The organism is Aeromonas mytilicola subsp. aquatica, assembly GCF_044336385.1.
Lineage (GTDB): Bacteria > Pseudomonadota > Gammaproteobacteria > Enterobacterales > Aeromonadaceae > Aeromonas > Aeromonas rivipollensis.
Window position 1 is genome coordinate 4,627,501 of the sequence record NZ_CP172298.1, and the last position, 54,479, is coordinate 4,681,979.

At 58.9% G+C, this 54,479-nt stretch carries 49 protein-coding genes (1 of these 49 running past the window's edge); 10 read left to right on the forward strand and 39 right to left on the reverse strand.

Annotated features, from left to right (window positions below; genetic code table 11):
* The 4 genes in view from ACFWHB_RS21245 to ACFWHB_RS21260 are tightly spaced (each overlapping or abutting the next) and all read right to left on the reverse strand, a layout consistent with a single transcriptional unit that may run on beyond the window.
* Nucleotides 1–182: the beginning of an ExbD/TolR family protein gene (locus ACFWHB_RS21245; protein ID WP_025328850.1), read on the reverse strand. 220 nt of this gene lie to the left of the window's left edge; only the first 182 of its 402 coding nucleotides appear in the window; its start codon is at nt 180–182; its stop codon lies beyond the left edge, outside the window.
* On the reverse strand, nt 179–709 hold the full coding sequence (locus ACFWHB_RS21250) for a MotA/TolQ/ExbB proton channel family protein (RefSeq protein ID WP_025328851.1): 531 nt from the start codon (nt 707–709) through the stop codon (nt 179–181). The genes ACFWHB_RS21245 and ACFWHB_RS21250 overlap by 4 nt, the downstream gene beginning before the upstream one ends.
* Nucleotides 706–2,001: a MotA/TolQ/ExbB proton channel family protein gene (locus tag ACFWHB_RS21255; protein WP_395949194.1), complete on the reverse strand. Its 1,296-nt coding sequence runs from the start codon at nt 1,999–2,001 to the stop codon at nt 706–708. Before ACFWHB_RS21255 ends, ACFWHB_RS21250 begins: the two co-directional genes overlap by 4 nt.
* A complete protein-coding gene (locus ACFWHB_RS21260; RefSeq protein WP_395949195.1) occupies nt 1,998–2,759 on the reverse strand; it encodes a DUF3450 domain-containing protein in 762 nt (253 codons plus the stop codon). Before ACFWHB_RS21260 ends, ACFWHB_RS21255 begins: the two co-directional genes overlap by 4 nt.
* Nucleotides 2,760–2,971: 212 nt before the next feature.
* On the opposite strand from ACFWHB_RS21260, the gene ACFWHB_RS21265 reads away from it, so the two are divergent.
* Nucleotides 2,972–3,748, forward strand: coding sequence for a LuxR family transcriptional regulator (locus ACFWHB_RS21265; RefSeq protein WP_106885393.1), 777 nt, complete (start codon nt 2,972–2,974; stop codon nt 3,746–3,748).
* A 367-nt stretch (nt 3,749–4,115) separates the two neighbouring features.
* Here ACFWHB_RS21265 and ACFWHB_RS21270 read toward each other — a convergent pair whose 3' ends face one another.
* The 12 genes from ACFWHB_RS21270 to ACFWHB_RS21325 all read right to left on the reverse strand — a co-directional run bounded on the left by ACFWHB_RS21270 (nt 4,116) and on the right by ACFWHB_RS21325 (nt 21,331).
* Entirely contained in the window at nt 4,116–5,420 is a 1,305-nt protein-coding gene (locus ACFWHB_RS21270) for a 5-methylcytosine restriction system specificity protein McrC (RefSeq protein ID WP_395949196.1), read from the reverse strand.
* Between the two features lie 3 nt (nt 5,421–5,423).
* Entirely contained in the window at nt 5,424–6,563 is a 1,140-nt protein-coding gene (locus tag ACFWHB_RS21275) for an AAA family ATPase (protein WP_395949197.1), read from the reverse strand.
* A complete protein-coding gene (locus ACFWHB_RS21280; protein ID WP_395949198.1) occupies nt 6,553–7,125 on the reverse strand; it encodes a hypothetical protein in 573 nt (190 codons plus the stop codon). The genes ACFWHB_RS21275 and ACFWHB_RS21280 overlap by 11 nt, the downstream gene beginning before the upstream one ends.
* The gene (locus ACFWHB_RS21285; RefSeq protein ID WP_395949199.1) at nt 7,118–9,352 is read right to left on the reverse strand and encodes an Eco57I restriction-modification methylase domain-containing protein; all 2,235 of its coding nucleotides are present in this window, start codon (nt 9,350–9,352) and stop codon (nt 7,118–7,120) included. Before ACFWHB_RS21285 ends, ACFWHB_RS21280 begins: the two co-directional genes overlap by 8 nt.
* Nucleotides 9,349–10,443 (reverse strand): DNA adenine methylase, encoded by a 1,095-nt coding sequence (locus tag ACFWHB_RS21290; protein ID WP_395949200.1) that lies wholly within the window; start codon nt 10,441–10,443, stop codon nt 9,349–9,351. The genes ACFWHB_RS21285 and ACFWHB_RS21290 overlap by 4 nt, the downstream gene beginning before the upstream one ends.
* Before the next feature lie 465 nt (nt 10,444–10,908).
* Nucleotides 10,909–12,522, reverse strand: a complete 1,614-nt coding sequence (locus tag ACFWHB_RS21295; protein WP_395949201.1) for a Tn7-like element transposition protein TnsE — start codon at nt 12,520–12,522, stop codon at nt 10,909–10,911.
* A complete protein-coding gene (locus ACFWHB_RS21300; RefSeq protein WP_395949202.1) occupies nt 12,519–14,018 on the reverse strand; it encodes a TnsD family Tn7-like transposition protein in 1,500 nt (499 codons plus the stop codon). Before ACFWHB_RS21300 ends, ACFWHB_RS21295 begins: the two co-directional genes overlap by 4 nt.
* 1 nt (nt 14,019) lies before the next feature.
* The gene (locus ACFWHB_RS21305) at nt 14,020–15,633 is read right to left on the reverse strand and encodes an ATP-binding protein (RefSeq protein WP_395949204.1); all 1,614 of its coding nucleotides are present in this window, start codon (nt 15,631–15,633) and stop codon (nt 14,020–14,022) included.
* Entirely contained in the window at nt 15,626–17,713 is a 2,088-nt protein-coding gene (locus tag ACFWHB_RS21310) for a Mu transposase C-terminal domain-containing protein (RefSeq protein WP_395949205.1), read from the reverse strand. Before ACFWHB_RS21310 ends, ACFWHB_RS21305 begins: the two co-directional genes overlap by 8 nt.
* Complete coding sequence (locus ACFWHB_RS21315; RefSeq protein ID WP_395949206.1) at nt 17,700–18,527, reverse strand: TnsA endonuclease C-terminal domain-containing protein; 828 nt, start codon at nt 18,525–18,527, stop codon at nt 17,700–17,702. The genes ACFWHB_RS21310 and ACFWHB_RS21315 overlap by 14 nt, the downstream gene beginning before the upstream one ends.
* Before the next feature lie 141 nt (nt 18,528–18,668).
* Nucleotides 18,669–20,501, reverse strand: a complete 1,833-nt coding sequence (glmS, locus tag ACFWHB_RS21320) for a glutamine--fructose-6-phosphate transaminase (isomerizing) (protein WP_395949208.1) — start codon at nt 20,499–20,501, stop codon at nt 18,669–18,671.
* A 56-nt stretch (nt 20,502–20,557) separates the two neighbouring features.
* Nucleotides 20,558–21,331, reverse strand: a complete 774-nt coding sequence (locus ACFWHB_RS21325) for a DeoR/GlpR family DNA-binding transcription regulator (protein WP_025328856.1) — start codon at nt 21,329–21,331, stop codon at nt 20,558–20,560.
* Between the two features lie 123 nt (nt 21,332–21,454).
* Between ACFWHB_RS21325 and blrA the strand changes: the two genes are divergently transcribed.
* The 4 genes from blrA (at nt 21,455) to creD (ending at nt 25,990) form a co-directional block, all read left to right on the forward strand.
* A complete protein-coding gene (gene blrA, locus ACFWHB_RS21330; RefSeq protein WP_395949209.1) occupies nt 21,455–22,129 on the forward strand; it encodes a beta-lactam response regulator transcription factor BlrA in 675 nt (224 codons plus the stop codon).
* A 61-nt stretch (nt 22,130–22,190) separates the two neighbouring features.
* The gene (gene blrB / locus ACFWHB_RS21335; RefSeq protein ID WP_395949210.1) at nt 22,191–23,612 is read left to right on the forward strand and encodes a beta-lactam sensor histidine kinase BlrB; all 1,422 of its coding nucleotides are present in this window, start codon (nt 22,191–22,193) and stop codon (nt 23,610–23,612) included.
* Nucleotides 23,613–23,716: 104 nt separating this feature from the next.
* Complete coding sequence (gene blaOXA / locus ACFWHB_RS21340; protein WP_395949211.1) at nt 23,717–24,511, forward strand: class D beta-lactamase; 795 nt, start codon at nt 23,717–23,719, stop codon at nt 24,509–24,511.
* Nucleotides 24,512–24,628: 117 nt separating this feature from the next.
* A complete protein-coding gene (creD, locus tag ACFWHB_RS21345) occupies nt 24,629–25,990 on the forward strand; it encodes a cell envelope integrity protein CreD (RefSeq protein WP_395949212.1) in 1,362 nt (453 codons plus the stop codon).
* A 50-nt stretch (nt 25,991–26,040) separates the two neighbouring features.
* Here the strand turns inward: creD and glmU are convergent, their stop codons facing one another.
* The 15 genes from glmU to mioC form a co-directional block, all read right to left on the reverse strand.
* Entirely contained in the window at nt 26,041–27,402 is a 1,362-nt protein-coding gene (gene glmU / locus ACFWHB_RS21350) for a bifunctional UDP-N-acetylglucosamine diphosphorylase/glucosamine-1-phosphate N-acetyltransferase GlmU (protein ID WP_395949213.1), read from the reverse strand.
* A 93-nt stretch (nt 27,403–27,495) separates the two neighbouring features.
* On the reverse strand, nt 27,496–27,924 hold the full coding sequence (locus tag ACFWHB_RS21355) for a F0F1 ATP synthase subunit epsilon (protein WP_162520132.1): 429 nt from the start codon (nt 27,922–27,924) through the stop codon (nt 27,496–27,498).
* An 18-nt stretch (nt 27,925–27,942) separates the two neighbouring features.
* A complete protein-coding gene (atpD, locus tag ACFWHB_RS21360; RefSeq protein ID WP_042651591.1) occupies nt 27,943–29,331 on the reverse strand; it encodes a F0F1 ATP synthase subunit beta in 1,389 nt (462 codons plus the stop codon).
* A gap of 33 nt (nt 29,332–29,364) precedes the next feature.
* Entirely contained in the window at nt 29,365–30,231 is an 867-nt protein-coding gene (gene atpG / locus ACFWHB_RS21365; RefSeq protein WP_041206629.1) for a F0F1 ATP synthase subunit gamma, read from the reverse strand.
* Between the two features lie 42 nt (nt 30,232–30,273).
* Nucleotides 30,274–31,815, reverse strand: a complete 1,542-nt coding sequence (gene atpA / locus ACFWHB_RS21370; protein WP_005326253.1) for a F0F1 ATP synthase subunit alpha — start codon at nt 31,813–31,815, stop codon at nt 30,274–30,276.
* Nucleotides 31,816–31,830: 15 nt separating this feature from the next.
* On the reverse strand, nt 31,831–32,364 hold the full coding sequence (atpH, locus tag ACFWHB_RS21375) for a F0F1 ATP synthase subunit delta (RefSeq protein ID WP_106885386.1): 534 nt from the start codon (nt 32,362–32,364) through the stop codon (nt 31,831–31,833).
* Nucleotides 32,365–32,377: 13 nt separating this feature from the next.
* The gene (gene atpF, locus ACFWHB_RS21380) at nt 32,378–32,848 is read right to left on the reverse strand and encodes a F0F1 ATP synthase subunit B (RefSeq protein ID WP_025328867.1); all 471 of its coding nucleotides are present in this window, start codon (nt 32,846–32,848) and stop codon (nt 32,378–32,380) included.
* Between the two features lie 51 nt (nt 32,849–32,899).
* Nucleotides 32,900–33,139 (reverse strand): F0F1 ATP synthase subunit C, encoded by a 240-nt coding sequence (atpE, locus tag ACFWHB_RS21385; protein WP_010672265.1) that lies wholly within the window; start codon nt 33,137–33,139, stop codon nt 32,900–32,902.
* A gap of 58 nt (nt 33,140–33,197) precedes the next feature.
* Complete coding sequence (gene atpB, locus ACFWHB_RS21390; protein WP_025328868.1) at nt 33,198–33,980, reverse strand: F0F1 ATP synthase subunit A; 783 nt, start codon at nt 33,978–33,980, stop codon at nt 33,198–33,200.
* An 8-nt stretch (nt 33,981–33,988) separates the two neighbouring features.
* Nucleotides 33,989–34,399 (reverse strand): ATP synthase subunit I, encoded by a 411-nt coding sequence (locus ACFWHB_RS21395; protein WP_025328869.1) that lies wholly within the window; start codon nt 34,397–34,399, stop codon nt 33,989–33,991.
* Nucleotides 34,400–34,589: 190 nt separating this feature from the next.
* On the reverse strand, nt 34,590–35,498 hold the full coding sequence (locus tag ACFWHB_RS21400) for a ParB/RepB/Spo0J family partition protein (protein WP_106885385.1): 909 nt from the start codon (nt 35,496–35,498) through the stop codon (nt 34,590–34,592).
* Nucleotides 35,495–36,298 (reverse strand): ParA family protein, encoded by an 804-nt coding sequence (locus ACFWHB_RS21405; RefSeq protein ID WP_106885384.1) that lies wholly within the window; start codon nt 36,296–36,298, stop codon nt 35,495–35,497. Before ACFWHB_RS21405 ends, ACFWHB_RS21400 begins: the two co-directional genes overlap by 4 nt.
* A gap of 27 nt (nt 36,299–36,325) precedes the next feature.
* Nucleotides 36,326–36,952 (reverse strand): 16S rRNA (guanine(527)-N(7))-methyltransferase RsmG, encoded by a 627-nt coding sequence (gene rsmG, locus ACFWHB_RS21410; protein WP_395949215.1) that lies wholly within the window; start codon nt 36,950–36,952, stop codon nt 36,326–36,328.
* Nucleotides 36,953–36,973: 21 nt separating this feature from the next.
* Nucleotides 36,974–38,863 carry a tRNA uridine-5-carboxymethylaminomethyl(34) synthesis enzyme MnmG gene (mnmG, locus tag ACFWHB_RS21415; RefSeq protein ID WP_395949216.1) on the reverse strand — a complete coding sequence of 630 codons (1,890 nt, stop codon included), beginning with the start codon at nt 38,861–38,863 and terminating at the stop codon, nt 36,974–36,976.
* A gap of 508 nt (nt 38,864–39,371) precedes the next feature.
* A complete protein-coding gene (gene mioC / locus ACFWHB_RS21420; protein WP_395949217.1) occupies nt 39,372–39,821 on the reverse strand; it encodes an FMN-binding protein MioC in 450 nt (149 codons plus the stop codon).
* A gap of 385 nt (nt 39,822–40,206) precedes the next feature.
* Between mioC and ACFWHB_RS21425 the strand changes: the two genes are divergently transcribed.
* The 5 genes from ACFWHB_RS21425 (at nt 40,207) to fhuB (ending at nt 47,752) form a co-directional block, all read left to right on the forward strand.
* Entirely contained in the window at nt 40,207–42,315 is a 2,109-nt protein-coding gene (locus ACFWHB_RS21425; RefSeq protein WP_111911357.1) for a TonB-dependent siderophore receptor, read from the forward strand.
* 61 nt (nt 42,316–42,376) lie between these two features.
* Nucleotides 42,377–44,023 carry a multidrug ABC transporter permease/ATP-binding protein gene (locus ACFWHB_RS21430; RefSeq protein ID WP_111911359.1) on the forward strand — a complete coding sequence of 549 codons (1,647 nt, stop codon included), beginning with the start codon at nt 42,377–42,379 and terminating at the stop codon, nt 44,021–44,023.
* A gap of 54 nt (nt 44,024–44,077) precedes the next feature.
* Nucleotides 44,078–44,842, forward strand: a complete 765-nt coding sequence (locus ACFWHB_RS21435) for an ATP-binding cassette domain-containing protein (protein ID WP_106885380.1) — start codon at nt 44,078–44,080, stop codon at nt 44,840–44,842.
* A gap of 13 nt (nt 44,843–44,855) precedes the next feature.
* Nucleotides 44,856–45,773 carry an ABC transporter substrate-binding protein gene (locus ACFWHB_RS21440; RefSeq protein ID WP_395949218.1) on the forward strand — a complete coding sequence of 306 codons (918 nt, stop codon included), beginning with the start codon at nt 44,856–44,858 and terminating at the stop codon, nt 45,771–45,773.
* Nucleotides 45,770–47,752, forward strand: a complete 1,983-nt coding sequence (fhuB, locus tag ACFWHB_RS21445) for a Fe(3+)-hydroxamate ABC transporter permease FhuB (protein WP_395949219.1) — start codon at nt 45,770–45,772, stop codon at nt 47,750–47,752. Before ACFWHB_RS21440 ends, fhuB begins: the two co-directional genes overlap by 4 nt.
* A 72-nt stretch (nt 47,753–47,824) precedes the next feature.
* On the opposite strand, the gene mnmE is transcribed toward fhuB, so the two are convergent.
* The 8 genes from mnmE to ACFWHB_RS21485 all read right to left on the reverse strand — a co-directional run bounded on the left by mnmE (nt 47,825) and on the right by ACFWHB_RS21485 (nt 54,169).
* Nucleotides 47,825–49,186: a tRNA uridine-5-carboxymethylaminomethyl(34) synthesis GTPase MnmE gene (gene mnmE / locus ACFWHB_RS21450; RefSeq protein WP_395949221.1), complete on the reverse strand. Its 1,362-nt coding sequence runs from the start codon at nt 49,184–49,186 to the stop codon at nt 47,825–47,827.
* 97 nt (nt 49,187–49,283) lie between these two features.
* On the reverse strand, nt 49,284–50,930 hold the full coding sequence (gene yidC, locus ACFWHB_RS21455; protein ID WP_106885377.1) for a membrane protein insertase YidC: 1,647 nt from the start codon (nt 50,928–50,930) through the stop codon (nt 49,284–49,286).
* A 5-nt stretch (nt 50,931–50,935) separates the two neighbouring features.
* Nucleotides 50,936–51,184 (reverse strand): membrane protein insertion efficiency factor YidD, encoded by a 249-nt coding sequence (gene yidD, locus ACFWHB_RS21460; protein ID WP_010672280.1) that lies wholly within the window; start codon nt 51,182–51,184, stop codon nt 50,936–50,938.
* Entirely contained in the window at nt 51,151–51,510 is a 360-nt protein-coding gene (gene rnpA / locus ACFWHB_RS21465; RefSeq protein WP_025328882.1) for a ribonuclease P protein component, read from the reverse strand. The genes yidD and rnpA overlap by 34 nt, the downstream gene beginning before the upstream one ends.
* Nucleotides 51,510–51,644, reverse strand: a complete 135-nt coding sequence (gene rpmH, locus ACFWHB_RS21470) for a 50S ribosomal protein L34 (RefSeq protein ID WP_005307156.1) — start codon at nt 51,642–51,644, stop codon at nt 51,510–51,512. Before rpmH ends, rnpA begins: the two co-directional genes overlap by 1 nt.
* A gap of 269 nt (nt 51,645–51,913) precedes the next feature.
* Nucleotides 51,914–52,648 (reverse strand): amino acid ABC transporter ATP-binding protein, encoded by a 735-nt coding sequence (locus ACFWHB_RS21475; RefSeq protein ID WP_106885376.1) that lies wholly within the window; start codon nt 52,646–52,648, stop codon nt 51,914–51,916.
* A gap of 93 nt (nt 52,649–52,741) precedes the next feature.
* Nucleotides 52,742–53,410, reverse strand: coding sequence for an amino acid ABC transporter permease (locus tag ACFWHB_RS21480; protein ID WP_025328884.1), 669 nt, complete (start codon nt 53,408–53,410; stop codon nt 52,742–52,744).
* Complete coding sequence (locus ACFWHB_RS21485; protein WP_106885375.1) at nt 53,411–54,169, reverse strand: amino acid ABC transporter substrate-binding protein; 759 nt, start codon at nt 54,167–54,169, stop codon at nt 53,411–53,413. It abuts the gene before it with no gap.
* Between the last annotated feature and the right edge of the window lie 310 nt (nt 54,170–54,479).

The window sequence follows — 54,479 nt, forward strand, 5'->3', positions numbered from 1 at the left end:
ATGATGCTGGAGGACTTCTGCGCCTTGGCCTGGCTCGCCTGGGGCCTGTGCACCTCGAGCCCGGCTTCCCGTACGAAGGAGGTGGTCACGATGAAGAAGATCAGCATGATGAACACGATATCCAGCATGGGAGTCATGTCGATCTGCACTTCATCACGCTGGCGTTTGGATTGCCGTCTCATTGCATTACCTTCTCTTCTCGCAGGCCGTCCCGGGTCTTGGCCAGCGCACGCTTGGCCTGGCTCTCGAGACGACTGAGTAACAACACGCCGGAGAGCGCCACCACCATGCCTGCCATGGTGGGGATGGTGGCACGGGAGATCCCGCCCGCCATGCTCTCCGGGTTAAAGCGGTTGGCGGCGGCCAACGCATCGAATACGCCTATCATGCCGGTCACAGTGCCGAGCAGGCCCAGCATGGGGCAGAGCACCACCAGGGTGCGGATGAAGATCAGATGGCGGTTGAGCTCGAGTTCGGCCTCGGCCAGCCAGCGGCTACGGATCGCCTTGGCGTGCCAGCTGTGGCGCTCGCTGCGTCCCTGCCAGCGGCCGAACAACTGCCGCTGCAGCGGGCCGAAGCCCAGGTTGAGGTAGAGCAGCCGTTCGATCATCAAAATCCACATCAGCACCAGCAAGGCCAGGATGACCCAGAGCACGGGGCCGCCACGGCCCATGAAGCTCTGCAACTGTTGCCAGATGTCGACCATCATGCCACCCGCTCCATCCCGTCCCCGTTATTCTCGGCCCGCTCGGCCAGAATGCCGGCGACCTGCTGCTCCAGCACGTTGGAGAGCTCGGTGAAACGGGATTGCAGCAGGCTGTGGGCCAGGATCAGCGGAATGGCGGCCACCAGCCCCTGGACTGTGGTGATCAGCGCCATTGAGATGCCGCCCGCCATGATCTTGGGATCGCCGGTACCGAACTGGGTAATGGCCTGGAAGGTGCCTATCATGCCGGTGACAGTACCGAGCAGCCCCAGCATGGGGGCGATGGCGGCGATCACCTTGACCATGCCGATGCCACGCTCCATCCGGGGCGTCTCCTGCAGTATGGCCTCGTCCAGCCTCAGTTCGAGCGTCTCCATGCTCAGCTCGGGATGCTGTTCCGCTACCGTCAGCACCCGACCGAGGGCGTTGTCGGCGTGGTATTCGCCACTCTTGAGCTGGCGACGCACCAGGGTCAGTTCACGAGAGAGGGTCCAGAGCCGTACGGCGGCAATGCCGAGGCCGATGGCGGCCAGCAGCACTATGATGGCGCCCACCTGGCCCCCTTGCTGGACTTGCTGCCAGAAGGTCGGTGCCTGGGCCAGCATCTCGAGCAGGACGCCGTGGGAGGGATCCAGCGGCAACGCCTCGCCTTCCTTGCCCTGATAAGCGCTCAGCTCGGACAGCAAGCCACCGGGCAGCCCCAGTACCGGGCTCAGCCCTTCGCCGCTCGGTTGCAGGAAGCCTTCGCTGCCAAACAGCGCGAAGCTGCCTACCCGGGTCAGCGACTGCTCACTGGCCGCCCCCTGGGCATCCAGCACCTTGCCGTTGAACTGGACAACCCGGCCCGACTCGCGGATCTCCTGCAACAGGGTGGCAGGCAGCAGGGCGAGGGCGGCGCGATCCGGCACCTGCTTGTCCTGGGCCATCGCCTTCAAGGCAGTCAGACGATCCGGATACTGACCCTGCACCGAGGAGTCCCCCAGCAGCTTGACCGCGTCGCTGGCGCCCTGACGGGTCACCGCGAAGATCTCGTTCATGTCGCCGGAAGCTTGCTCCCACCGGGTGTTGAGCTCGACCAGCTGCTTTTCATTGCTGGCAAACTGGCTGGCCAGCTCCTTGCTCAGGCGTTGGGCCTCGGCCAGCCTGGCACGGGCACTGGTCAATTCGGTGGAGACAGACGCCAGATCCTGCTGCGCCTGTTGCTCGCGGGCCTGTTCCTGCTGTTGCCAGTCGTCATTGGCAAGGGCCAGCTGGGAGCAGAGGGAGAGGGTGATCAGAAGGGGGAACCATTTCATGACTGAGCCTCCTGGCTACGGGCGACAGACAGGGGCACATGCAACAGTTGCGGGACTTTCTTGTCGGCCGCCATGTCCAGCGCATCGGCAAGGGGGGTGAGCCACTCGCTATCCAGCGGTAACCAGCTCTTGCTCTCGGCGGACCAGCGCCAGGCCTGGGAGCGATCGGCTGTCATGGCCAGCAGGGAGACGCGGCCGAGCGCCAGCACATCGACCCGACGTTCGGCACCATCCAGTGCCAGCTGGGCGGGATAGGCGTCCATCCGGCTGCCGTATTCGGCTTCGATCTGGTAGGCCTGCAGCAGCTGGCGGAACTTCTCCGCCTCGCTCACGTCCGCCCGGGCCAGGGTCACCTTCAACTGCTCGACCCGCGCCAGACGGTCCTCCTTGCGCAGGGGAATGTCATTCTGCACCAGCTGCTCGAGATCCGCCTGCATCTGCAGCATCAGGGGGATCAAGCCCTGCCGGGTCTCTTGTACCGCTTCCAGCTGTTGAGTGAGCTTGCCCAGCTCATTCTGCTGATCGGCCACCAGAGACTGCATGTAGCGGTTGTAGGCTTCCAGATCCCGCAGTTGCAGCTGGGCATTTTGCAGCTCCAGCCGGGCGGCAACGGCGGCATCGGCCGCCTTTTCTACGCGCTGCTGGGAGGCTTTCCCATCCGCGATGCTGTTTTTCAGTGCGGGCGCGACCAAATCGTCTGCCGAGGCGACGAAATGAACGGCCAATGGCAACAAGGCCAGACCCCAGATCTTTTTCATGGTACACAATCTTAACAATGATAACTATTCTCATTGTCTCAAAGAGTCGTGCCAGTGGCAATCAGATGATTTTCTTGGCCTGTGGCCGAAAAAACAGGATACTTTTTAGACAAGCACGGGAACAACTGGCGTTGGTAGTCACAACACCATTTTAAATAACTAAAAAATGTCTTTTCGATCAGGATGATAAGTGGTCGAAGAAGGAGACTTACATGTTTAACGATGCGATCTGGGAACACATAGATCGGTTCACCAAGGCCAAGAAAACCAGCGATATCCAGCAGCAACTGGAGCGCTTCAGCCATCAGATGGGATTTGATTACTTCAGGTTGCTGATCATTTTCCCCATCAGCATGCAGAAATCACACGTGGCCTTGTTCAACAACTGCCCGACCAGCTGGTTTGATGCCTACACGGAGCGGCACTACCTGACCCAGGATCCTGTGGTCTTTCTGGGCCTGAAGCAGACCCAGCCCATCTTCTGGAACAAGCTCGACTGCGACTCCCCCTGGCTGCCCAGCGCCAGCCGGGAAGTGATGAACCTCGCCGCCGACTTTGGCGTGAGAAACGGTGTCTCCTTCCCGTTGCACACGCCCCAGGGGGAACACGGCATCCTCTCCTTCATCAGCAAGGAAAAATCCAACTCCGACCTGATGTTTGAAAACGTTCCCATGCTGTCGTTCTGCGCCAGCTACATCTTCAACGCGGCGCTGCAGCTGATAAAGAGCAGGCCGGACCTGATGAAGCATCTGGCCGAGCTGTCGGATCGGGAGAAGGAGTGCCTGTTCTGGGCCAGCGAGGGCAAGACCTCCTGGGAGATAGCCACCATACTCGGCATCAGCGAGCGCACCGTAAACTTCCACCTCAATCAGGTCACCAACAAGACGGATTCGAAGAACCGCAACCAGGCGATCGCCAAGAGCATCTCCAGCGGCATCATAGTGCCTTCGCTGAACGATGTGACCATCACCAACCTGCGGCTCTCCTGAGCCGGTCCTCAGCAACAAAAAGAGCCGCAACAGCGGCTCTTTTGTGGGATGAAAATAAAGTTTCATCCTAACTAACGGCAAAAGCCGCCTGAATAGGTGGTTTTTTGTTCGAAACAGGGGGGGGGTAAAGTATCATCCTAAACCAGAGGCCGGGCGCACCTGCCGGTCGGATCCGTAGAAATAAAGTTTCATCCTTAGCGCTAAGAAAGCCTTAACGGCATACTGGTACGCCAACGCTTGGAACTACTTAACCTGCTGTTTGGCGCAGTCAAGCTCCTGGCTGCCGACAATGTTAAACGTTTTCAGACCACCCCTAAAGGTAAAATCAACCATCGCTAAATCTGTTAGGAAGAAGCCCTTGAATCAATCACACAAAGGCTGCTGTAACCCCAGCAGCCATGTTTGTGGCAAATAGTCTGAGAGCTCCCGCCCTAGAAATCAGGCGGCTCTCGATCTGAATGCCCACGATTTGCACGGCATCCACCACAGCCTTTTCAAAGACAGTGCACGTCCCTACGGGCTGCGGGGCATCGCCTGGTTGTGCTGGATAGGCTAGTGCCACTAGGTTGCATCCAGTAGCCTTGGAGAAGGCTAGGGCTTCGTAGATGTCAGCTTCACTGATGCGAAGCTGTCCCTTCTCCACGTGGCCCTTGTACTTGGCATCCAGCAGGATCCTGGGCCTTGTTCCATCGAGCTCAATCACACAGTCTGGGTACACTGAAAGCTTGCTCACAGCACCGGTGCTCATCCTGATCTTAGTGCCCAAGGGATAGCCCTGTTGGGGCACTACGGCACTGCGACCAAAGCCCAATCGTGCAGCCACCGTTAACAGATCTTCCCACACGCGCCAGGTATTCACTAAGTAACCAGGTGCATGGGCCTGTCCCTGCTTGTAGTTAAGCCCTAGGCCTCCGAGCACATCGATAGACAGCTCATGCAGTGGCTTCCACGCTCGGTGCCGTGCAGGAATGGGGTTTCGACGGTTAGCAGCAACGTTCTGAGGCGAAAGGTCTTCAATCAAACGCACCAGCGAACTTGCGGCTGACGGGTCACTTACTTCAGGGAGTAACTCCTTGGCCGCTGCCACGATGTCCCCGTTCCAACCGTTCTTGCGATCAAAGCGAATGAGCTCTTGCTCAAAGCCATCAGGTGAAGGAAAGATGAGATCCACCGGATCAGGATCCCCATCGATGAAGAATTCTGCTTCACGCACCCTACGATAGCTGCGCAGTGGCCGACGTTTACGGGCCTCGTACATGCTCGTGATGGAACGAGCTACTAGCGTAGACAAATCCCTTGGAGTACCACCTGATGCCGATAAGCGTTCGGAAGCCAAGAGCCGCCCATGACGTGAAAGCGTGGAGAGGAAAAAGAAATCTTCGCGCCACGCTGCATCTGTGTCGTCGAGCCCCAAAAACTTGGGAGCAACTTCCAGTTCCAGTGAAGGTGCCAGGCGAATGAGGCCCGCAAAATCGATGGCACGTGTGCCCTTGGCATCCACACTGATAGGGTTGTAGCTAAGCCTCAAGCTCGACGCAGCCCGGCTCCCAGCCTCCAATAAAAGGCTGTTGGCCTTCGTGCGATCCACCCCAATCGCGTCAGCAATCGCACGGCTCAGGTCAACGGGTGTACCGTACTCAACAAGGGACAGCCGTGTTCGGGGGTTCACCACGTGCTACCCCCTCGGATTGGCAAATGCCCTGAGAGCCGCGTAGATATTGTTCTCAGCAAAATTCGTGGGCCCTTCAAAACGAAAGCGTAAATCATCCGCAAAAGTTGTCTCGGTGAGCTTGAACGGATTAAAGGCTGGCCCATCGAGCGCATTAAGAGCCGCTGCAATTCCTCGTGTGTCCCCGAAGAACACCTCTTCCACGTGTGCACGCACCTTGGCCCACCCTACACACAGCGTGCCCAAAGCTTCATTAAGACCCAATGTTTGCGGCTTCACATCCGACATCAGTACACCATGCCCGATCTGAAACTCGGGACCACGGCCCAGAGCAATTTGCGCGTTTACAGCAATCCAGGCACTCACCGAAGCCTCCAAGGCATCGTTCACGCTGGCAGGTACATCAGGCAATGCATTGACACCCTTGGCACCCAGACCGTAAAACGTCCGCAAAGCCGCTTCATCGGGCTCCAAGCGCATAGGTTCCCAACGACGCAAGAACGCGACATCCAAGGGCTCCACAGACGCATCGGCCTGATTCATCGCAGCCAAGATATAGAGGTCATGGGGCAGTGCGTATTCGATCACATCACCAGAGACGGGATCAAGCATTTCAAAGAACTGCGTTTCAGCACGTTTGGCCCCATCAGAGGCCAAGCGTTTATCGGACTCAATGGCCACAATGGCACCACCGAACACCTGCACCGCAGGACCTCGGTTGATCTCATCAATGATCAACAGTGCAGCCCCATTGGCACCCTTCGCATGCTCACTGGCACGGTACAGAGTTCCCTTTACGATGGTGAAGTCTGGGTCTCCTGCAGCCTTGTTGACCGCAGGCGTGATGCCCGATAAGAAATCGCGGTACTTGGAGTTTTGGTGGAAGACCGTCCGAAAGACTTTGCGGTCCATCTTCGTGGGTGCAGGAATGCCTTTAACAGCCCCAGCGGCAGGAGGAATCGGGATGCCGCCCATGGGATTGAGCTGCGGTGGGCCACCTGCAGGAGCAAGACCAAAGGCTGTTTCAAAGGCCAAAGCAACTTCGGCCAAGAGCTTGGACTTGCCCGTGCCAGGTGCACCAGACACCAGCACGTTGCGCGAACGTGCGAGTAGCTTTAACACCTGTTTGCAGTTTTCACTTGCCATTACAGAACCTACGCATGTTCGTGAAGTCGATATAGCCAATCACGGCTCGATTAGCAGCCCGCTGTGCATCCAAACAACTCAATAGCTCTTGAGCCACTGAAGGATCCCAAACGCCTTTAACACGAAGAGTTGCTTCTTCCGCGAAGTGCGGCCAAACCGACTGGTCATGAAGCTGAATCAGAAGCAACAAAACGCGATTCCCAATTCCCCCTGATGGCATTCGGTCCGAATCAAAACATGAAAATTTCGGCACCTGAGAAATCCATCCCTCTCTCGGCCGAGACTTTGTGGGTGACATAAACTCAGCTGCTCTTGATACAACCTGTGTTGAGTCCGGCTCGTTCCAAAAGAAGGTACCTTGATGTACTGCCTTTCCACGCCGGAGAATTTTATTGGGAAATATCAACTCAACAGCTGGCAACACCGCCTCGTAGGGAAATCGAAAGTCTCTTGCCCCGCCCCCAGAATCAGAGTCATTAGACTCCGCGTCAGCTTTCCGTCGATCTCCCTCAACAATCTCCTTGTACAGAATTCGAGCAACCTGCCCCGCTCCACTAGCCATGAATTTTGGATCCTTCTTCTTCTTCGATTTCTTCGCCCCCTAGGGCGAGCTCAGAGGGCACATAAGCAATAGCCCCCAGCGCACGTGCCTGCACCGCACGGTGCGACCAAACTGTAGACAGACTTCCTGTGCGTTTTGCCATTGCAGCCAAAACATTATCTCGGGTAATTGTGGACTTGGCCTCACCTGGCAAGCCCACCTGGCCCCGATCCAAAAGCGGGAAGTCTTGGAGCACTAACTCCATGTCCTTTAAATCGAGCCCATAGGCCACGGCCACTTCCGCATCAATCTCCCCACGAAGCTGCGCCATGCGCTCGTAGGTTTCACGAGTAGCCCCCGCACTGTCGAGTGTGCGCAATTCGCGTGCAGCACTCACCAGCCTCTTCCATGGCAAACCATCTTTGGCGAGTTTTGGCATGGGCACGCTTTGCAGCAGGAAGTAATTCACCGTCGTAGTGAGCACACGCCGAAGCATCCAGTCAAAGGCAAAACTGTTAGCGATGGACACCCACACCAGCAGCCGTTCTTCCGATGGGTCTTCAGGGAAAAGGATCGTGGGCACCTTATTGCCACAGACCACCCCAGCAGGAATTAACGAGGCCATGAGCGAACGCTCATTGGTCTGACCCGCAATGTCGCAAAAGCCCACACGCAGCACGTCCGCACGGTGCTGGTTAGCACGGGGCATGTCGGAGGGGCGAATCCAAAACTGGGGGGCAAGGCGTGAGCCTCCGATGGCATAAGCCTCCCACAACGCACGGCGACCAGTGCCAGACACGTGCCCTTTTACACCAAAGCGATGCGCCTGCACCATTCGACCTTCCACCAGTGGCAAAGCGCCAGGCGTGGCACGCCCCAGGAACTTAGAACGCTCCTTGGTCATATCAACTTCACGGCAAAACTTCGGGGTCCAGCCATAACCAGGCTCTTCCCACGAAACACCTGCTTCTCCGATCTTTGAGAAGAGCTTCCACTCAGACACGTTACGAACCTCGGGCAGGCTCAAATCGCCCCGAACACCCGCAAGTGCTGCACGCCCAATAGTGGCAGTTCCCGTAATCTCCAAGCCCGTAGGGGTGCCCCGCTCATGCATGAGAGTGATGGGCTCACGCTTGCTCTTTTCAGAGCCAGCCTTCGTGAGAGCCACGGCCAGGAACTTAAAGCGTGTGTCGATGGCAAAGAACCGTGCACGGTTATCGATGATCGACATGGACACGCTTTGGCTCGCATCAAAAATTTTCTGCCGCATGGCGCGGGTACCTTGCGAGCGAATGAGCCCACCGGGAATTAGTGCAGCCACCACACCCTGCTCTTTGCAGAGTTCAAAAAAGAGGTCAGTGAAAGCAATGTATAGGTCTGGCTCTCCATTACCCAAATCGGGATAGCGAGCCAACAGGCGACGAGAGTAGTTCGCTACCTCATCGCGCTGCTGGGCAAACAGCTCCTCATCAAGCCCATGAATTTGGGCCCCGTAGTGGCGCTTGGCGCCTGAGGACTTCAAGAATTCGTGCCGTGAGAGCTTGACCTTTTCCCATGGTGGGTTGCCGATCACCGCATCAAAACCCTCAGGGACCATGGCAGTCCAAACCTTGCGATCTGCCATCAAGCTATCGCCACAGTACCAACGTGCACGCATAGCTTTAAGAGTCGATACATCATCAGTGAACGAAGCAAGCGCAAGCAGTGCCGCACGCAAAGAGTTGCCCGAAAGATCCGCTGCACACACACCGTGAGCCAACCAATGCGCCGTCTTGGCTCGATCCATCCCACACACTGCGTGAGTCAGCGCTGCTAGCAAAATTCCTGCGCCGCAGGCAGGATCAATCACCTTGCTCTTGTGTGTGAGCTTGGGGGCAGCGAGCTTCGCCAGTCGTGTAGCCAGGCGAAAATCCGTATGGTAGGCGCCCGTGCTTTTTCGATCCTGCTCATGCAAGACCTCACGCGCCAGGACACTCAGTGCCAAAGCAGGGTGAATAGGTGAACGCTCGATGGCACTTGCTACAGGTGCCGCAAGCTCTAAAAGCTCTGATGCTGGGCGCTTGCTCTTGACTCCAAAAGCCTCATGAAACGCCGTTAGGTCAAACCCGCCAAAACGCGCTGACGCTGCCTCCAAAACTTGAAGCCGAAGCTCAAAGCTGGTTGGGCCATAGTCCCCTCCCACAGCCTGAGTGAGTGCCGCTTCTGCTGGGGCTAGGTACTCTGCTTCAACAGGCCGAGGAGCACTCATACATAGCTCCCCACGAGAACGGGTTTGATGGCTTTAACTGTTTTTGACTGGGCTTGGGGAAGCTGTGCCATGGACCGCTTCACGACCACCAAAAATTCGTTCACATCGGACGCCGAGCTACTGGCAACCTTGTTTGGGCGATATCGACCAATGGCGCCCAAAGGGTACATTGTGGACGAGCCGATCTTAGAAAGCTCAGCCTTCATGTCCTGCATGCAGATGTGTCCTTCACTACTGTACGAGAGTAGTACCCTTTGAGCCTTCAAGCCATGCACCAGACGCGAGAGTGTTTTGAGAGCACGGCTCTTGTAGCAAAAGTCAGAAGCCAAGGCCTTCCATGGACGAAGTCCCGCAACACCCTCCACCACAGGCTCATCGCCAAGAGCCACCGTTTCAAGGATGTGGTAATAGCTCGCGTATTGACGCTTGGTGTATGGGGGGTCCAAATACACGAGGTCGTGTGCAACATTCGGAACGTCGAACACATCACCCACGGTAGCCTCAACGCACACGCCAGTTTCTTTGAGATCACGGCAACGCATGGCAATCTTGTTTTGAGATTGGCTTGTCCATTTGGAGAGGAAGCAGCCAAAAGTGCCCGCAATGTTGGCAACGCGGTTCAGTGCACCAAAGAGATCGGCAATCAACAGCCTCTCCTCAATTTCGTCAATATATCCGGCACCTTTCCACTCAACAATCAAGCAGCGCATAGCGTCGATCCGAGCTGCATTTTCTTCGGTGAAGTACCTACGCTCAATTCCACACGTATCGATCGAAGCGGGGCTATAAGTGCGCCACATAAAACCATGCAATGGCTTAACTGCGTTTAGCTTGCTAACAGCACCAGAGTACCCACCAAGTTTTTTGAAGGTCACCTGATCATGGCTAATAAGACGTGCTCCAGCAGAGATAACAGCTGAGTGCAAGCTATCATTAATCCGCACATTCCAACCATGCTCCGCAGCGGCCTCAGCTACAGCTCCAGTTCCACAAAAGGCATCCACAAAAAACGCGCCCTCTCTAGGCGGCCCAATGTGGGATGCTATCTTGTCGATGAGCCTAGATTTGGAGCCAATATAGCGAAAAGTCATATAGAAACCCCTACGTTTTTTTTACGGCCAGTTACTGCTCGACCCTGACCAAGTTCTTGGCTGGCTTCTGGGCTTGGCAACACAATACCTTTGCGGTCGCAATAGTCACAAAGGAGTACCTCAAGCATATTCACCATGCTCCGCTGCTCATGCTCCGCGGCCTCCTTTAAGGCCTGTTTGAACTTTCTGGAAACTCTTAGATTTAAGGTCTCACTTTTGAGGTCAGTGAATCGCATGAAAACGCCCCGCATATGTCTGTGCAATTGCGTTATTATATATATACACATACTGAATAGATACACTATGACAGGGATTCTTAACCTTACGTACAATGCAGCACTGTATTTACTCGCGAACCAGACGGGATCCTTCATGGTTTCTCCTACTCCGAAGGTGAGCTATAGGGAAACCTGACTGCTTTAGCAATACATCTATCCAATTTTCGACGTATCGCGAGTCTTACCATCATGAGCGCACACACAGCAACAGGCGTTGTAGCCAGCTCTGTTGCCTCACAGTGAGGTTGTTGAAATCTTCTTTGGGATGATGTATTGGTTCATTGACATCACAAAACGTTTCGATACTCACCGGCCATCGCAACGAGGCCTGTACTGTGTCTTTCAATATCTGCAAGATTGCTTGGGAGGGATTAACGCCCGGCCTCATCCTGACGATACGTGTAGACAAGCGCTTCTTGTTATCGCTGGTATCCACCTCCAGCAAAAATTTTTCTTGCCCATTCTTTAACTTGAAGTGGGCTTTCAAGTAGCAACGATGAGACCCATCCTCCATCTTGTGATAACTACGACGGAGAACCTGTGGTAATGGCTCCACCTCCATCGCTACCGACTCGATGTCTGGCTGCTTGGCTATCTGCTTGATGATTTCTTTTAGTGACTCAAAGCGGTTGGGGAAAACTTCCGCCTCCTGCTGCTCTTCCTGTTGCCCTTCCAGTTGCTGTAGTTCTGTCGGGGGGATCTCTCCTCCGGTTACGTCGTCGCACAATCCAAGAAGAATACCGTCACCTGGAAGCTCTTCACCTTCCAGCTTCTGACCAAAACGGCTTGCTCTCTGTCCTTGGTAGACGGCCCGCGTATGCCGCTGCCCACGGAAGGATAACCCTTCCATCGGTAGGTCCAACAGTTGGCGATCCTTGTCCTCATCCGTATCCTCCTCACCATCTAAGATAATGTCATCGCTAGATGAACTTGGATTTCGGGTTCCTCCCCCCTCTCCACTAACTGAGAGCTTGAGTGCAGGGTGATGGAACAATATCGGTTGAAAACAGTTCAACTCGAGCCCTTGTAGAGTCTTAATCTCCCAGACCAGAATTTCTTTACTGTCCCAATCTAAGGGACCAAGAACCTCCATGCTGGCACCTGAAATGGTAGCCGGTGGATCAAAGTTGAACTGCCAGCGGGTATATCGTCCGCCAGATGAAAACCGCTCCTGATTTAGGCATCGCCATATAGATTCGAAAGACTGCTTAACGCCCTCACTTAGCAGCAGCCAACTGAAGAGATCACGATACGATTCCATCTGGAGCAGACGGGCCGGAACCCCTGTCTTAGCTGGGGTATGGATATGGATGGCGTCCTGATCCCTCTGCACCGAGAAGATCATGTCCAAGCCACTGGGTTCAAAGGCTGACCGAGCCAGGAAACCGGCATGGAAGAAAAGCTTGCGGGCCAGCTCGAACTTGGGGAGCCAGACGGTAAGGCCATCCGCCTCGAACACGAAGCATCGTTGGCTGGCCACCTCAGAATTGCGGGCAAGCCTTTTGGCCAAGCGGGGACATTCGCCCAGCAGCTTTTCGCGCCATTCCGCTATCGGTGGTAGCTTGAGTTTTTTCTGGAAGCCATTCGAGCGATAAGGGACTTCATCTTCTGCGACAAACTCGCGGCCAATGCCCAAAATACAGCTCATCTCCAAGCCGAACTGACGTTGCTCCATCTCGTTTTTTTGACTGAAAATCGACGCTAAGCGCCATGGTGCTTCTGAGGAATTAGCTCTGAAAAAATTACCTACGGCCAGCAACTTGGCATCTTTAGGGATCTGGCGGAACAAAATACGACTCAATCCAATCCTCCTATGCTTGTGATAAATGAGGCTGTCAGGGAAGCAATCTTGCCCTTCTGCAATCCACAACGTCTTGCCAATTGCCAACCCATTGAACGCTGGCCTGCCATAGCATCTTCGATCATGGCATTGGTCAAACGACGGATCTGGTACTCCCCAACAGACTCGGCATATCGATCCAGAAAAGCCCGACAGAGAAAAAGTTGATCCAGGTGGCGCTCGACGGATGCTCGATGAGGAAGCTGATGCAGATACCAGCTACGACTCTTGCGCGGCAGGCTTAGATCCGATTCAGAGCGTTCTCCTATTCTCACCAGAAGTCGCACCAACTTTCTATCTCTGGCAGCCCAATTGATGCAGCTGTTGTTACCCTGCCGAGCATGCTTGGTCTTGTCGACATTCAGCAGCCATTCCCTGTCATGCCGGTAGATCCAGGCATAAGTGGCTTGAAAGCCTGCACTTCTGGCTGCCTTAGCTCCGCAATATGTATTAAGGGCAACAAGCCACTGAGATCGGTACTTTCTTCTCAAGCAAGCATCTGCAGGCAGCTGTGATATAGGTGGATGGGGAGCAATATCCGCAGCGCAGGTCATTGCTTCAGCGATGAGATCATTGACGTTTTTCCCAGGTCTCAAACTTGTCCAAACAATGAGGTGTTGCAGGAAGCCAAACGCCTTGCGGTGCTTTCTGAACATGGATTGGAGCCAAGACGGCGGTTCAGCCGCCCATAGGCCGTTGACCGCAAGCCAGTCCCTCGGATAAAGCTCAAGGATTTTTTCCCATATGATCCAGGCCTTGATTTGCTGGCCCTTCATGGCTCCGCACTCAGCGGCCAGATGCCGGTAGAAGTTGGTCCACACCTCGTAACCGGAGGGGCTTGTTCCCCTGAAGGCCAGGAGCTGCGTTAATGCGTCCGCTAGCCTGGCAGCCCCTTCCCCACAGGGCTGGACAGTGGAGCTATGGTGCAGAAACAGGGAGGAGGCAGCATGGAATTCGTGCCTCTGTGCCCGCCTGTATGGGATGGGCGAATCCACAAGCGCGCAACCATGGGCCGAGCAGACGTCCACACCCTGAACCTGCCAACTTCGCCGCCAATAGGGCTCCCCGAATTTTGCCACCATTTCCTCTATACAGAGCGGGCAGTAACGCAACCACTCGGGCCATTTGACCAATGCTGTGGAGGCACCAGCTAGTCCTATAACTACGGGCATGTCTGGAGCCAGCATGGCCTGGAGAAGTCTTTGCCGGCGCTCCTGTGGGATGAAAGGCGAATAAAACGGGAAGAGGGTGTGGTTGACCACCAGATCACCTGCGACCAAGCCTGTGTTGCTCGCCAGACTTTCCAAGTGGCTGGGCAGGTCGGTAATCGCCGCGACTCTGGTATCGCCGAATAGCTCCCTCAACAGGCTCTTATGGCTGTCCACCCCCAAATGAACCCGGCAGCGAGCGATGGCGCTGTAGAGGAGTTCGTCTGGGTAAAGCCTGGGGAAATACATGTCAGCTCGCCTTGCCCAGCAGCACTTGCAGGTCGAACACCAGACCAGCCTCTTTGAACCTGCCGTAAACCTCGCCCTCGGGTCCGCTGGTATAGCGTCGCCGCAAATCATCTTGAGGTAACTGACCCCATTCCGTCCGCTTCACTCTGGAGAATCCTGAAGCCTTGGGTTTGTCCTGGACTAGGTAGGATGTCGCCTTGTGGATCAATGCTGCCAAGGGAATCTCGGGATACTCGGCCAGCAGCTCGTCAGCCATAGGAATGGCAATATCCTTGGGGATCTCCATTCCCTCGAGCAAGGCCGCCAGCTTTTTGGCCCTATCGTCGACCAGTGGCGCCAGTGGCTTGGATTCTGTAATTCTGTCCAATGACTGTGTAAGGGAGATCAGCTTGCCTTCTATTTCTGGCATCAGAAGGTCATCGTACTTGGCGATGAGTTCCGGCCTGTTGCTCCGCAATGCTGCCAACATGGGATGGACCGGCTTGAACTCATCCTCGTAGACTTTGCGCAGCAACATTGGCTTGATACATTCAGCACCCGTCACTATGGCCCGGATCTGCGCCAGTGCGAACAACTTGATGACGATATCCATGACCCCCTGAGTGAGCTCGTACATGGTCGCCTCAAGCTCATCGTCCAAGGGGTAGGCATTCCGCACCCACTGATATTTCCAAAGCCGTTTCAAGAGCCGTTTCCAGTGATCGTCTCTTGGCAGCCTGTCCCAGCGGATGCTGCCCAAGCCGGAGATACGTCGAGCAGCCCTGAATGTGCGCTGGAAGAACTTGCTGGCCCTGTGTGTGCCCACCTGAATGATGGGCACTCCTATGGTGTTGACCAAAGATACGAAGAAATTGTGCATCTTCTCGGCCCCGCCAGACCGGGCCTCGTTGAGGTTCTGAACCTCATCGATGATCAGTACTCCAAGAGCATGAAGATTGGCGATCTGACACATGCTGGCCAGCAGGCGCTTGGTGCCCAGTTTCTTACGACCATGACTGCGACTGTAATGAGTGCCCAGAACCCTGTCCGCTTGGTTGAAGAAGCTCAGGCAAAGCTCGTCCAGATCGCCATCAATGGGGCAGTCAACTTTCAGGTAGGTCAGCTGAGTGATGTTGTAGTCGTGATGATGGAGGGCCTGGGGGTACATACTCAGGATCCGCTCTAGGGTGCGGGTCTTGCCGCAGCCAGAGCAGCCGAACAGCGACAGACTGCTGGCCGTCGAAGAAACGCTCCGGTAGACCGCAGCCTCTAAATCCTCTTCCTCCACGCGGCGGTAACCGTTTTGTAGGTGGGAATACCAGGCACCATTGGCAGGGTTCCGACCGATGTAACCCTGGCGGATCATCAGGCTGATCTTGGCTTCCAACTCAAGGTGGTGGGTCAGAGGCTGAAAGAAACCATGTAACAGGCGGGCAATGGCGTGGGCCCTGAGCCGCCCGTCAAGGAATGCCTCCTGAGGATCGAAGCTGGGCACAGCCTGAAGTTGGGTAACCACCTCTTGCAGGTCGGGTATGGGTGGCAAGGCGCTGATAAGCGGATTGTCCTGATATTCTGGTAGTTGCTGCTCCAGATATTGGGCCAAGGGGATGACGCCGCTGCGGATCTCGTCAGTCATTGTCCCCCTCCCCGAAGATAAGGTCGCCCAGATCCGGATAGGCATAGTCGTCTGGTTTCTCACCCCTCAGCGGGACCACATCGGCGGGCTTGCCTGACTGCTCTCTCGCAGGTCTGAAGGCCCCTTGGCGACGCTCATGGCGCTTTTCATCCTGCTTGTTCTCGCGGATCTGGGTTCCCAAATCCTTCTTGGACATGCCGGTTTTGATGGGACTGGCATTCTCCGCCAAAGCGGCGATGGCCTCGATCTTCTCGAGTAGCCTACCCCTCTCCTTCATCCCCTCCATGGCAGCGTTGGCATCACTTCTGCGCTCCTCCTTGGACAGCAGCCAGACGTCCCAGAAGGTCATCCCCCGGAAGCGCCTGCTGCGATCGGCGAGATCACAAATCCAGTACTCTTTGAGGTTGTTGGAGGGACGAATGTAGATGTGGTCTGCACTGCGCGGGTCGTAGGCCACCATCACCTTTTCGGGTCTATGGCCTTGCCCCCGGTGGAACCAGCCGGACTTCAGAGCCTCCTGGCAGGTATAGAAGCAACCAAATAGCCTTATACCCAGTTCCGAAACTGTGGCCTGATCATGGGGCAGCAGGTTGATGCGAACCAGATCCTGGGGTGCGACCCGCAACCGGCCCGTCAGGTTACCCAGCCCCCAATGCCACAACCTGGCAGGTATAGCGGGCAGGTCACCGGGTATACCGGCAGTCCTGTCGTATTTACTCAGGACGTGGAAGTTGTTGTGCCAGAGGACACTCGCGATGATGCATTTGGTGAATTCCGGTAGTGTCAGGCTGGCGTCGAGTCTGTAGTCATGGCCACCGCGCTTGCGACTGATGTGACCTTCGACCACGCCGCTAACATAGGGCTTAAAACGTTCCTGTACCGTCCTGAATTGGCGCTCGACAATACCCTTGGCATCCCCACGCCTGGCTGGTGCATTTTCAATGCGAACTCCGAAGGATTCGGCGAACACCTCGACCTTGGTGCCGTTCAGCTCACCTTTGTCCGCCAGCACCACATCGGGCAAGCCCTGCACGGGCCAATCTCCAACGTCAATCTCCACACCATACTGGCGGCAATATTCCACCTTGTCGGCAGTGGTATTAGCCAGGGCCACCATGGCGCTGATCCAGGATGGCCCCTCGAACCCGATGTACATGCCCGTCACCATCCGGCTAAACACATCGTTCACTATGTAAACAACGGGTCTGCCTACGATCAGGCTGCGATCATGATCCGATATCAGGTAGATATCAGCAATGGTGGCGTCGATCTGGTAGCGGTAACCAGGCCCCAGAGCCTCTGTCGTCGACGTCCCCCTGATCGGCCGGATATCCTTGGCGAAATCCACTGCGGATGCCTGGCGAGCCAAAATTTCAGTAAAGTGGTACTCGCGCTTGTAGAAGTAACGAAACTGCTCCACCGTCGGCAGATCATGTGTCGGCAAGTCGGGAAACATAGTACCGAGCAGGCTCAGGCTGGCAGCGTAGACGTCGGGAATCGACGGATGTTTTTCCTTGAGCAGGCGCTCCTCTATGACGCGCCTGAAAATACGCTCAATTTCGGGAGTAACGTTGCTTCCCCGCCCATCTCTGACCATCCTGGGCCGCCCCAGTTTGGCATGGTCCGGTTTGCGTCGCTTACCACGGCCTCCCGAGTTGGCGTAATCCGGCAGCAAGGCATTCTTGCACATGCCCCGTTGCCAGTAGCGCCTGAGAAGCCGGTACACCGTCTGCTTGGTGACACCGTGGCGCTCCATTATGCCTTTGACGATTTCCCCTCTGGCTCGGCGCTCAAACAGGCCGGTGTCACGAATTGTCTCTGCCAGTATTTCCCAGGCCGAATCGCGCTTTTGCTGCTCACTTGACCCATCCTCAACCTCCCGAAGGGTCACATCCAGAAAAGGGTCATCTATGCGTTTCAGCTCCCCGGCTATAAGCAACCCCTCCAGCTCTGCGACTGAAGCCGATTCTGGAAATGCCAAGCTCGAGTCAATATCGATCCAGATGACCAGCTCTGTGTCGCACCAGAGCAAACGTCTGCGTAACTCACCCATCTGGAGCACCAAGTTAACCGGGAACATGGCGTATCTCCTGCTGTTCTTGATGGGGATTGACGGATAGATCACCCGGCTTTAGCTCTCTGTAGAGCTTGTTGATATCGAAGATAAAATAGTGGCGAGCAAGCAACTGACGCAACCAATAGAGTGCCTGCCCTGGTTCAAGCTCGTAAGCCACATCCAGGCTCTGAACAATGCTCGTCAGCGTCTGCTCAGGATGGCGTTGGAACTCGTACAGGAACAAGCTGTAGTAGCGTTCGAGGTCGTTGAGGACAATATCTTCCTCGGCCTGGGCGGGGTAGAGCCACTGGATGTTGGTAAATGCCGTCCGGGAGATCTCCCTCTCGGTGACAATGGCCCAGGAGATCTCTTTCTCTTCCCAGTAACGCCTTTCGAGCTCTAGGCGCTCGATGACTTCAGGTTTCTCGAGGTCTGCGTTGTATTTTGCTTGGAGCGCCATAGCCGGGCGTGTGGGATCGTCGAAGTCCACCAGAAAGTCGGAACTAAGCACCTGCGGGATTCCCTGAAACTTGCCGTGGGGAAGCCCATACGTTTCAGCAAGGCGGACTGTGTCCTCGACCCGAAGGGGAAATTGCTCCCGGATATCGATGACCTTGGGAGACCAATCCAGAGTGAGGAAGACGGCGAGTTCTAAGTCGGAAAGGAGGTGGTGCATGCGTCGGCATTTATTGCCGAACAGGCGGTGGGAACGTCCCAGAGAAGAGACATCCCTGGTGTAGATGAACGGCTTGTAGTCAGATCCCCGGCCTTGACCCCGCCCCTCCTTCAGCCTTCTATCGATCTGAGCCTGAGTCAGGCCCTTGAATGTTCCAGCCATAAAAAAGCCAACGTCCTAGTTGATACCATCAACATAGCGCACGCTGGCTTAGGATGAAACTCTATTTTCAAGGATGAAACTTTATTTGTAGGGATGAAACTTTATTTTCATCCCACATCTTTTTTTATGTCTGACAACGGCTTATTCCACTGTCACGGATTTCGCCAGGTTGCGCGGCTGATCCACATCCGTGCCCTTGATCAGGGCGACGTGGTAGGAGAGCAGCTGCAACGGCACCGTGTAGACGATGGGGGCTATCATCTCTTCCACGTGGTTCAGGCTCATCACCCTCATGGTCTCGTCGCTCTTGAAGCCGGCGTCGGCATCGGCGAACACGTAGAGGATGCCGCCACGAGCACGGACTTCTTCCACGTTGGACTTGAGCTTCTCCAGCAGATCGTTGTTCGGCGCCACCACTATGATGGGCATCTCGGCATCGATCAGTGCCAGCGGGCCGTGCTTGAGCTCACCGGCGGCATAGGCTTCTGCGTGGATGTAGGAGATCTCTTTCAGCTTGAGCGCCCCCTCCATGGCGATGGGGTACTGGCTGCCGCGACCGAGGAACAGGCTGTGGTGCTTGTCGGCAAACTCTTCGGCCAGGGTCTCGATCTGCTTGGCCAGGGCCAGGCTCTCCTTGATGCGCAGCGGCAGGGCTTGCAGCGCCTTGACCAGTTCGGCTTCGGCCTCGGCACTCAGGTGGCCGCGGCAGTGACCGACGGAGGCCACCAGCATCAGCAGGCCGGCCAGCTGGGTGGTGAAGGCCTTGGTGGAGGCGACGCCGATCTCGGCACCGGCCCGGGTCATAAAGGCCAAGTCAGATTCCCGCACCAGGGAGGAACCCGGCACGTTGCAGATGGCGAGCGAGCTCATGTAGCCGGACTCCTTGGCCAGGCGCAGGGCCGCCAGGGTGTCGGCTGTCTCGCCGCTCTGGGACAGGGTCACCAGCAGACTGTTGGGGCGCACCACAGACTTGCGATAGCGGAACTCGGAGGCGATCTCCACGTCGCAGGAGACGCCGGCTATCTCTTCGAACCAGTAGCGGGCCACCATGCCGGAGTTGTAGGAGGTGCCGCAGGCCACGATCTGGACGTGCTCCACCTTGTCGAAGATGGCGCGGGCACCGTTGCCGAAGGACTCGACCACCACGTGATCGCTGCCCAGACGCCCTTCCAGGGTGTTGGTGATGGCCTTGGGCTGCTCGTAGATCTCTTTGAGCATGTAGTGGCGGTACTCGCCCTTGTCACCGGCGTCGTGGGAGAGCTCGGACTCCAGCTCCTCGCGCACCACGGCATTGCCCTGGGTATCGAAGATGTGCACGTCGCGACGGGTCACCTCGGCCACATCCCCCTCTTCCAGGAAGATGAAGCGGCGGGTCACCGGCAGCAGGGCCATCTGATCGGAGGCGATGAAGTTCTCGCCGATGCCGCGGCCGATCACCAGGGGCGAGCCGGAGCGGGCCACCACCACGCGGCTGTCGTCACGGCTGTCCATCACCACAGTGCCATAGGCACCGCGCAGCTGCTTCACCGTGACCTGCATGGCGGCCAGCAGGCTGGGAGCGGATTTCAGCTCGTGGTGCACCAGGTGGGCGATCACCTCGGTGTCGGTGTCTGAGCTGAACTCATAGCCCATGCCCTGCAGCCTGCTGCGCAGCTCTTCGTGGTTCTCTATGATGCCGTTGTGCACCACCACTATATGCTCGGAGACGTGGGGGTGGGCATTGCGCTCGGACGGCTCGCCATGGGTCGCCCAGCGGGTGTGGGCTATGCCGGTGCCGCCGTGGACGGACTGCTCTTCCAGCGCCTTGACCAGCTCGGCCACCTTGCCGAGACGACGCACCCGCTGCAGCGGCTGGTTGGCGCTGAACACGGCCACACCGGCGGAGTCATAGCCGCGGTATTCCAGACGGCGCAGGCCTTCTACCAGGATTTCAGCCACATCACGTTGGGCCACTGCCCCGACGATGCCACACATAGACTTCTCCTCAAGAGGTAAAAACGGAAATTCGTTTGGATAGTTGGATGTTTGGGTCAAACCGCCACTGGGGCGCAGATCAGTGCTATCCCCCTGGCTTGAATCTGTGCTCTGGCCTCGCTGTCCAGCCCCTCATCGGTCACCAGGGTATGGATGCTGGACCAGGGCAGCTCGAGATTGGGGATCTTGCGGCCTATCTTCTCCGACTCGACCATGACGATGACCTCGCGGGACACCTCGGCCATCACACGGGAGAGGCCCACCAGCTCGTTGAAGGTGGTGGTGCCTCGCTCCGGGTCTATGCCGTCGGCGCCGATGAACAGCTGGTCGAAGTCATAGGAGCGCAACACCTGCTCCGCCACCTGACCCTGGAAGGATTCGGAGTGGGGATCCCAGGTGCCGCCGGTCATCAGCAGAGTGGGCTCGTTCTCCAGCTCGCGCAGGGCACCAGCCACGTTGAGGGAGTTGGTCATCACGATGAGGCCGCGCTTGCTGCCCAGCATGGGGATCATGGCGCTGGTGGTGCTGCCGCTGTCGATGATGACGCGGTTGTGATCGCGGATGCGCTCGGCGGCGGCACGGGCTATGGCCAGCTTTCGTTTCGAAACTTGATCCGGGTTGCTGTCCACCACCATCTCGCTCGGCAGGGGCACGGCACCACCGTAACGACGCAGCAGCAGGCCGCCGGTCTCCAGCACGGCCAGATCCTTTCGGATGGTCACTTCCGAGGTGGAGAAGTGCTTGGCCAGTGCATCGACGCTGACTTCGCCCTGTTCCTGCACCAGAGTCACTATGGTGTGACGGCGCTGTTGTGTGTTGCGTTTGGTCATCTTAAAGTTTCGATTCGAAAGAATGGCGAAATATTAATACCTTTTTTGGAAAAATCAAACGGCAAATAGGATCCGATTTGGTTCGATGCCAGAATGGTCAGGCCGATTTATGACGAGGACGCCATGCAAAAACGAGTCATCTGGCTGGTGGAAGATGAGGCCAGCATCGCCGACACCCTGATCTATGCCCTGCAGACCGATGGTTTCGAGGTGGAGTGGTTCCCCCTCGGCCAGCCGTTGCTGGCGCGACTGGAACGGTCGCGACCGGATTTTCTGATCCTGGATGTGGGGTTGCCGGACATCGGCGGCTTCGAGCTGTGCAAGCAGGTACGTGCCCTGACCGACACTCCCCTGATGTTTCTCACCGCCCGCAGCGAGGAGATAGACAGGTTGATCGGGCTGGAGATAGGGGCCGACGACTACGTGGCCAAGCCCTTCTCGCCGCGGGAGGTGTGCGCCAGGGTGAGGGTGATACTGCGCCGCAGCCAGCCCATAATCCCCCAACCGAGCCAATTGCTGGCACTGGACGAGGAGCGGGCCCGCATCTGCTTCCACGGTCAGCCCCTGACCCTCACCCGCTACGAATACCTGCTGCTCAAGACTCTGATGCAGGCGCCAGGCCGGGTCTACTCCCGCCAGCAGCTGATGGATCTGGTGTGGAGCGGGGCCGAAGAGAGCCTGGATCGCACCGTCGACACCCACATCAAGACCCTGCGCGCCAAGCTGCGGGAGCGGGACGCCGAGGCCAATCTTATCCTGACCCACCGCGGGCTGGGCTACAGCCTGGAGCTGGCATGAGCCACGGGGGATCGCAACGGCCAGGCAGGCCAGGGCAGCGGAACCACAGAGGGGGACGGCCATGAGGATAGGGTTGCAACTGCTGTGCGGTCTGGTGCTGATCTTCGCGCTGGCCGCCTGGTTCGTGCTGGAGATCTTCGTCGAGGAGATTAAACCCGGGGTGCGCAGCGCCACCGAGGATACCCTGGTGGACATGGCCCAGCTGCTGGCCCCCCTGGCTCTGGACGATCTGCAGGAGGGGAAGATGGCGGATGGCCGGCTGGCCAGCGCCTTTGCCCGCCTCAACCAGAGCCCCATCAACGCCCTGATCGACGGCCACCTCAAGCAGCAGGCCGAGTACCGCATCTATGTGGTCGACGCCAAGGGCAAGGTGGTCTATGACTCGGACGGGGTGGATCTGGGCAAGGACTATTCCCGCTGGAACGACGTCTACCGCACCTTGCGCGGGGAGTATGGCGCCCGCAGCACCCGCAGCGATCCTGACGATCCCGCCAGTTCGGTGATGCACGTGGCCGCCCCCCTGCGCGAAGGGGACGAGATCCTGGGTTCCCTCACTGTCGCCAAGCCCAACCGCACCCTGCTGCCCATGATAGAGCGCAGCGAGCACCAGCTGTTGCAGGGGGCGGCCCTGCTGCTCTGCCTCTCGCTGCTGATCGGCGCCCTGCTGGTGTGGTGGCTCACCCGCGCCATCGGCAAGCTGGTGCACTACGCCGATGCGGTCAGCCAGGGCCAGCCCGCCAGCCTGCCGAGGCTCCACAGCCCGGAGCTGGACCGGCTCGGCCACTCCCTCGAGACCATGCGCCGCCAGCTGGACGGCAAATCCTACATCGAAGCCTATGTGCACAGCCTGACCCATGAGCTCAAAAGCCCGCTGGCTGCCATCCGCGGGGCAGGGGAGATCCTCGCCGAGGTACCGCCGCCCGAGGTGGCGCGGCGCTTTATCGGCAACATCAATCTGGAGACGGCCCGCATGCAGCAACTGATCGAACGCATGCTACAGCTCGCGCGCCTCGAATCGGGGCAGGGGTTGGACAGACAGGCCATAGCCCCCGCCACACTGGGCAGGCGGGCTCTGGATGCCCGCCAGATAGTCGCTGCCCGTCGTCAGGTAGCCCTGGCGGCAGAGCTCGCCGACGCCCCCAGGCAGAAGTGGGATCCCCTGCTGGTGGAGCAGGCCCTGGGCAACCTGCTGGACAACGCCCTCGATTTCTCACCCGCCGGGGGTCACATCCGGCTAAGCGGCGCCCTGGAGCAGGGGGGCTACAGCTTCCGGGTGCGGGATCAGGGACCCGGCATCCCGGACTATGCGCTGCCCAGGATCTTCGATCGCTTCTACTCCCTGCCCAGACCCGACAAGGGCAAGAGCAGCGGCCTCGGGCTCAGCTTTGCCGCCGAAGTGGCTCGCCAGCACGGCGGCCGGCTGACCCTGGGCAACCAGCCGGAAGGTGGAGTGCTGGCCGAGCTCTGGCTGCCTGCTGGCTAGGGGACTTCACACTGAACACACAGAGCAGGGCTAAGCTGCGCCTCCTCAGATAGGGTCCCGCCCGGACCCGTTGATACGCGTTCTGATGAATCAAGGAGATGTTCATGTCCCGCATTCTGTTGTCCGGCCTGCTTGCCGCCGGCCTCTTCTGTACCTTGCCCGCCAGCGCCACCACGGGCTGCCTGCTGTTTGCCGATGGCAGCGGCAAACCCCTCAGCGCCCAGGGTGACTGCGCCAGCCAGTTGACGCCCGCCTCCACCTTCAAAATCCCCCTCGCGCTGATGGGCTATGAGAGCGGCTTCCTGGTGGATGAACAGTTGCCTGCCCTGCCATTCAAACCCAGTGACCCTGACTTCCTGCCGGAGTGGAAGCAGACCACCACCCCGAGCAACTGGATGAAATTCTCGGTGATCTGGTATTCCCAACGCCTCACCGAGTGGCTGGGAGAGGCGCGCTTCCAGCAGTACGTCGACCGCTTCGACTACGGCAACCGGGAGCTCTCGGGAAACCCGGGCAAGCACGACGGTCTGACCCAGGCCTGGCTCAGCTCCAGCCTCGCCATCAGCCCCCAGGAGCAGGCCCGCTTCCTCGGCAAGCTGGTGAGCGGCAAGCTGCCGGTCTCCGCCGAGGCGGTACACCGCACCAGCACACTGCTGCGTCAGCCCGACATCGATGGCTGGCAGATCCACGGCAAGACCGGCATGGGCTACCCCAAGCTGCTGGATGGCAGCCTCAACCGGGATCAGCAGATCGGCTGGTTCGTCGGCTGGGCCAGCAAGCAGGACAAGAAGCTCATCTTCGTGCACACAGTGGTGCAAAAACCCGGCAAGCAGTTCGCGTCCCTCAGGGCAAAGGAAGAGGTGTTTGCCGCCTTGCCAACAGAGCTGAAGAAACTCTGATCCCCAACCGGCGCATGGCGCCGGTTTTTTTATCCCCCTTCACCCCCACTTCACAGGGCCCCATCCCCGCTTCACCCGACCCCGGCACACTCGACCCCATCAACAAGGAGAGGCGTCATGGTCAAACAGATATTCACCCACAAGATAGTGCTGCTGCTGTTGCTCAGCCTGCTGCTGATGATCCCCGTTCACTCCATCATGGAGCTGAACCGGGAGCGCCAGGCCTACCGCAGCCAGGCCATCCACAGCATCATGGCAAGCCACAGCGGCCCGCAGCGCTTGCTGGGGCCAGTGCTGGTGCAACCCTATACCCGGGCCGTCACCGTCGAGCAGGATGGCAAGCGCTTCGTGCGCGAGGAGCGGGTCTATCGCTACCTGCTGCCGGACAGGCTGGATGTGCGGGCCAGCATGGAGGTCACCCCGCGCAAGCTCGGCATCTATCAGGCCCAGGTCTATCACAGCCGGCTCTCCCTCTCCGGCCGGTTGCCGGCCAGTCTGGCCGACAAGGCGCTGGTGGCTGGCAACCCGGATCTCAGCTTTGACGCCGCGGATCCCGCCCTGGTCCCGGGCAAACCCTACCTCAGCCTGGTGCTGTCCGATGCCCGCGGCATCAGCAGTGTGCCCGAGCTGAAGCTGGGAGAGCGGCGCATTCCGTTCGCCCCCGGCGCCCTGCTGGGTGACGGTCTGGCCGGCATCCATGCTCCGATCGAGAGCTTGCCCGGTGAAGATGGCCGCTTTCACATCGAGTTGAACCTGCAGGGCATGAACGCGCTTGAGGTGGTGCCGATCGGCCAGGACAGCCGATTCAACCTGAGTGGCAACTGGCCCCACCCCAACTTCATCGGCGATTTTCTGCCAGGCAGCCGCATCCTGAACGATCAGGGGTTCGACGCCAGCTGGCAGACCAGCTGGTTTGCCACCGACATGGAGCGGCGTTTCACCCGCATGATGAAGGGGGCGGGGAGCGATTTGCCGACCTTCAGCGTCAGCCTGGTGCAGCCGGTGGATCACTATCAGCAGAACGAGCGGGCCGCCAAATACGCCCTGCTGTTCATCGGCCTCACCTTCCTCAGTTTCTTCATGTTCGAGCTGCTCAAGGGGCTGCGGGTGCACCCCATCCAGTACGCCCTGGTGGGCATGGGGCTGGCCATCTTCTATCTGGTGCTGCTGGCGCTGACCGAGCACCTCGGCTTTGGCTGGGCCTATCTGGTCGCCAGCCTCGCAAGCGTGTCGCTCAACGGCTTCTACCTCAGCCACGTGCTGGGGGGGCCGCGTCAGGGCCTCGGCTTCGCGGCCCTGCTCGGGCTTGTCTACGCCATACTGTTCGGGCTGCTGCAGGCCGAGGAGATAGCCCTGCTGCTCGGCGCCCTGCTGCTGTTCGCCATACTGACGCTTGTCATGGTGCTGACCCGCAAGCTGGACTGGTATGGGGTGATGGGCAACCCGCCACCTTCCTCTTCCCCGAGCCAGGAGAGCTGAAAACAAAACCGGCGCCCTGAGGGCGCCGGTTTCATTTCATTGATCGGGCATCACTTCTTCTTGACCGGGCGGACCCAGTTCTTGATGTGGCGCTGTGGCACCCGGGTGATCACCAGCTCGTGCTCGGCCACATCCTTGGTGATGGTGGAACCCGCCCCCAGGGTGGCGCCCTTGCCGATGCGCACCGGCGCCACCAGCTGGGTATCGGAGCCGACGAAGACGTCATCCTCTATGATGGTCTGGAACTTGTTCACCCCATCATAATTACAAGTAATGGTGCCGGCACCTATGTTCACCTTGGCGCCTATGTCCGCATCCCCCAGGTAGGTCAGGTGACCACACTTGGAGCCGACCCCGAGCCGGGATTTCTTCATCTCGACGAAGTTGCCGACATGGGCATCCTGCTCCAGCACGGCACCGGGGCGCAGACGGGCGAAGGGGCCGACCGAGCACTGATCCGCCACCAGGGCGCCCTCGATGACGGAGTAGGGTTTCACCTCGCTGTGATCGCCAATCTCGCAATCCTTCAGCACGGCGCCTGCCCCGATGCGCACATGGTTGCCGAGTTTGACCTTGCCCTCGATGATGACGTTGACGTCGATCACCACCTCGTCACCTATCTCCAGCGTGCCGCGCAGATCGAAGCGGGCCGGATCGATCAGGGTGACGCCGGCGATCATCAGCTTCTCGGCCTGCATCTGCTGATAGCTGCGCTCGAGGGCCGCCAGCTGGACCCGGTTGTTGGCCCCTTCCACCTCCATGGCGCTGTCCGGATGGACGGCGGCAATGGGACAGCCATCCCCATGGGCCATGGCGATCACGTCGGTGAGGTAGAACTCCCCCTGGGCGTTCTTGTTGTCCAGACGGGACAGCCAGCCACGCAGCTGGGCGCCATTGGCCACCAGCACACCGGTATTCACCTCGCGGATGGCGAGCTGTTCGGCGTTGGCATCCTTCTGCTCGACTATGCCGACTACCTGGCCGTTTTCACGGACGATACGGCCATAGCCGGTGGGGTTGTCCAGCACCACCGTCAGCAGCGCCATGCCGTCGTCGGTCTTGGCGGCCAGCAGCCGTTGCAGGGTCTCGGGCTGGATCAGCGGGGTGTCGCCGTACAGTACCAGCACGTCATCCTCATCCTGCCAGAACGGGATCGCCTGGGCGACGGCATGGCCGGTGCCCAACTGCTGGGCCTGCAATACCCAGTTGAGATCCGGGGCGGCAATCCGCTCCTTGAGCAGCTCGGCTCCGTGGCCATAGACCAGGTGCAACTGTTCGGCACCTATCTGGCGAGCGGTGTCGATCACATGGGACACCATGGGTTTGTTGGCGACAGGGTGCAGCACCTTGGGCAGAACGGAACGCATGCGAGTACCTTTACCCGCAGCCAGGATCACGACGTTGAGAGACATAGCCAGCCTTTGAAACATGAGGAAATGCTCGGCGGAGTCTATCCAACGGGCAAAAAAAAAGCGACCCGAAGGTCGCTTTTTGCATCACCGTGATTAGCGGTAATTCTTTTTGACGATATCGATAACCCGCAGCTGGGCCATCGCTTTGGACAGCTCGGCAGATGCCTGCGCATAGTCGATATCACCATGGGAGCTGTGGATCCGCTCTTCGGCACGACGCTTGGCTTCCTGGGCTTTCGCCTCATCCAAGTCTTTGGCACGAATGGCGGTATCGGCCAGCACGGTCACGGACTCGGGTTGCACTTCCAGCATACCGCCGGAGATGTACAACACCTCTTCGCTACCATTTTGCTTGATCAAGCGGACCAGGCCCGGCTTGATGGCAGTCAGCAACGGAGCATGACCGTGGCGGAGACCCAGCTCACCCTCGGAGCCTGTTACCTGGGCCGATTGCACGCGACCGGAAAACAGTTTCCCTTCGGCGCTCACCACATCCAGGTGAAAGGAGATCATCTCAGCCATGGGCCCTCCTATCGAGGCTTACAGTTTCTTGGCTTTCTCGACGACTTCGTCGATGCTGCCAACCATGTAAAACGCCTGCTCGGGCAGATCGTCGTACTCGCCTTTCAGGATGCCCTGGAAACCACGAATGGTCTCTTTCAGCGGCACGTATTTGCCGGAAGAACCGGTAAATACTTCGGCCACGAAGAACGGCTGGGACAGGAAACGCTCGATCTTACGGGCACGGGATACGGTCAGTTTGTCTTCTTCTGACAGTTCATCCATACCCAGGATGGCGATGATGTCCTTCAGCTCTTTGTAGCGCTGCAGCACGATCTGCACACCACGAGCGGTCTCGTAGTGCTCCTTGCCTACCACCAGCGGATCCAGCTGACGGGAGGTGGAGTCCAGCGGGTCAACGGCCGGGTAGATACCCAGTGCCGCGATCTGACGGGACAGAACTATGGTCGCATCCAGGTGGGCGAAGGTGGTCGCCGGAGACGGGTCGGTCAAGTCATCCGCAGGCACGTAAACGGCCTGGACTGACGTGATGGAACCAGTCTTGGTGGAGGTGATACGTTCTTGCAGAACACCCATCTCCTCGGCCAGGGTCGGCTGGTAACCTACTGCAGAAGGCATACGGCCCAGCAGTGCGGATACTTCAGTGCCCGCGAGCGTGTAACGGTAGATGTTGTCCACGAAGAACAGCACGTCACGACCCTCGTCACGGAACTTCTCGGCCATGGTCAGACCGGTCAGCGCGACGCGCAGACGGTTTCCGGGCGGCTCGTTCATCTGACCGTAAACCAGAGATACTTTGTCCAGTACGTTGGACTCCATCATCTCGTGGTAGAAGTCGTTACCCTCACGGGTACGCTCACCCACACCGGCGAATACAGAGTAACCACTGTGTTCGATCGCGATGTTACGGATCAGCTCCATCATGTTGACGGTCTTGCCTACACCGGCACCACCGAACAGACCGACCTTACCACCCTTGGCGAACGGACAAACCAGGTCGATAACCTTGATGCCGGTCTCCAGCAGCTCGGCGCTGTTGGACTGATCTTCGTAGCTGGGGGCTTCGCGGTGGATGGACCAACGCTCTTCTTCGCCGATCGGACCTTTCTCGTCGATGGGCTCGCCCAGTACGTTCATGATACGACCCAGGGTCGAGGTACCAACCGGTACCTGGATGGCCTTGCCGCTGTTAACTACTTCCAACCCACGACGCAGACCGTCGGAGGAACCCATGGTGATGCAACGAACGACGCCGCCGCCGATCTGTTGCTGAACTTCCAGTACCAGACCCTGGCCTTGGCCTTCGCTGATGACTTTCAGTGCATCGTACACCTGGGGCACGGCATTCTGCGGGAACTCGATGTCCACTACAGCGCCGATGATTTGGACGATGAAACCGTTACTCATGTCAAATCCTCTAAACCTTTGATAACCCTTGCCTTACACCGCAGCAGCACCGGATACGATCTCTGTCAGTTCCTGGGTAATACTGGCCTGACGGGCCTTGTTGTACACCAGTTGCAGATCGTTAATCAGGTTGCCGGCGTTGTCAGTCGCGGCTTGCATGGCAACCATTCGGGCTGCCTGTTCACTTGCCAAGTTTTCTACCACGCCCTGGTACACCTGGGATTCGACGTAGCGAATCAACAGGGTATCCAGCAGCTGCTTGGGATCCGGCTCATAGAGGTAATCCCAGTGGTGTTTCTTGGCGAGCTTGCTGTCTTCTGTTACGGGCAAAGGCAGCAGTTGATCGACTTTTGGTTGCTGAACCATGGTGTTGACGAACTTGTTGTACACCAGATACAGCCTGTCAATCTCACCGTTGTCGTAAGCCTTCAGCATGACCTTGACTGAACCAATCAGGTCATTGACGCTCGGGTTGTCACCCAGTCCGGAGACATGGGCTTTCACCTTGGCGCCGTGCCGCTCAAAGAAGTTGGAGGCTTTGCTACCGATCAGTGCCAGGTCAACCTTGGCACCTTTCGCGCTCCATTGCTTCATATCGTTGAGGGCGGCTTTGAACAGGTTGATGTTCAGGCCGCCACACAGGCCACGGTCGGTGGAGACGACGATGTAACCCACTCGCTTGACCTCACGTTCGATGAGGTAGGGGTGCTTGTATTCCAAGTTCCCCTGAGCGATATGGCCGATCACCTTGCGCATGGTTTCAGCGTACGGACGGCTGGCAGACATGCGTTCCTGCGCACGGCGCATCTTGCTGGCTGCCACCATTTCCATAGCGCTGGTGATCTTCTGAGTGTTTTTCACACTCCCGATCTTGTTACGTATCTCTTTTGCGCCGGCCATCTCTTCTCTCCATCAGGTGGCAGCTTGCGCTGCCACACACGCTTACCAGGTCTGGGTTGCCTTGAAGCTATCCAGCAACGCAGTCAGCTTGCCAACGATCGCGTCGTTGTAGTCGGCCTTGGCATTGATTTCAGCCATCAGCTCAGCATGCTGGGTATTGGCGTAAGAGAGCAGAGCGGCTTCGAAGTCGACGATTTTGCTCAGTTCGACATCGGCGAGGTAGCCCTTCTCGGCGGCGAACAGCACCAGAGACTGGTGAGCCACGCTCATCGGAGAGTACTGCTTCTGCTTCATCAGCTCGGTCACTTTCTGACCATGGTCCAGCTGCTTGCGAGTCGCATCGTCCAGATCGGAAGAGAACTGGGCGAAAGCTGCCAGCTCACGATACTGGGCCAGCGCGGTACGGATACCACCGGACAGCTTCTTGACGATCTTGGTCTGAGCGGCACCGCCCACACGGGATACGGAGATGCCCGGGTCAACCGCCGGACGAATACCGGAGTTGAACAGCTGAGTGGTCAGGAAGATCTGGCCATCGGTGATGGAGATCACGTTGGTCGGAACGAACGCAGACACGTCGCCGGCCTGGGTTTCGATGATTGGCAGCGCGGTCAGAGAACCGGTCTGGCCAGTCACGGCACCCTTGGTGAACTTCTCGACGTACTCGACGTTGACGCGGGAAGCACGCTCCAGCAGACGGGAGTGCAGATAGAAGACGTCGCCCGGGTAAGCTTCACGTCCTGGCGGACGGCGCAGCAGCAGGGAGATCTGGCGATAGGCTACGGCCTGCTTGGACAGGTCATCATAGATGATCAGCGCGTCTTCACCGCGGTCACGGAAGTACTCACCCATGGAGCAACCGGCATAGGGAGCCAGGTACTGCAGGGCAGCCGCTTCGGAGGCAGAGGCTACGACCACTATGGTGTTGGCCAGGGCGCCGTGCTCTTCCAGCTTGCGCACCACGTTGGCGATGGTGGAGGCCTTCTGGCCAATCGCAACGTAGACGCACTTAATGCCGGAGTCTTTCTGGTTGATGATGGTGTCGATCGCGATGGCGGTCTTACCAACCTGACGGTCACCGATGATCAGCTCACGCTGGCCACGACCGATAGGGATCATGGCATCGATGGCTTTCAGACCGGTCTGGACTGGCTGGTCAACAGACTTACGCTCGATAACGCCCGGGGCAATGACTTCGATCGGCGAGTAGCCGTCGTTGTCTACCGGACCCTTACCGTCGATCGGCTGACCCAGGGTGTTGACCACCCGGCCCAACAGACCACGACCGACCGGCACTTCCAGAATACGGCCGGTACCTTTTACTTTCATCCCTTCCGCCAGGTTGGCATAGGGACCCATGACAACGGCACCAACGGAGTCACGCTCCAGGTTCAATGCCAGAGCGAAGCGGTTACCCGGCAGCTCGATCATTTCACCCTGCATGGCATCGGCCAGACCGTGGATACGAATGATACCGTCGCTCACAGAGACGATGGTACCTTCGTTACGCGCTTCGCTTTTGACATCAAACTGCGCAATGCGCTGCTTGATCAGCTCGGCGATTTCAGTGGAATTCAGTTGCATGCTCTAATACCCCAATCAAGATTGCAGCGCGTCGGCCATGCGATCCAGCTTACCGCGGACCGTGCCGTCGATAACCAGATCACCGGCCTTGATGAGCACCCCGGCCATCAAGGACGCATCGATGCTGCAATTCAGCTTCACTTTGCGCGCGAGACGTTGTTCCAGAGAAGCCTGAATAGCGGCCTTCTGCTGGTCGGTCAGTTCGATCGCCGAAATCACGTCAGCCTGAACTTCTTTGTCCAGTTCAGCCTTGAGCGCGACATATTCAGCAACGACAGCCGGCAGCACACCCAAGCGGCCATTCTCAGCCATCACCCGGATCAGGTTCTGACCATGCTCGTTGAGCTGCTCACCGCAGACACCGACAAACAGATTTGCCAATTCTTCGGCGGCCACGGAGCCGTTTACCAGGTCATGGATGGTCTCGTTCTCGGCCACTTGTGCGGCGAAACCGAGCATCTCCAGCCATTGGTCAACCGCCTTGTGCTCAACGGCAAACTCGAAAGCAGCCTTGGCGTAGGGGCGAGCGATTGTAGTCAGTTCAGACATAGCCCCGTTCCCGTTACAGTTCTGCTACCAGTTTGTCGACGATGTCGCTGTTGGCAGCCTGGTCGATTTGGCGTGCCAGGATCTTCTCTGCACCCGCGATGGCAAGAGCAGCAACCTGCTTGCGCAGTTCTTCTTTGGCACGATGACGTTCAGCTTCGATCTCTGCACGGCCCTGAGCCAGGATTTTTTCCCGCTCTGCTTGAGCTCCGACAGCGGCTTCATCAATGATCTGGGCCTTGCGTTTGTTGGCCTGATCGATGATTTCAGCAGCCTGAAGCTTGGCTTCTTTCAGCTGATCGGTGGCGTTGGCCTTGGCCAAATCCAGATCTTTCTTGGCACGTTCGGCAGAAGAGAGACCATCAGCAATTTCTTTCTGACGGGCTTCGATGGCAGCGATCAGCGGCGGCCATACGTACTTCATGCAAAACACTACGAAGATGAAAAAAGCAATTGCTTGGCCGAGGAGGGTGGCGTTGATATTCACAGCCGATGTCCTCTTAAGTTAGTTAATGGGTTCTGCGTGAGTCGTGACGACTTAGGCAACCGCAAACATCACATACAGACCCAGACCAACGGCGATCATCGGGATCGCATCCACCAGACCCATGACGATGAAGAACTGGGTACGCAGAACAGGGATCAGGTCCGGTTGACGAGCAGCACCTTCCAGGAACTTGCCACCCAGGATACCGATACCGATGGAGGCGCCGATAGCCGCCAGACCCATCATCATTGCAGCAGCGATGTACAGCAGGTCCATGTTCAAGTTTTCCATGAGGATCTCCATTTATTTAGATGTAATTGATTGTATAAAAAGGATTATTTGAGTTGCATCAACCATGGTCTTCTTGCGCCATCGACAGATAGACGATGGTCAGAACCATGAAGATAAACGCCTGCAAAGTGATGATCAGGATGTGGAAAATTGCCCAAGGCACGGACAGGATCCACTGTGACCACCAGGGTAACAAACCCGCAATCAGGATAAAGATCAGTTCGCCAGCATACATGTTGCCGAACAGTCGCAGACCCAATGAAACAGGCTTGGAAATCAACGTGACGGTTTCAAGGATGAAGTTAACCGGGATGGCAGCGGGATGGTTGAAAGGCTGAAGCGTCAGCTCCTTCACGAATCCACTGATACCCTTGACCTTGATGCTGTAGTACAGGATCAAGAAGAACACGCCCAAAGCCATGGACATGGTGATGTTAACGTCAGCAGAGGGAACCACACGCAGATAGGGAACACCCATCAACTGTGCAGCGTGAGGGATAAAGTCAACGGGGATCAGATCCATGAAGTTCATCAGGAAGATCCAGACAAACACTGTCAGTCCCAGCGGTGCGATGACCGGGTTCCGACCATGGAAGATGTCTTTGACGTTACCATTCACAAACTCGACCAGCATCTCCACAAAGCACTGCAGCTTACCGGGCACACCGCTGGTGGCCTTGACGGCTACGCGGCGGAACGACCAGATAAACAGGGCGCCTAGCAAGACGGAAAATATCATTGAGTCGATATTCACCGTCCAGAACCCGGACCCGACTTGCAGGTGGGTCAGGTGGTGGGAGATATATCCCTGAGGAGTCAGGACTTCTCCGGTTGCAGACATGAGTTTTCCTAATAGTGGTTGTTAAGCGTGAATGAAACTATCCACTGTACAACGAGGGCGAGGATATAAGTGGCGAAGAACGAGACGGTGTCGACCTCGATCCCGGAGCCAAACATCAGGGCGAAAAGTCCTGTTGTAGTAATGAGCTTAATCCCTGCCCCACCATAAAAGTCCCGCAAAACCAGGCCCACGCTCTCTTTCGTCACCTTGCGGCGCAGAACCCAGAGAGTGAACAGGGCTTGAGGAACCCAGTACATTCCCCCCCCGAAGAGGGAAGAACGTCCGGCAAACGCCCCGGTCTGATAAAACCAGACGGAACTGATCGCCAGGATCAGGATGAGCTGACAAACGAGCATAGCCAAGGCTAGCGTCAAACCTTCCAAGGCTACTTTCTGTTTCACCAACCTACCCCTGAACATTACAGAACTGTAAAAAATCGGGATCCGAAGACCCCAGGTTCACAGCTCGAAAAGCCGGTCAAATTATACCCGTGAAGACGGCTATTGCAACATGGCAAAAATCCTTAATTTTTGCGGCTTTCCGCGCGAAATTAAGGTTATGTTCATATCGAAAGGAATGGATGTTTTATTACTACAAAAAGCGTAAAAATCACGATTCTGACAGACCAAAATAGCCCAATACCCGGTCCAAATCCGCTAAGTTATCGTAACTTATTACTAACTTGCCGCTATCCTTCTTGCCCGGCTGAAGCTGTACCTGATTGCCAATTTTTTCTGAAATCTGGCGCTCGAGGTAACCAAACTGGGGATCGCGGGCGGGTTCGACCTTGGTTTTTGCCGGTTCCAGCGTTTTTTGCACCAGTTTCTCGGTATCTCGCACCGTCAACCCCTTCTGGGCGACCAGCTTGGCCAGCTCGGACTGGGCCGGGCCGCTCAGGGCCAGCAGGGCACGGGCATGGCCCATGTCGAGATCCCCGTGCTCGACGAACCGCTTCACGTCCTCGTTGAGCTGGTTCAGGCGCAGCAGGTTGGTGACAGTGGTGCGGGACTTGCCCACCGCCTCGGCCACCTGCTGGTGGGTCAGCTCGAATTCGGTCAGCAGTCGCTGCAGGGCCACAGCTTCTTCGATGGCGTTGAGATCCTCGCGCTGGATGTTCTCAATAAGCGCTATGGCAACAGCGGCCTCGTCGGGCACGTCCTTGACGATGCAGGGCACCACCTCGAGCCGGGCCAGCTGGGACGCGCGCCAGCGCCGTTCACCGGCGATGATCTCGAAGCGATTCTCCCCGATGGAGCGTACCACTATCGGCTGAATCACGCCTTGCGCCCGTATCGAGTTGGCCAGGTCTTCCAGCGCATCCTGGGACATGTCCTTGCGCGGCTGGTATTTGCCGGACTGCAGCCACTCCAGCGGCAGCTTGCGCAGCTCGCCCTGGTTGGTGGGCGCCATGGCCTGTTCGGTACGCTGGTCGCTCATCACCTGTTTCTGGCGGGCGGCCGTGCTGGTGCTGAGCAGGGCATCCAACCCCTTGCCCAGCCCACGTTTCTTCGGCGTCATATGCTCTCTCGGTCTGCGGTGATCGGCTGAGACTCCTGCTCCTGACGACGCAGGATCTCGCCAGCCAGGGCCAGATAGGCCTTGGCCCCCACCGATGATTTGTCATAGTGCATGGCCGGGGCACCGAAGCTCGGCGCCTCCGCCAGTCTAACGTTGCGGGGGATGATGGTGCGATAGACCTTGTCCCCGAAATGCTGTTTCAGCTGATCGGACACATCATTGGCCAGCCGGTTGCGGTGATCGAACATGGTGCGCAGCACGCCCTCGATCTTCAGCTCCGGGTTGACGACGGCCGCCAGCTTGCTGATGGTGTCGACCAGGGCGGTGAGCCCTTCCAGCGCATAATACTCGCACTGCATGGGCACCAGCACCGAGTCGGCGGCGGCCATGGCGTTGACGGTCAGCATGTTGAGAGAAGGCGGGCAGTCGATGAAGACGTAGTCGTACTTGTCCCGTACCGAGGCCAGGGCGTTGCGCAGGCGGATCTCGCGGGCGAAGAACTCCATCAGACGGATCTCCGCCGCCGTCACATCGGCATTGGCTGCGATGAGGTGATAGCCACCCGAGGTCTCGGGGATGATCACCTCGTTGATGGGGGCATCGTCGATCAGCAGTTCATAGGCGGTGCGTTCGACTTCGTACTTGTCGATGCCGCTGCCCATGGTGGCATTGCCCTGCGGATCCAGATCTATCACCAGCACCTTGCGCCGGGTGGCAGCCAGGGAGGCGGCCAGATTCACACAGGTGGTGGTTTTACCCACTCCACCCTTCTGGTTGGCTATGGCAATGACTTTTCCCACACTATCCCCTAAATGAATACGGCGGCCCTATTCGGGCTGGATGGCTTTAAACTCCAGCAGATGACGCTCGCCTTCCAGTTCGGGCACCACCAGCTGATGGGTGGCAACCAGACGAATGCTGGCAGGCAACTGTGCCAGTTCCTGCTCGGGGTATTGTCCCTTGAGCGCCAGGAAGCTGCCCCCGGGTGACGGCAGATGGTGACACCAGTTCAACATGTCCTCCAGCGAGGCGAAGGCCCGACTGAGTACCCCATCGAAACCCACCTCGGGTTGATACTCTTCCACCCGGGATTTGACGGGCGTCACATTGTTCAGCCCCAGCTCCTGGATCACCTGGCGGATAAAATTGATCCGCTTGCCCAGGCTGTCGAGCAGCACGAACTGCTTGTCCGGATTGATGATGGCCAGCGGCAGGCCGGGCAGGCCCGGGCCTGTGCCCACATCGATGAAACGCTCACCGTGCAGGTGAGGGCTCACCACCAGGCTGTCGAGGATGTGCTTGACCAGCATGGCGTCCGGATCTCGCACCGAGGTGAGATTGTAAGCCTTGTTCCACTTGTGCAGCAACTCAACCAACTGCACCAACTGGGTCTTTTGAGTGTCGGTGATAACAATACCGGCCTGCATGAGCAGGCCGTTCAATCTTTCCAGCATATTTTCCAACGGTAAGGATCCTCAGGCGGTTTTACGCAGCAGGCCGTGTTTCTTCAGGTGAACCAGCAGGATGGAGATGGCCGCCGGGGTGATGCCGGAGATGCGTGAGGCCTGACCTATGGTCTGCGGCTTGGCATCATTCAGCTTGGCGATCACCTCGTTGGAGAGACCGTTCACGTCGCGGTAGTTCATGTCCAGCGGCAACAGGGTGTTCTCGTTGCGCAGTTGCTTCTCCACCTCGTCGTGCTGGCGCTCGATGTAGCCGGCGTACTTGATCTGGATCTCCACCTGATCCGCCGCGGCCGCGTCTTCCAGCGCCGGGCCGACCCCCTCGATGGCCATCAGGGCATCGTAGGTCACCTCGGGGCGACGCAGCAGCTCTTCCAGACTCTGCTCCCGGGTCAGGGGCGTGTTGACCAGGGCGTTGACCGCCTCCAGCGACGGGTGCTGCGGGTGGATCCAGGTCGAACGCATGCGCTGACGCTCCAGCTCCACCTGCTCCATCTTGGTGTTGAACAGGCTCCAGCGATGGTCATCCACCAGGCCCAGCTCGCGACCTATGGCGGTCAGGCGCAGATCGGCGTTGTCTTCCCGCAGCAGCAGACGGTATTCGGCGCGGCTGGTGAACATGCGGTAGGGCTCGCGAGTGCCCAGGGTGGAGAGATCGTCCATCATCACGCCCATGTAGGCCTGATCCCGGCGGGGATGCCAGGCATCCTTGCCCTGGGCGCGCAGACCGGCGTTCAGACCGGCCATCAGCCCCTGGGCGGCCGCCTCTTCATAGCCTGTGGTGCCGTTGATCTGGCCGGCGAAGAAGAGGTTTGGAATGCACTTGCTCTCCATGTTGGCCTTGAGATCCCGCGGATCGAAGAAGTCGTATTCGATGGCGTAGCCGGGACGGGTGATGTGGGCATTCTCGAAGCCACGGATCGAGCGGACGATCTGCACCTGCACGTCGAACGGCAGGCTGGTGGAGATCCCGTTCGGGTAGAGCTCGTGGGTGCTCAGGCCTTCTGGCTCGACGAAGATCTGGTGCGCCGTCTTGTCGGCGAAGCGGGTGATCTTGTCCTCGATCGACGGGCAGTAACGGGGGCCTATCCCCTCGATCACCCCGGCGTACATGGGGCTGCGATCCAGGTTGTTGCGGATCACCTCGTGGGTCTTCTCGTTGGTGTGGGTAACGTAGCAGGGCACCTGACGCGGGTGCTGGCTGGCGTTGCCGATGAACGAGAAGACGGGGCGAGGATCGTCACCGTGTTGCTGCTGCATCACGGAGAGATCCACGGTGCGGGCATCGATGCGTGGCGGCGTGCCTGTCTTGAGCCGATCGATACGCAGCGGCAGCTCGCGCAGACGCTGGGCCAGGGCGATCGAGGGAGGATCCCCGGCGCGGCCGCCCTTGTAGTTTTCCATCCCGATGTGGATCAGGCCGTTCAGGAAGGTCCCTACCGTCAGCACCACCGTCTTGCCGCTGATGCGGATCCCGCTCTGGGTGACCACACCGGCGACACGATCCCCGTCCATGACGAGATCGTCACAGGCTTGCTGGAAGATCTTCAGGTTCGGGTAATTTTCCAGGGTCTGGCGCACCACGGCCTTGTAAAGCAGGCGATCCGCCTGGGCACGGGTGGCACGCACCGCGGGCCCTTTGGAGGAGTTGAGGGTACGAAACTGGATCCCGCCAAGATCGATGGCCTGCGCCATGATCCCGCCCAGGGCATCCACTTCCTTGACCAGGTGTCCCTTGCCGATCCCGCCGATCGCCGGATTACAGGACATATGTCCCAGCGTATCGATGTTGTGGGTCAGCAACAGGGTATTCAGGCCCATACGGGCGGCCGCTGTTGCTGCTTCGGTTCCTGCATGACCGCCACCGACGACGATCACATCAAATTGTTCATGGTATTGCATTGGGGATCACCTTGATCTGCACGCCTGAAGATCTTTATTTGCCTGGGCTGAAGGGCGGATCATTCTATCCGTTTAGCCTCTTGAGGGGAACGTCTACTTCAGGATCAGTATGGATGCAGGATCCGTTAGTAGATCTTAAGGATCTTTAGATCGATCTTTTACTGGATCTTTTATTAGGATCCACGATTTCTGTTGATAAGCCCTTTTTGATCATAAAGATCATCCGTTTAAAGACGATCCCAGCTTGTGGAAAAGCTTGGATCCCAGGGCCGTGAACGGGGGGATAACCAGTGGTTTTATACACAGACCAGAACTGGATAAGATCTCATACATGGATAACTATAGGTTTTACAGAGCTTAACACTATAGTTATGCACATTACCCCTGGGCGTTGTGGGTAACCGTGTAGAACAACTCTCCCGGATCTATCTGTTAATAACCTGGTGGATAGGAATTTGGGGATAAGCGGGGAGATCAAGGTGTTTTTACCGGATCTCCCACGCCCTGATCAGGCGATCATCTGCATCCAGTCATGGATCCAGGCTTCGGCGGCATCTTCCGGGATCTCGTGCTGGGTCACGTCTATCTCCAGACGATCCCCGATCCGGCTGGCGCCGCACTCGGCCAGCAGCCGATCCAGCGTCTTGCCACCCTGACAGAAGGTGTCATAACTGCGGTCCCCAAGCCCGATCACCCCATATTTCAAGGCGTTGAGATCCGGATGCTGGTCGGCAAGATCCTTGGCGAAGGGCTGAAGATTGTCGGGCACGTCGCCGGCACCATGGGTCGAAGTGATCACCAACAGGATGGCATCCGGCTCCGCCAGCACCTCGGCCAGGCTGGCCGGGTTGTGGAGCCGGGTCTGGTGGCCCGCCTGTTCCAGCAGGCTGGCGACATGATCTGCGACATATTCGGCGGCGCCCAGCATGGAGCCGACGACAAGATTGAGTTTGGCCATGGAATGGATCCTGATGTCATCGAAAGAAACGGAGAGCCGGGATTCTACCGCCAAAGGATGTGGATAAATATGGATAAAGCTTGGGGATAAGGATCCTTCACGATTTTTATGGCAGAGGCCGCCCTCGCCATCTTTTTTCATCTTCCCCTGTGTTCCCTTCTCTTGATCACCCTCCTGAATGAGTCTTTCTGCCGGAAATATCGTCCGTTGATACAACAGGTAACAATAGAGATGCAAATGATTAGCAATTATTGAATCGATTCGATCATGGCTCTTGTAGTAGCATTGTGCCGATTTATTCGCCTAAGGAGTCGGGCAGACCGGCCGCATTGGGCACCCATAATAAGAAACCAAAATATAACTCATTGATATTTGAGACACTTATATGATTGCGCAAAAAAATACCCAAAATGCAGTGATGCGAAAGAAGGGGGCTCAGCTGTTGCCGCTCTCCTGCCTGCTGGCTAGCCTGCCCGTTCTGGCTGCGGAACAAGCGGATAAAGAGCTGCCCAAGGCGGCTGAAACCATGGTGGTCACCGGCACCGCCATGAAGGTCGAAGTGCCCATGGCAGAGACCCCGCGCGCCGTCTCCGTGGTCAATCGCGAGGAGCTGGATCAGCACGCCGTGCTTCAGCTCGACGAGTCAGTGCGCTACCGCTCCGGCGTGCTCACCGGCCTCTATGGCTCTGACAACAACACCGACTGGTTCAAGGTACGTGGCTTCGACGCCGCCTCCTACCTGGATGGCAACCGCCTGTTCAGCACCGGCTACTATGTGTGGACCCCCGAGCCCTTCGGCCTGGAAAGTGTGGAAGTGCTGAAAGGCCCGGCCTCCATCCTCTACGGCGAGGCCCCTCCCGGCGGCGTGATCAACTCCATCAGCAAACGTCCGACCGCGACCCCGCAAGGGTTGGTCAATCTGCAACTGGGCAACCGGGATCTGCGCCAGGTCGGGGTCGACTTCTCCGACGATCTGACCGACGACAGCCGTTATCGCATGGTTGCGCTCTATAAGGAGCGCGACGGCGTGCTGGATGGCACTTACAACGAGCGCGCCTACTTGGCGCCGAGCGTGACCCTGGATATCTCGGATCGCACCAGCCTCACCCTGCTGGCCAGTTTCCTGCACGACGAAGGGGTGCCCACCAACGGTTTCTTCCCCGTCTATGGCACCCTGAACACCTCGGGCGGCCAGATCGATCCCGGCACCAACCTGAGTCAGCCGGATTACGATCGCAACCGCAATACCCAGATCTCCACCGGTTACGAGCTGGCCCACCAGTTCAACCAGACCTGGGAGTTCAAGCAGAACGTCCGCTTCAACTACAACGATCTGCTGCTGCGCCAGACCTATATCTTCCCGACTTACGAAGGCACCACCGCCTACCGTGGCCTGGTCTACCGGGATGGCGACACCAAGAGCGCCACCATGGACAACCAGATGGTGGGTTACTGGAACACGGATCGCACCGAGCAGACTCTGCTGCTGGGGATCGATCTGCAGCGTCATGTGAACGAAGGGGTCGAGGCCGACAACTACGGCATGGGATCCATCGATACCATGAATCCGGATTACAGCGGCTTCCCCGGTTTCGATGAGTCCACCGCCACCTATCAGAAGAACACCAAGGGCCAGAGCGGCCTCTATGCCCAGCACCAGATCCGTTGGGACGATCGCTGGTTGCTGACCGCCGGCGGCCGCTTCGACTATGTGGAGACCCACAACATCAGCGAAGCCACCAGCAAGAACGAGAAACAGTACGACGACAACCTCTCGCTCTCCGGCAGCCTGATGTACCTGGCCGACAACGGCCTCTCCCCTTACTTCGCCTATGCGGAGTCGTTCGAGGTGCTGCCGGGTATAGATCCCAACACCAAGAACTCCTACAAGCCGCTCGAGGGCAAGCTGTACGAGACCGGCATCAAGTACGCACCCAGCTTCCTCGATGGCTACATCAACCTGGCGCTGTTCGATCTGGAGCAGACCAACTCGCTGGTCTCTACAGGCTCAGGCCAGCAGACCCAGGCTGGCGAAGTGACCTCCCAGGGCGTCGAACTGGAAGGTAGCGTGCAGGCCACAGAGGCGCTGCGCCTGACCGCTGCTTATACCTATACCGACGCCAAGACCAACGACACCGGCAACGGTGATCGCCAGGCCAGCCTGATCCCGCGTCACCAGGCCTCCTTCTGGGGCAACTACAAGGTGCAGCAGGGTCCGGTCTCCGGGCTGGAAGTGGGCACCGGGGTGCGTTACATCGGCTCCAGCGTCGGCATAGGTGCCGTGGATGCCAACTACAACCCCATCTACGGTTCGGCCCAGGTGCCGGCCCAGACGGTGTGGGATGCGATGATCGGGTATGACTTCGCCAAGAACTGGCGTGCCCAGGTCAACGTCAACAACCTGCTGAACGACACCTATGTGGCGAGCTGTGATTACTACTGCTACTACGGTGAGCCGCGCAGCATAGTCGGCTCAGTCAACTACCGCTGGTAAGATACAGGCCGGGCGGGAGCCTCAAGCTCCCGCCCTCCTTCTTTTTGTATACAGGCCTGTCATGGAACTCTTGTCACTGGTTTACCGCCAATACCGTTGGCCCTTCATCGCCATTACCCTGCTCAGTCTGCTCAGCGCTGTGAGTGGGATAGGCGTCATTGCCTTTATCAATCAATCTCTTATCGAGTCAGTCGGCGATCCGCTGCCGATCCTTGGCCAACTGCTCGGCCTCATTCTGCTGTTGCTGGTGATCACGCTCGGATCCCAGCTAGCCCTGACTACCCTCGGTCATCATTTCGTCTACGGGTTGCGCGGCCGCCTGCTCAAGCAACTGCTGGACACCGACGTCGCCCGCATTCGCCAGATTGGGCAGGGGCCGCTGCTGGCCTCCCTCTCCAGCGACATCGGCCAGATCACCATCGCCTTCGTGCGTCTGCCGGAGCTGGTGCAGGGGCTGGTGCTTACCCTGGGTTCCATCATTTACCTCGGCTTGCTCTCTCCCGCCCTGCTCGGTGTCACCGCCCTCTGGGTCACAGTGACCATGGTGGTGGGCTGGCTGCTGGTGAACCGGGTCTATCGTCACCTGGCCCAGATGCGTCAGGCCGAAGACAGGCTCTACCAGAACTACCAGTCCATCATCGCCGGCAGCAAGGAGCTGGCGCTCAATCGCGAGCGTGCCCACTTCGTCTACCACCAGCTCTATGAGCAGAACGCCCGGGATTACCGGGAGCAGATCATCCGCGCCGATACCTATCACCTGAGCGCGGTGAACTGGTCGAACATCATGATGCTGGGGGCCATAGGCCTGGTCTTCTTCCTGGCCAATGGCCTCGGCTGGGCCAACACCAATGTGGCCGCCACCTTCGCCCTGACCCTGCTGTTCCTGCGCACCCCGCTGTTGCAGGGCATTGGCGCCCTGCCGACCCTGATCTCGGCCCAGGTGGCGTTCGACAAGATAGCGACCCTGAATCTGGCCGAGCCGGAACCCGCCTTCCCGCTGCCACCGGCCCCCAGTGCCTGGCAACGGATCGAGCTGGAGCAGGTGAGCTTTCACTATCAGGGGGAGGGCGGCTTCGCCGTGGGGCCCATCAATCTGACCATTGAGCGGGGGGAGCAGATCTTCATCATAGGCGGCAACGGCTCCGGCAAGTCGACCCTGGCCATGCTGCTGACCGGGCTCTATCAGCCTGTCTCTGGCCGGATCCTGCTGGATGGTGAGCCCATCGCCGATCGCAACGCCTACCTGGCGCTCTTCTCCGCCATCTTCACCGACTACCACCTGTTCCAGCACCTGCTGGGGCCTGAGCCGAAAGAGGCCCTGGTAGCCGAGTGGCTGGAGCGGCTGCAGATGGGCAGCAAGCTCGTCATAGAGGAAGGCTTCATCGCCAACATCGATCTCTCCCAGGGGCAGCGCAAGCGGGTCGCCCTGCTGCTGGCACTGGCGGAGCAGCGCGAGGTGATGCTGTTTGACGAGTGGGCGGCGGATCAGGATCCCCAGTTCCGCCGCATCTTCTATCAGGTGCTGTTACCGCGCCTGAAGGAGATGGGCAAGACGGTGATCGCCATCAGCCACGACGATCTCTATTTCTCCCTGGCGGATCGCCTGCTGGAGATGCGTCAGGGCCGCCTCACCGAGCTGACCGGCGAGCGGCGCGAGCAGGTGAGCCGGGATGCCGTCGCCCATCTGGATAGCGAGGTGCCGGTCTGATGCCGGCCGCAAGGGGGAGGCGAGAGCCTGTCCCCTTCAGCACAGGAATGAATCATGTTTGAGATGAAAGCCGCGAGCTTCGCGGTCAATGACCGCACGCTGCTGCAACCCACCAGCCTGCGCTTCGAGCAGGGTCAGGTCTATGGCCTCATCGGCCACAACGGCTCGGGCAAATCCACCCTGCTCAAGCTGCTGGCACGCCAGCAGCCCTTGAGCGATGGGGAGATACTGTTCGATGACAAGCCGCTGTCCGACTGGGGCAACCGGGACTTCGCCCGTCAGGTCGCCTATCTGCCACAACATCTGCCGAGCGCCGAGAATCTGCTTGGCCGTGAACTGGTGGAGATGGGGCGCTATCCCTGGCGTGGTCTGCTGGGGCGAATGGGGGAGGCCGATCACCGCCAGGTCGACAAGGCCATAGCACTGACCCATACCGAGGGGTTTGCCGACCGGCTGGTGGATACCCTCTCCGGCGGCGAGCGGGGCCGGGTCTGGCTGGCCATGCTGCTGGCCCAGGAGAGCCGCTTCATCCTGCTGGACGAGCCGCTGGCCGCGCTGGATGTGGCCCACCAGGTGGAGGTGCTCGCGCTCGTCAAGCAGCTCAGTCGCCAGCTCAACCTCGGGGTCATCATCGTCATTCACGACATCAACATGGCGTCCCGCTTCTGCGATCGGCTGGTGGCGCTCCACTCCGGCCGTCTGCTGACCCATGGCGAGCCTTCGCGCATCATGACCGGCGAGACCCTGCATGCCATCTACGGCATCCCGATGGAAGTCATTCGCCACCCGGCCCATGACCACGCCATCGCCATCGTCTAGCCGGGGTCCTCTCTTGAATCGTCTACTGAAGATTGCCTCCTGCCTCGTCAGCCTGCTGTTGCCGCTGGCGGCGCAGGCAGAGTCGCAGCCCGCAGCCCCTGCTGCCGGCGGCACGGTTCCGCGCATCGCCACCGTGGACTGGACCATAGCCGAAACCCTGCTGGCCCTCGGCGTGACCCCGCTGGCCATGGGGGATGTGAACTCCTATCGCGCCTGGGTCGGCGAACCCCGGCTCCCCGCCGAGGTGATCGACATAGGCCTGCGGGCCCAGCCCAACCGGGAGCTGCTGGCGGAGCTCAAGCCCGATCTCATTCTCATCTCCCCGCTGGCGGCACCGCTTGAGCCGACCCTGTCCCGCATCGCGCCGGTGCAGTCCATCACCCTCTATGAACCCGATGCCGAGCTGTGGCCGCGACTGCGCGAGGCGACACTGACCATAGCCGCGCTGGTGAACAGAACCGCCGAGGCCGAGCGCCAGCTCGCCGCGCTGGAGCGGGATCTGGCACAGATGAAGGGGGCGCTGCCCGCCGATCTGCCCCCCTTGCTGGTGGTGCAGTTCATCGACGAGCGCCATGTGCGGGTGTTTGGCCGTCACAGCCTGTTCGAGGCGGTGATGCAGCGGCTCGGCCTGCGCAATGCCTGGCAGGGGGAGACCAACGCCTGGGGCTTCTCGGTGGCCAGTCTCGAGCAGTTCTTGGCCATTCCCGAGGCCAGGCTGGTGGTGGTGGATCCCATTCCCGTGGGGGTGAGTGAAAAACTGCAGGAACCCGGGCTCTGGCAGCACCTGCCGCTGGTACAGAACACGCCTGTGCTGCATCTGCCCGCGACCTGGAGTTTCGGCGGCATGCTGGCCGCCCGTCGTTTCGCCACCTTGCTCGGCGAGGCCCTGCAGGAGCAGGCAAGCGTGACCCTCAAGGGAGAAGCCCAATGAACCGTTTTGTCTCCTCTCCCTTGCTGCGCCCGGGCCTCTGCCTGCTGGCGCTGACCCTGGTGCTGGCCTGTGGTGAGCTGGCGCGCCAGCTGCCGGGCTCCCTCTGGTGGCAAGCGCTCTTCTCTCCCAGGCTGGACGACGCCCGCCAGGCTGTCATCCACTTCAGCTGGCTGCCGCGACTGGTGGTCTGCCTGCTGGCCGGTGCCGCTCTCGGTCTCGCTGGCACCCTGATGCAGCAGGTGCTGCGCAATCCCCTCGCGTCCCCCACCACGCTCGGGGTGGCCTCCGGCGCCCAGCTGGCGCTGATGATGGTGACCCTGTTCGCTCCCTCCTGGCTGCTGATCGGCAGGGAGTGGATCGCCATGGCCGGTGGCAGCCTCGCCATGGGGCTGGTGTTTGCCCTGGCCTGGCGTCGCCAGCTCAATCCCGTGGTCATCGTGTTCGCCGGGCTGGTGATCAACCTCTATCTCGCGGCCATCAGCATGGGGCTGCTGCTCTTCTTCCAGGAGGAGCTCAAGGGCCTGCTGGTGTGGGGCAGCGGCTCATTGGCCCAGAGCAGCTGGAGCGGCGTCCTCTACCTGCTGCCGCGGCTGCTGGTAGCCGGGGCCCTGGCCGCCCTGCTGGTCCGCCCCCTGGGCGTGCTGGAGCTGGACGATGCCAGCGCCCGCAGTCTGGGGGTCTCCCTCAAGCAGCTGCGCTTCGCCGGACTTGGGCTCGCGGTCTTCGTCACCGCCTGTGTGGTGAGCGTGGTGGGGCTGATCGGCTTTATCGGGCTGGCGGCGCCGGCCATGGTGCGACTGCTGGGGGTGAGGCAACTCGGCCAGCGCCTGCTGTGGGCCCCCATACTGGGTGCCTTGCTGCTGGCGGCCACGGATCTGCTGCTGCAATCCATGAGTCGCTTCTGGCCTGTGCTGATCCCGACCGGGGCCATGACGGCACTGCTGGGGGCGCCGCTGCTGCTCTGGCTGATCCCTCGGCTTGCCTTCAAGTCGGGTGCCCCCAAGGCCGCCAGCGGCCTGACGGTGGCACGCCATGGCGCACCTGCTCGCCTCATCAGCCTGCTGCTGATGGGGCTGGCATTGGCGGTGGTTGCGTCCCTGCTGGTCGGGCAGGGGATGCACGGCTGGAGCTGGCCGAGCTGGCTCAGGTGGCAGGCCCAGCTGGAGTGGCGCCTGCCGCGTACCCTGGCGGCGGGCGCGGCCGGGGTCTTGCTGGCCCTGGCGGGCACCCTGCTGCAGCGGGTCAGCAACAACCCCATGGCGAGCCCCGAGCTGCTGGGGGTGAGCGGCGGCACCTTTATGGGGGTGATAGCGACGGCCTTGCTGCTACCCGCTCTGCCGCTGCCCATGATGATGCTTGGGGGCCTGATCGGCGCTTTCGGCTGCCTCTTGCTGCTGGTGCTGGTCAACCGCAAGCACGGCTTCCAGCCTGAGCGGATCCTGCTCTCCGGCATCGCCATCACGGCGCTGTTCGAGCCGCTGCAGGCCATCGCCCTGGCCAACGGCGATCTGCGAGTGCAGCAGCTGCTCTCCTGGATGTCCGGCTCCACCTATTACGTCACCCTGCCGGTGGCCTATGGCCTGACAGGGTTGGCGCTGCTGATGCTGGCGGCTTGCCTGCTGGTGAGCCGCTGGCTCGATCTGATGCCCATGGGGCCGGCGGTGGCGACGGCGCTCGGTATTCGTCTCAACCGTGCCCAGCTCATCATCTTGCTGCTGGTGGCCGTGCTCACCGCCAGCGCGACCATGGTCATAGGGCCGCTCTCCTTCGCCGGCTTGCTGGCCCCCCACATGGCCAAGCTGATGGGGCTGGTGCGGGCCCGCTGGCACCTGCTCGGTGCGGCAGGGTGCGGGGCCCTGCTGATGGTGTTGGCGGACTGGATCGGCCAGCAGATCCTGTTCCCGCAGGAGGTGCCGGTCGGGCTGGTCTCCACCCTGTTAGGGGGCGCTTACTTCATGTGGTGCCTGCGTCGCCTCTAGGGTTGTGATGAAAAAATGCACAAAAAAAAAGCCCGGGATCATCCCGGGCTTTTCATTGTCTGCCGTACCGGCTTATTTGCCGATGCAGAAGCTGGAGAAGATGCGGCCCAGCAGATCGTCCGAGCTGAACTCGCCGGTGATCTCGGACAGGGACTCCTGCGCCAGGCGCAGCTCCTCGGCCACCAGCTCGCCGGCCACATAGACCTCGAGCTGCTCCTTGGCCACCAGCAGCCGCTCGGCGGCGCGCTCCAGGGCATCCAGGTGACGGCGGCGGGCCATGAAGCCCCCTTCGGTGTTGCCCTGGAAGCCCATGCAGGCTTTCAGGTGCTCGCGCAGGGCGGGCAGCCCCAGCTCTGTCTTGGCTGAGATGCGGTAGACGGCGTGGCCCAGTTCCTGGCTAGGTTCCAGATCCTCGCCGGTCAGGTCGGCCTTGTTGCGCACTACCGTGAGGCCGATGTTTTTTGGCAACCGATCAACAAATTCCGGCCAGATCTCCCGCGGGTCGACCGCATCCGTGGTGGTGCCATCCACCATGAAGAGCACCCGGTCGGCCTGCTCTATTTCGGCCCAGGCGCGTTCTATGCCGATCTGCTCCACCTTGTCCTGGGTATCGCGCAGGCCGGCGGTGTCTATGATGTGCAGCGGCATGCCGTCCAGGTGGATGTGTTCCCGCAGCACGTCGCGGGTGGTGCCGGCTATTTCGGTGACTATGGCGGATTCGCGCCCGGCCAGGGCGTTGAGCAGGCTGGACTTGCCGGCGTTGGGACGGCCGGCGATCACCACCTTCATCCCTTCCCGCAGCAGGGCCCCCTGCTTGGCCTCGCCACGTACGCCATCCAGCTCTGCCATGATGCCGTACAGATCCCCCGCGACCTTGCCGTCTGAGAGGAAGTCGATCTCCTCGTCCGGGAAGTCGATGGCGGCCTCCACATAGATCCTCAATCTGGTGAGACTCTCCACCAGTTGCTGGATCTTGCCGGAGAACTGCCCCTGCAGGGAGTGCATGGCGCTGCGGGCTGCCTGTTCGCTGGAGGCTTCGATCAGGTCGGCGATGGCCTCGGCCTGGGCCAGATCCAGCTTGTCGTTGAGGAAGGCGCGTTCGCTGAACTCGCCGGGACGGGCGGGGCGTATGCCCTCGATTTGCAGGATACGGCGGATCAGCATGTCCAGGATGACGGGGCCGCCGTGGCCTTGCAGCTCCAGCACATCCTCGCCGGTGAAGCTGTTGGGGGCCTTGAACAGCAGGGCTATGCCCTGATCCAGGGGCTGGCCCTGCTCGTCCTTGAACTGCAGATATTCGGCATAGCGCACCCTGGGCAGTCGACCGAGCACGATTTCGGCGACTCGTTCGGCGGCGGGGCCTGAGACGCGGACTATGCCGACGCCACCCCGGCCGGGGGCGGTGGCCTGGGCCACGATCGTATCTGTTGTCATCTTGCTTGACTCGTCTGTTCGGTAATTGGGGGACATTGTAATAAAAAAGGCGGCCCCAGGGCCGCCTCTTTTGTCATCAGGGAAGATGGGCTGCGCATCAAGTGCGTGAGTGCAGGCCTTTCTTCTCCAGCTGACGATAGATGATGGTCTGCTGGATGATGGAGATGACGTTGCTCACCAGCCAGTACAGGGTCAGACCTGCCGGGAACCAGAGGAACATGAAGGTGAAGATGATCGGCATGAACTGCATCACCTTCTGCTGCATCGGGTCCGTGATGGTGGTCGGGCTCATCTTCTGCAGATACCACATGGAGGCACCCATGAGGATTGGCAGCACGAAGAAGGGGTCCTTCACCGACAGGTCGGTGATCCACAGGGCGAACGGCGCGTGACGCAGCTCGACAGACTCCATCAGTGCCCAGTAGAGGGCGATGAAGATGGGCATCTGCACCAGGATCGGCAGACAGCCACCGAGCGGGTTGACCTTTTCCTTCTTGTACAGCTCCATCATGCCCTGGGACATCTTCTGGCGATCGTCACCGAAGCGTTCCTTGAGCGCTGCCAGCTTGGGTTGCAGCATGCGCATCTTGGCCATGGAGGTGTACTGGGCCTTGGTCAGCGGGAACATGATGCCGCGTACCAGCAGGGTCAGCATGATGATGGCCAGGCCCCAGTTCTGGACGAAACCGTGGAACACGGTCAGCAACCAGTGCAGCGGCTGGGCGATGAACCAGAGCCAGCCGTAGTCGACGGTCAGGTCCAGGTGGTTTGCCACCTTGGCCATCTGATCCTGCAACTTGGGACCGACCCACAGCTTGCCGCTCACTTCGGCCTGCTGACCGGCAGCCACGTCAACCAGCGGCGCCTTGTAGCCTATGATGGCCTGGTCTTTACCCGGGATCACGCGGCTGTAGAAGCTGTTGGTGTCCTCGGCGTTCGGTGCCCAGGCAGAGACGAAGTAGTGCTGCAGCATGGCGACCCAACCACCCTTGGTGGTCTTGTTCAGGTCGGCATCCTTCATCTCGTCGAAGGTGTACTTCTTGTAGCGGGTATCTTCGCTGGAGAAGGCACCACCACGGTAGGCACTGGCCACCATGGCATGACCTTCCTGGTCCTTCGGCGTGGTTACTGTCTGCTTCAGCTGACCGTAGAACTGCACCTGAACCGGCTCGGCAGACTTGTTGTCGATCTTGTAATCGACGCCGATGGCGTAGTCACCGCGCTTGAGCACGAACTCCTTGGTGAAGACCACGCCCTTGCTGTCGGTCCAGGTCATCGGCACGACGACTTGATCCTGACCGTCGGCCAGCTGGTAGCTGGTCTGGGCGGCTTCGTAGGTGGGACGACCCTGGGGCTGGCTGTCAGGACCATCGCGACCCACCAGACCACTCTGGGCAACATAGAGGTGCGCAGGCTGGCTGGTCAGCAGGGTGAACGGCTGTTCCTTGCCTTCTTCCAGCTTGTGGGCCAGCAGTTCGGCAGAGACGATGTCACCGCCCTGGGTATCCAGGGTCAGCTTGAGCACGTCGGAGGAGACGGTGACAAGCTTGCGTGCGGTAGTGGCGTTGGCTTGCTCGGAAACCTGAGGAATATCACCGGTCTGACCGGCTTCAGGTACGAAATGTTCGGTTTGGGCCACGGTAGTCGGGGCCGGCTTCGGAGCCTTGTCGGACTCCCACTGTTGCCAGAGCAAGAAGCTCACGAACAGCAAACCGATCAGGAGTAAATTGCGTTGTGATTCCATAGTCTTCAGTTTCTTCGCTTTGGTTGCGGAACCGGGTCATAACCACCCTCGGATAAGGGATGGCATTTTAATAGACGTTTGCTGGCTAACCAAACGCCTTTTATGAAACCGTGAAGTCGGATTGCTTCTATCGCAAATTGGGAACAAGTCGGGGTGAAACGGCAGCGCGGCCCGAGCAGGGGACTAATGATTAGCTGATACAGGCGTATCAGTTTGATAGCTACCCATTGCAACGGCGTGACAGAGTGCGCCATAGCTTTTCCAGTAACTTGAACAGCTCTTCGTTGTCCATCTCCTTTACGCCACCCTTGGCTATGACGACGATGTCGATAGCGGGCAGATTGGCCTGATTGAGACGGAAGCTCTCCCGTACCACTCGTTTGACACGGTTACGCCAGACGGCACGCTTGAGTGCTTTTTTGGGCACAGCCAGGCCAAGACGGGGGTGTTCGAGGGAATTGGGGCAAGCAAGAAGCGTAATTTGCGGAGAAGCGGCCCGGACAGGCTCGGCGAAAACGCGTTTGAAGTGTTCGGGAGTTAACAGACGTAACTCCCGAGAGAAGGTGTGCTGGGTAGGCATTAGACTACCAGGCGGGCACGACCCTTGGCACGACGAGCGGCCAGAACTTTGCGGCCGTTGGCGGTAGCCATGCGAGCGCGGAAACCGTGAGAGCGCTTGCGCTTCAGGTTGGACGGTTGAAAAGTACGTTTCATGATTCGATTCCGTATTTCTGTACAGTTTTGATTGTCACACTTAGCCGACGCGCCAGCTATAGCGTGTGACGACTAGCAAAAGAGGCCGAATTCTAAACAGAGTTCGGCTTCTCGTCAATCCGCCGTTCCCTCTCATCTTCTTCTGGCTCAACAATAAGCAGGAGAAGCTGGCAGGATCCGGAGGATCAAGGGCCCCGAATTATACTGGCAACCCCGGGTTAAACAAGGATCCACCAAGAAAAAAGGCGGCCAGGCCGCCAAAGAGAGAGCTATTTAAGGACTTTCCGCAAGAACTCCCGGGTACGGGGATCCTTGGGATCGACCAATATCTGATCCGGCGGGCCCTGTTCGACGATCCGGCCCCCCTCCATGAAGATCACCCGATCGGCGACATCACGGGCGAACTCGATCTCGTGGGTCACCACCACCATGGTCTGGTGCTGGCGGGCGAGCTCCTTCATCAACCCCAGCACCTCGTCGACCCATTCGGGATCGAGGGCCGAGGTGGGCTCGTCAAACAGGATGACCTTGGAGTGAGCCGCCATGGCGCGGCCTATGCCGACCCGCTGCTGCTGTCCGCCGGACAGGGACGCCGGGTAGGCATCCTGCTTGTCGGCGAGGCCTATGTCCTTGAGGATGCCAAGGGCGGTGGCCCTGGCCTCCGCCTTCGGCTGTTTCCAGACGGTGATCAGCCCCTCGGCTATGTTGTCCAGCGCCGTCTTGTTGGCGAACAGGGCATAGTTCTGGAACACGAAGGAGGCGCGCTTGCGCAGCTCTATGGCCTGCTGCTCGCTGGCATGGGCCAGATCCAGCTCAAGGTCGTCGATGGCAAGGGTGCCTGCATCCGGGGTTTCCAGCAGGTTCAGGCAGCGCAGCAGGGTCGATTTTCCGGTGCCGGAGGGGCCGATGATGACGACAATGTCCCCCTTTTTCACCTCCAGATCGATGCCGTTCAATACCTGATTGCCGTCATAGGCCTTGGCAAGACCCGTTAACTTGATCATGACAGGTCTCCTTCAATAGGCGCGGCTGTTGAGAGGTACTTGCAGCCTGTGCCGCAAGTGGGTAATGGCTTGTTCATCATCGCTGGCATCCTCTTAGTAAGCACGATTGAGGCGTACTTCCAGCAGGTGCTGCAAGCGGGTAAAGATGATGACCACCACCCAGTAGACCAGGGCCACCGCCATGAAGCTCTCGAAGAACTTGAAGGAGGAGGAGGCCTCCATCTGCGCCTTGCCCATGATCTCGGCCACCCCTAGGGTAAACGCCAGCGAGGTGCTCTTGATCATGTCGATGAAGTAGTTCATCAGCGACGGCGTCGCGATGCGGGCCGCCTGCGGCAGTATGATCCGCCGCATCGCCTGATAACGACTCATGCCGATGCTGAGCGCCGCTTCCATCTGGCTCTTGTGGATGCCGAGAATGGCGGCCCGGATCGACTCGGCCATGTAGGCGGCGAAGTGCAGGGTCAGACCTATGATGGCGGCGGTAAAGGCATCCATCCCCACGAAGATGGGGAACAGTTGCGGCAGCCCGTAGTAGAGCAGGAACAGCTGGACGAGCAGGGGAGTCCCCCGGAAGAACGAGATATACAGCATCGCCAGCCAGTGAATTGCGGGAACGCGAAACACCCGTACTATCGCCAGGGCCAGCGACAGTACGAGTGCCAATACGAATCCCCACAGGGCCATTTCCATCGTAGTGCCCAGGTATTTGAGCAGGATGGGGAACAGCCCTAGCGTGTACTCGAGATCAAATTCCATCATTTATTTGCTGGTGATGTCCGCTGCGAACCATTTTTCCGAGATCTTGGTCAGGGAACCGTCTTTACGCATGGCGGTCAGTGCCTCGTCGACCTTCTTCAGCACTGCCTGTTTTTCCGGGGTCTTCAGGAAGGGCAGGGCGTTTTCGATGGTCTCGAACGGTGCGCCGGCCTGTTGCAGCGGCAGTTTGGATTCCTTGATCAGCTGGGCGGTGGAGACGCGGTCCATCACGAAGGCATCGATGCGACCCAGGGCAACGTCCTGCTCGAAGCTGGAGTCATAGGTGCGGATGTCGATCTTCTTGTTCGGGTCGTTCTTGCGCAGCAGCTCTTCGAAGTTGGAGCCCAGGTTCACCGCGACCGTCTTGCCTTCCAGATCCTTGAGACCGTGGATGGTGCTGTTGCCCTTGCGCACCACTATCTGGGCGCCGTCATAGACGTAGGGCTGGGAGAAGGCGTACTTGGCCTTGCGCTCGTCGGTGATGGTGATCTGGTTGGAGATGGTATCGACGCGACCGGTTTCCAGCATGCCAAACAGGCCGGAGAAGCTGGCGGTGACGAACTCGACCTTGTAACCGGTGCGCTCACCGATCTGGTTCCACATATCCACCTCGAAGCCTTGCAGCTTGTCCTGCTTGACGAAGGTGAACGGGAAATACTTGCCGGACATGCCGACCTTGATGGTTTCCTGGGCGATGGCCTGGCCGGACAGGCTGGCCAGCAGAATGGCGGCGCCGGAGATCAGCTTGATGGTGGATTTCATGGGGATTCCTCTCTCTGTAGTTCTGTATTTTTAGTTGTATTCACGGGTTGGCGCTGATGTTATTGGAATAAAATATAAAGAATAAATGATATTTGGTTATATAAAATAACCGCAGCAGCAGGGTCTCATTCTGTCCACATCGCCGCTCGGTGGCTGTGGGTAACTTTGGGGATGAAATCAGATCCTGGGGCGTTGGATCCTTGAAAGTCAAGGATCTTATTTGCTGGATCCGTGCGGCGGCAACTGGAGATCCAGCCACTAAAAACGTAGAATAGCCGGTCTTTACTTAATCAATTGACGGGAGTCTAGA

What these genes read in the sequence shown, in the direction of transcription:
- ACFWHB_RS21250 (WP_025328851.1), bottom strand. Translation starts at nt 709, where the DNA reads ATGATGGTCGACATCTGGCAACAGTTGCAGAGCTTCATGGGCCGTGGC.
- ACFWHB_RS21255 (WP_395949194.1), bottom strand. Translation starts at nt 2,001, where the DNA reads ATGAAATGGTTCCCCCTTCTGATCACCCTCTCCCTCTGCTCCCAGCTG.
- ACFWHB_RS21260 (WP_395949195.1), bottom strand. Translation starts at nt 2,759, where the DNA reads ATGAAAAAGATCTGGGGTCTGGCCTTGTTGCCATTGGCCGTTCATTTC.
- ACFWHB_RS21265 (WP_106885393.1), top strand. Translation starts at nt 2,972, where the DNA reads ATGTTTAACGATGCGATCTGGGAACACATAGATCGGTTCACCAAGGCC.
- ACFWHB_RS21275 (WP_395949197.1), bottom strand. Translation starts at nt 6,563, where the DNA reads ATGGCAAGTGAAAACTGCAAACAGGTGTTAAAGCTACTCGCACGTTCG.
- ACFWHB_RS21280 (WP_395949198.1), bottom strand. Translation starts at nt 7,125, where the DNA reads ATGGCTAGTGGAGCGGGGCAGGTTGCTCGAATTCTGTACAAGGAGATT.
- ACFWHB_RS21285 (WP_395949199.1), bottom strand. Translation starts at nt 9,352, where the DNA reads ATGAGTGCTCCTCGGCCTGTTGAAGCAGAGTACCTAGCCCCAGCAGAA.
- ACFWHB_RS21290 (WP_395949200.1), bottom strand. Translation starts at nt 10,443, where the DNA reads ATGACTTTTCGCTATATTGGCTCCAAATCTAGGCTCATCGACAAGATA.
- ACFWHB_RS21300 (WP_395949202.1), bottom strand. Translation starts at nt 14,018, where the DNA reads ATGTATTTCCCCAGGCTTTACCCAGACGAACTCCTCTACAGCGCCATC.
- ACFWHB_RS21305 (WP_395949204.1), bottom strand. Translation starts at nt 15,633, where the DNA reads ATGACTGACGAGATCCGCAGCGGCGTCATCCCCTTGGCCCAATATCTG.
- ACFWHB_RS21310 (WP_395949205.1), bottom strand. Translation starts at nt 17,713, where the DNA reads ATGTTCCCGGTTAACTTGGTGCTCCAGATGGGTGAGTTACGCAGACGT.
- ACFWHB_RS21315 (WP_395949206.1), bottom strand. Translation starts at nt 18,527, where the DNA reads ATGGCTGGAACATTCAAGGGCCTGACTCAGGCTCAGATCGATAGAAGG.
- glmS (WP_395949208.1), bottom strand. Translation starts at nt 20,501, where the DNA reads ATGTGTGGCATCGTCGGGGCAGTGGCCCAACGTGATGTGGCTGAAATC.
- ACFWHB_RS21325 (WP_025328856.1), bottom strand. Translation starts at nt 21,331, where the DNA reads ATGACCAAACGCAACACACAACAGCGCCGTCACACCATAGTGACTCTG.
- blrA (WP_395949209.1), top strand. Translation starts at nt 21,455, where the DNA reads ATGCAAAAACGAGTCATCTGGCTGGTGGAAGATGAGGCCAGCATCGCC.
- blrB (WP_395949210.1), top strand. Translation starts at nt 22,191, where the DNA reads ATGAGGATAGGGTTGCAACTGCTGTGCGGTCTGGTGCTGATCTTCGCG.
- blaOXA (WP_395949211.1), top strand. Translation starts at nt 23,717, where the DNA reads ATGTCCCGCATTCTGTTGTCCGGCCTGCTTGCCGCCGGCCTCTTCTGT.
- creD (WP_395949212.1), top strand. Translation starts at nt 24,629, where the DNA reads ATGGTCAAACAGATATTCACCCACAAGATAGTGCTGCTGCTGTTGCTC.
- glmU (WP_395949213.1), bottom strand. Translation starts at nt 27,402, where the DNA reads ATGTCTCTCAACGTCGTGATCCTGGCTGCGGGTAAAGGTACTCGCATG.
- ACFWHB_RS21355 (WP_162520132.1), bottom strand. Translation starts at nt 27,924, where the DNA reads ATGGCTGAGATGATCTCCTTTCACCTGGATGTGGTGAGCGCCGAAGGG.
- atpD (WP_042651591.1), bottom strand. Translation starts at nt 29,331, where the DNA reads ATGAGTAACGGTTTCATCGTCCAAATCATCGGCGCTGTAGTGGACATC.
- atpG (WP_041206629.1), bottom strand. Translation starts at nt 30,231, where the DNA reads ATGGCCGGCGCAAAAGAGATACGTAACAAGATCGGGAGTGTGAAAAAC.
- atpA (WP_005326253.1), bottom strand. Translation starts at nt 31,815, where the DNA reads ATGCAACTGAATTCCACTGAAATCGCCGAGCTGATCAAGCAGCGCATT.
- atpH (WP_106885386.1), bottom strand. Translation starts at nt 32,364, where the DNA reads ATGTCTGAACTGACTACAATCGCTCGCCCCTACGCCAAGGCTGCTTTC.
- atpE (WP_010672265.1), bottom strand. Translation starts at nt 33,139, where the DNA reads ATGGAAAACTTGAACATGGACCTGCTGTACATCGCTGCTGCAATGATG.
- atpB (WP_025328868.1), bottom strand. Translation starts at nt 33,980, where the DNA reads ATGTCTGCAACCGGAGAAGTCCTGACTCCTCAGGGATATATCTCCCAC.
- ACFWHB_RS21395 (WP_025328869.1), bottom strand. Translation starts at nt 34,399, where the DNA reads ATGTTCAGGGGTAGGTTGGTGAAACAGAAAGTAGCCTTGGAAGGTTTG.
- ACFWHB_RS21400 (WP_106885385.1), bottom strand. Translation starts at nt 35,498, where the DNA reads ATGACGCCGAAGAAACGTGGGCTGGGCAAGGGGTTGGATGCCCTGCTC.
- rsmG (WP_395949215.1), bottom strand. Translation starts at nt 36,952, where the DNA reads ATGCTGGAAAGATTGAACGGCCTGCTCATGCAGGCCGGTATTGTTATC.
- mnmG (WP_395949216.1), bottom strand. Translation starts at nt 38,863, where the DNA reads ATGCAATACCATGAACAATTTGATGTGATCGTCGTCGGTGGCGGTCAT.
- mioC (WP_395949217.1), bottom strand. Translation starts at nt 39,821, where the DNA reads ATGGCCAAACTCAATCTTGTCGTCGGCTCCATGCTGGGCGCCGCCGAA.
- ACFWHB_RS21425 (WP_111911357.1), top strand. Translation starts at nt 40,207, where the DNA reads ATGATTGCGCAAAAAAATACCCAAAATGCAGTGATGCGAAAGAAGGGG.
- ACFWHB_RS21430 (WP_111911359.1), top strand. Translation starts at nt 42,377, where the DNA reads ATGGAACTCTTGTCACTGGTTTACCGCCAATACCGTTGGCCCTTCATC.
- ACFWHB_RS21435 (WP_106885380.1), top strand. Translation starts at nt 44,078, where the DNA reads ATGTTTGAGATGAAAGCCGCGAGCTTCGCGGTCAATGACCGCACGCTG.
- fhuB (WP_395949219.1), top strand. Translation starts at nt 45,770, where the DNA reads ATGAACCGTTTTGTCTCCTCTCCCTTGCTGCGCCCGGGCCTCTGCCTG.
- mnmE (WP_395949221.1), bottom strand. Translation starts at nt 49,186, where the DNA reads ATGACAACAGATACGATCGTGGCCCAGGCCACCGCCCCCGGCCGGGGT.
- yidC (WP_106885377.1), bottom strand. Translation starts at nt 50,930, where the DNA reads ATGGAATCACAACGCAATTTACTCCTGATCGGTTTGCTGTTCGTGAGC.
- yidD (WP_010672280.1), bottom strand. Translation starts at nt 51,184, where the DNA reads ATGGCGCACTCTGTCACGCCGTTGCAATGGGTAGCTATCAAACTGATA.
- rnpA (WP_025328882.1), bottom strand. Translation starts at nt 51,510, where the DNA reads ATGCCTACCCAGCACACCTTCTCTCGGGAGTTACGTCTGTTAACTCCC.
- rpmH (WP_005307156.1), bottom strand. Translation starts at nt 51,644, where the DNA reads ATGAAACGTACTTTTCAACCGTCCAACCTGAAGCGCAAGCGCTCTCAC.
- ACFWHB_RS21475 (WP_106885376.1), bottom strand. Translation starts at nt 52,648, where the DNA reads ATGATCAAGTTAACGGGTCTTGCCAAGGCCTATGACGGCAATCAGGTA.
- ACFWHB_RS21480 (WP_025328884.1), bottom strand. Translation starts at nt 53,410, where the DNA reads ATGATGGAATTTGATCTCGAGTACACGCTAGGGCTGTTCCCCATCCTG.
- ACFWHB_RS21485 (WP_106885375.1), bottom strand. Translation starts at nt 54,169, where the DNA reads ATGAAATCCACCATCAAGCTGATCTCCGGCGCCGCCATTCTGCTGGCC.